The 57671-nt window shown below is 44.8% G+C and carries 49 protein-coding genes (1 of these 49 only partly in view); 9 read left to right on the top strand and 40 right to left on the bottom strand.

Features of this window, described 5'->3' with window-relative positions; translation table 11 throughout:
* Positions 1-35 precede the first annotated feature (35 nt).
* Positions 36-266: a hypothetical protein gene (locus SRRS_RS01735; protein ID WP_371365676.1), complete on the top strand. Its 231-nt coding sequence runs from the start codon at positions 36-38 to the stop codon at positions 264-266.
* A 1-nt stretch (position 267) separates the two neighbouring features.
* On the opposite strand, the gene SRRS_RS01730 is transcribed toward SRRS_RS01735, so the two are convergent.
* The 8 genes from SRRS_RS01730 to SRRS_RS01695 all read right to left on the bottom strand — a co-directional run bounded on the left by SRRS_RS01730 (position 268) and on the right by SRRS_RS01695 (position 8971).
* On the bottom strand, positions 268-1467 hold the full coding sequence (locus tag SRRS_RS01730) for a Ger(x)C family spore germination protein (protein ID WP_371365674.1): 1200 nt from the start codon (positions 1465-1467) through the stop codon (positions 268-270).
* 16 nt (positions 1468-1483) lie between these two features.
* Complete coding sequence (locus SRRS_RS01725; protein ID WP_371365672.1) at positions 1484-2719, bottom strand: Ger(x)C family spore germination protein; 1236 nt, start codon at positions 2717-2719, stop codon at positions 1484-1486.
* Positions 2709-3821 (bottom strand): GerAB/ArcD/ProY family transporter, encoded by a 1113-nt coding sequence (locus SRRS_RS01720; RefSeq protein ID WP_371365670.1) that lies wholly within the window; start codon positions 3819-3821, stop codon positions 2709-2711. The genes SRRS_RS01725 and SRRS_RS01720 overlap by 11 nt, the downstream gene beginning before the upstream one ends.
* 127 nt (positions 3822-3948) lie before the next feature.
* Entirely contained in the window at positions 3949-5058 is a 1110-nt protein-coding gene (locus SRRS_RS01715) for a GerAB/ArcD/ProY family transporter (RefSeq protein WP_371365668.1), read from the bottom strand.
* 3 nt (positions 5059-5061) lie between these two features.
* Complete coding sequence (locus SRRS_RS01710; protein ID WP_371365667.1) at positions 5062-6711, bottom strand: spore germination protein; 1650 nt, start codon at positions 6709-6711, stop codon at positions 5062-5064.
* Positions 6712-6724: 13 nt separating this feature from the next.
* Positions 6725-7198, bottom strand: a complete 474-nt coding sequence (locus tag SRRS_RS01705) for a hypothetical protein (RefSeq protein ID WP_371365665.1) — start codon at positions 7196-7198, stop codon at positions 6725-6727.
* A gap of 28 nt (positions 7199-7226) precedes the next feature.
* Complete coding sequence (locus tag SRRS_RS01700; protein WP_371365663.1) at positions 7227-7982, bottom strand: hypothetical protein; 756 nt, start codon at positions 7980-7982, stop codon at positions 7227-7229.
* 29 nt (positions 7983-8011) lie between these two features.
* Positions 8012-8971 (bottom strand): SpoIID/LytB domain-containing protein, encoded by a 960-nt coding sequence (locus SRRS_RS01695; protein WP_371365661.1) that lies wholly within the window; start codon positions 8969-8971, stop codon positions 8012-8014.
* A gap of 197 nt (positions 8972-9168) precedes the next feature.
* Here SRRS_RS01695 and SRRS_RS01690 point away from each other — a divergent pair, with 197 nt between their 5' ends.
* From SRRS_RS01690 to SRRS_RS01675, 4 genes are all read left to right on the top strand, one after another.
* The gene (locus tag SRRS_RS01690) at positions 9169-11067 is read left to right on the top strand and encodes a GGDEF domain-containing protein (protein WP_371365660.1); all 1899 of its coding nucleotides are present in this window, start codon (positions 9169-9171) and stop codon (positions 11065-11067) included.
* A gap of 178 nt (positions 11068-11245) precedes the next feature.
* The gene (locus SRRS_RS01685; RefSeq protein WP_371365658.1) at positions 11246-12409 is read left to right on the top strand and encodes a glycosyltransferase; all 1164 of its coding nucleotides are present in this window, start codon (positions 11246-11248) and stop codon (positions 12407-12409) included.
* A gap of 45 nt (positions 12410-12454) precedes the next feature.
* On the top strand, positions 12455-13183 hold the full coding sequence (locus SRRS_RS01680; RefSeq protein WP_371365656.1) for a zinc dependent phospholipase C family protein: 729 nt from the start codon (positions 12455-12457) through the stop codon (positions 13181-13183).
* A gap of 258 nt (positions 13184-13441) precedes the next feature.
* Positions 13442-15037 (top strand): CYTH domain-containing protein, encoded by a 1596-nt coding sequence (locus SRRS_RS01675; RefSeq protein ID WP_371365654.1) that lies wholly within the window; start codon positions 13442-13444, stop codon positions 15035-15037.
* A 23-nt stretch (positions 15038-15060) separates the two neighbouring features.
* Here SRRS_RS01675 and pstA read toward each other — a convergent pair whose 3' ends face one another.
* From pstA to SRRS_RS01660, 3 genes are all read right to left on the bottom strand, one after another.
* Positions 15061-15921, bottom strand: a complete 861-nt coding sequence (pstA, locus tag SRRS_RS01670; protein WP_371365653.1) for a phosphate ABC transporter permease PstA — start codon at positions 15919-15921, stop codon at positions 15061-15063.
* Positions 15921-16814, bottom strand: a complete 894-nt coding sequence (gene pstC, locus SRRS_RS01665) for a phosphate ABC transporter permease subunit PstC (protein ID WP_371365651.1) — start codon at positions 16812-16814, stop codon at positions 15921-15923. The genes pstA and pstC overlap by 1 nt, the downstream gene beginning before the upstream one ends.
* A gap of 171 nt (positions 16815-16985) precedes the next feature.
* On the bottom strand, positions 16986-17849 hold the full coding sequence (locus SRRS_RS01660) for a phosphate ABC transporter substrate-binding protein (protein ID WP_371365649.1): 864 nt from the start codon (positions 17847-17849) through the stop codon (positions 16986-16988).
* Between the two features lie 172 nt (positions 17850-18021).
* Here SRRS_RS01660 and SRRS_RS01655 point away from each other — a divergent pair, with 172 nt between their 5' ends.
* Positions 18022-19827, top strand: coding sequence for an ATP-binding protein (locus tag SRRS_RS01655; RefSeq protein WP_371365647.1), 1806 nt, complete (start codon positions 18022-18024; stop codon positions 19825-19827).
* 69 nt (positions 19828-19896) lie between these two features.
* On the opposite strand, the gene ltrA is transcribed toward SRRS_RS01655, so the two are convergent.
* From ltrA to SRRS_RS01600, 11 genes are all read right to left on the bottom strand, one after another.
* Positions 19897-21279, bottom strand: a complete 1383-nt coding sequence (ltrA, locus tag SRRS_RS01650; RefSeq protein WP_371361643.1) for a group II intron reverse transcriptase/maturase — start codon at positions 21277-21279, stop codon at positions 19897-19899.
* Between the two features lie 484 nt (positions 21280-21763).
* The gene (phoU, locus tag SRRS_RS01645) at positions 21764-22420 is read right to left on the bottom strand and encodes a phosphate signaling complex protein PhoU (RefSeq protein ID WP_371365645.1); all 657 of its coding nucleotides are present in this window, start codon (positions 22418-22420) and stop codon (positions 21764-21766) included.
* A gap of 13 nt (positions 22421-22433) precedes the next feature.
* The gene (gene pstB, locus SRRS_RS01640) at positions 22434-23189 is read right to left on the bottom strand and encodes a phosphate ABC transporter ATP-binding protein PstB (protein WP_371365643.1); all 756 of its coding nucleotides are present in this window, start codon (positions 23187-23189) and stop codon (positions 22434-22436) included.
* 195 nt (positions 23190-23384) lie between these two features.
* Positions 23385-24080, bottom strand: coding sequence for a response regulator (locus SRRS_RS01635; protein ID WP_371365641.1), 696 nt, complete (start codon positions 24078-24080; stop codon positions 23385-23387).
* A gap of 192 nt (positions 24081-24272) precedes the next feature.
* Positions 24273-24548, bottom strand: a complete 276-nt coding sequence (locus SRRS_RS01630) for an HU family DNA-binding protein (RefSeq protein WP_371365639.1) — start codon at positions 24546-24548, stop codon at positions 24273-24275.
* Positions 24549-24643: 95 nt separating this feature from the next.
* A complete protein-coding gene (gene mazG, locus SRRS_RS01625; protein ID WP_371365637.1) occupies positions 24644-26113 on the bottom strand; it encodes a nucleoside triphosphate pyrophosphohydrolase in 1470 nt (489 codons plus the stop codon).
* Position 26114: 1 nt separating this feature from the next.
* Complete coding sequence (locus tag SRRS_RS01620) at positions 26115-27716, bottom strand: oligosaccharide flippase family protein (RefSeq protein WP_371365635.1); 1602 nt, start codon at positions 27714-27716, stop codon at positions 26115-26117.
* 341 nt (positions 27717-28057) lie between these two features.
* On the bottom strand, positions 28058-28624 hold the full coding sequence (gene spoVT, locus SRRS_RS01615; protein ID WP_371365633.1) for a stage V sporulation protein T: 567 nt from the start codon (positions 28622-28624) through the stop codon (positions 28058-28060).
* A gap of 158 nt (positions 28625-28782) precedes the next feature.
* Positions 28783-32115 (bottom strand): transcription-repair coupling factor, encoded by a 3333-nt coding sequence (gene mfd / locus SRRS_RS01610; RefSeq protein WP_371369695.1) that lies wholly within the window; start codon positions 32113-32115, stop codon positions 28783-28785.
* Positions 32116-32218: 103 nt separating this feature from the next.
* Positions 32219-32467, bottom strand: a complete 249-nt coding sequence (locus tag SRRS_RS01605) for an anti-sigma-F factor Fin (RefSeq protein WP_371365631.1) — start codon at positions 32465-32467, stop codon at positions 32219-32221.
* Between the two features lie 87 nt (positions 32468-32554).
* Positions 32555-32935 (bottom strand): hypothetical protein, encoded by a 381-nt coding sequence (locus SRRS_RS01600; RefSeq protein ID WP_371365630.1) that lies wholly within the window; start codon positions 32933-32935, stop codon positions 32555-32557.
* Positions 32936-33251: 316 nt separating this feature from the next.
* Here SRRS_RS01600 and SRRS_RS01595 point away from each other — a divergent pair, with 316 nt between their 5' ends.
* Entirely contained in the window at positions 33252-34214 is a 963-nt protein-coding gene (locus SRRS_RS01595) for a hypothetical protein (protein ID WP_371365628.1), read from the top strand.
* Between the two features lie 171 nt (positions 34215-34385).
* Here the strand turns inward: SRRS_RS01595 and SRRS_RS01590 are convergent, their stop codons facing one another.
* From SRRS_RS01590 to SRRS_RS01570, 5 genes are all read right to left on the bottom strand, one after another.
* Positions 34386-35279 (bottom strand): peptidoglycan DD-metalloendopeptidase family protein, encoded by an 894-nt coding sequence (locus tag SRRS_RS01590; protein ID WP_371365626.1) that lies wholly within the window; start codon positions 35277-35279, stop codon positions 34386-34388.
* 357 nt (positions 35280-35636) lie between these two features.
* The gene (gene glpX / locus SRRS_RS01585; protein ID WP_371365624.1) at positions 35637-36602 is read right to left on the bottom strand and encodes a class II fructose-bisphosphatase; all 966 of its coding nucleotides are present in this window, start codon (positions 36600-36602) and stop codon (positions 35637-35639) included.
* A 250-nt stretch (positions 36603-36852) separates the two neighbouring features.
* Positions 36853-37497: a fructose-6-phosphate aldolase gene (fsa, locus tag SRRS_RS01580; protein ID WP_371365622.1), complete on the bottom strand. Its 645-nt coding sequence runs from the start codon at positions 37495-37497 to the stop codon at positions 36853-36855.
* Positions 37498-37540: 43 nt separating this feature from the next.
* Positions 37541-38176 carry a hypothetical protein gene (locus SRRS_RS01575; RefSeq protein WP_371365620.1) on the bottom strand — a complete coding sequence of 212 codons (636 nt, stop codon included), beginning with the start codon at positions 38174-38176 and terminating at the stop codon, positions 37541-37543.
* A 136-nt stretch (positions 38177-38312) separates the two neighbouring features.
* Positions 38313-38717, bottom strand: coding sequence for a response regulator (locus SRRS_RS01570; protein ID WP_371365618.1), 405 nt, complete (start codon positions 38715-38717; stop codon positions 38313-38315).
* 211 nt (positions 38718-38928) lie between these two features.
* Between SRRS_RS01570 and SRRS_RS01565 the strand changes: the two genes are divergently transcribed.
* Complete coding sequence (locus SRRS_RS01565; RefSeq protein ID WP_371365616.1) at positions 38929-40677, top strand: DUF6044 family protein; 1749 nt, start codon at positions 38929-38931, stop codon at positions 40675-40677.
* On the opposite strand, the gene SRRS_RS01560 is transcribed toward SRRS_RS01565, so the two are convergent.
* From SRRS_RS01560 to SRRS_RS01525, 8 genes are all read right to left on the bottom strand, one after another.
* The gene (locus SRRS_RS01560; RefSeq protein ID WP_371365614.1) at positions 40674-41255 is read right to left on the bottom strand and encodes a Yip1 family protein; all 582 of its coding nucleotides are present in this window, start codon (positions 41253-41255) and stop codon (positions 40674-40676) included. The two genes, SRRS_RS01565 and SRRS_RS01560, sit on opposite strands and share 4 nt — an antisense overlap.
* 12 nt (positions 41256-41267) lie before the next feature.
* Positions 41268-42194 (bottom strand): signal peptide peptidase SppA, encoded by a 927-nt coding sequence (sppA, locus tag SRRS_RS01555; protein ID WP_371365612.1) that lies wholly within the window; start codon positions 42192-42194, stop codon positions 41268-41270.
* Between the two features lie 147 nt (positions 42195-42341).
* Positions 42342-43958: a CTP synthase gene (locus tag SRRS_RS01550; RefSeq protein ID WP_371365610.1), complete on the bottom strand. Its 1617-nt coding sequence runs from the start codon at positions 43956-43958 to the stop codon at positions 42342-42344.
* A 136-nt stretch (positions 43959-44094) separates the two neighbouring features.
* Positions 44095-44529, bottom strand: coding sequence for a DNA-directed RNA polymerase subunit delta (gene rpoE / locus SRRS_RS01545; protein WP_371365608.1), 435 nt, complete (start codon positions 44527-44529; stop codon positions 44095-44097).
* Between the two features lie 103 nt (positions 44530-44632).
* The gene (gene argS / locus SRRS_RS01540) at positions 44633-46303 is read right to left on the bottom strand and encodes an arginine--tRNA ligase (protein WP_371365606.1); all 1671 of its coding nucleotides are present in this window, start codon (positions 46301-46303) and stop codon (positions 44633-44635) included.
* Positions 46293-46769 (bottom strand): DUF1934 domain-containing protein, encoded by a 477-nt coding sequence (locus SRRS_RS01535; RefSeq protein ID WP_371365604.1) that lies wholly within the window; start codon positions 46767-46769, stop codon positions 46293-46295. Before SRRS_RS01535 ends, argS begins: the two co-directional genes overlap by 11 nt.
* A gap of 241 nt (positions 46770-47010) precedes the next feature.
* Positions 47011-48027 carry a SpoIID/LytB domain-containing protein gene (locus tag SRRS_RS01530; protein ID WP_371365602.1) on the bottom strand — a complete coding sequence of 339 codons (1017 nt, stop codon included), beginning with the start codon at positions 48025-48027 and terminating at the stop codon, positions 47011-47013.
* 42 nt (positions 48028-48069) lie between these two features.
* Positions 48070-48792, bottom strand: a complete 723-nt coding sequence (locus SRRS_RS01525; RefSeq protein WP_371365600.1) for a VanW family protein — start codon at positions 48790-48792, stop codon at positions 48070-48072.
* A gap of 185 nt (positions 48793-48977) precedes the next feature.
* Here SRRS_RS01525 and SRRS_RS01520 point away from each other — a divergent pair, with 185 nt between their 5' ends.
* On the top strand, positions 48978-50492 hold the full coding sequence (locus SRRS_RS01520) for a Mur ligase family protein (protein ID WP_371365598.1): 1515 nt from the start codon (positions 48978-48980) through the stop codon (positions 50490-50492).
* Positions 50493-50496: 4 nt separating this feature from the next.
* Here SRRS_RS01520 and SRRS_RS01515 read toward each other — a convergent pair whose 3' ends face one another.
* From SRRS_RS01515 to SRRS_RS01495, 5 genes are all read right to left on the bottom strand, one after another.
* The gene (locus SRRS_RS01515) at positions 50497-51093 is read right to left on the bottom strand and encodes a cytochrome b/b6 domain-containing protein (RefSeq protein WP_371365596.1); all 597 of its coding nucleotides are present in this window, start codon (positions 51091-51093) and stop codon (positions 50497-50499) included.
* A 147-nt stretch (positions 51094-51240) separates the two neighbouring features.
* On the bottom strand, positions 51241-52083 hold the full coding sequence (gene speD, locus SRRS_RS01510; protein WP_371365594.1) for an adenosylmethionine decarboxylase: 843 nt from the start codon (positions 52081-52083) through the stop codon (positions 51241-51243).
* Positions 52084-52441: 358 nt separating this feature from the next.
* Positions 52442-53311: a DUF2156 domain-containing protein gene (locus tag SRRS_RS01505; RefSeq protein WP_371365593.1), complete on the bottom strand. Its 870-nt coding sequence runs from the start codon at positions 53309-53311 to the stop codon at positions 52442-52444.
* Between the two features lie 215 nt (positions 53312-53526).
* Positions 53527-53895 carry a VOC family protein gene (locus SRRS_RS01500; RefSeq protein WP_371365591.1) on the bottom strand — a complete coding sequence of 123 codons (369 nt, stop codon included), beginning with the start codon at positions 53893-53895 and terminating at the stop codon, positions 53527-53529.
* A gap of 87 nt (positions 53896-53982) precedes the next feature.
* Positions 53983-57671, bottom strand: the 3' portion of a protein-coding gene (locus SRRS_RS01495; protein WP_371365589.1) for a phosphoribosylformylglycinamidine synthase. Its footprint extends 82 nt past the window's final position; the window shows 3689 of its 3771 coding nt (coding positions 83-3771); its start codon lies beyond the right edge, outside the window; the stop codon is at positions 53983-53985.

The following is a 57671-nucleotide window of genomic DNA, read 5'->3' as shown; positions in this document are numbered from 1 at the left end:
AGGGTAATAGTACAAGAGATTAGGAGGAAAAATCTATGAACAATATGTATTATTATTGGCAAAAATTGGCTTATCAAGTGGTTCATCAAACTACCTTGTGGTTACTTATCGTGTTTTTCACAACAGCCATTGTCTCCTGGGTGCTGGGCTCTGTCCTTGATAAACACAATGGGCGCGAACGCGAAGCCAACTTTGCACGCAAAACGGCGGCGTTCTATGCCGCCGCTGCTACCTGCCTATGGGTGTTTAGTTTTATTTTTAAATAGCCTATTTACGATCAGCTGTATGGCGGATAGAGACATTGACCGATACGATTAACGGAACATGGGGGAATACTTCCTCATTCCAGCGGTCTTTGATTTCTATCCATTTTTTCGGGTACTTATTCTGCAGTTTTTTCCCCATACCCAAGGAATCTACTTTCAGCGTTTGATGACGTTCATAAGCATGGACTACAGTTTTCTGTACTTCCTCGGCAAACTGTTGCTCCATTTTTTCAAGAAACTCGGCGTCAATAAGATTATGGTCATTGGGCTCCGGACATGTTTGCATTTCCCCAATACTGCCATACACGGTAATATCAAGCGTATAGTAGATGTTATCGCCGGAAACATGAGGTTCGAGAGTAGTATCATGTTGATACAGCTCCAAGGCAAAAACCCGGTCAGGATGATCCTTACAGGCAGTAGTAATAATAGCGCTCTTCTCACTACCCATAATGAATTTAGCGCCAAGAGTTTCGTACTCGTCCAGATAACCGACGACCTGTCCGTTTTTAACAATACCTATACCGCCTACTTTGATAATATCACCAGATAACTCTATTTTGGGAATCGGAATGGGAATCTTATTATCAATCCTGCCGGAAGCATAACCGAGTTCTGTCTGCACACTGCCAATATGAGGATTTTTTATGTAGTTACGGCTGATACCTGTCAAAAACAACCCATTGGGTTCACCGCCTGGCGGCTGATATTCAATAATTGGTTTCGCCTCACCTGGAGTAATGTACAATCTAATGCGCCAGCGCATCTCGGCATCGCGTGAAAACCAATCAAGTAATTGATCAATTCCTCCGTAATCCACCGCTGCCTGGCTAATCACAATGGCCTGAATGTGCTCCCAGCTGATAGGTCTGCCAAGCTGGCCGAACATATCCCTCATAATCTCGAAGAATAATCGCCCGACACCTGAAATCACATAAGTACGCTCTTTGCCCTCGCCTTGCTCGCCTTCCTGTGGCTCAATATCCAATAATTGCACACTAAGCCGGAAATTCCTGCCACCGTGCGCCTCCACAAAGGTTTCAGATTCCTTTACATCGCCATCGACTACATCAATGGCTGCAGCCAATACCATGTGTCTATTCTGCAACTCCCGTTGATCCCAACAGCCTGCAAGCGGAAGACAAATCGCACTCAGCAACAGCCACACCATTATACTTTTAGCCTGGCTCCCCTTTATCATTCGTGTTTTCCCCACTTTATTTATGCTCTCCAGCCTGATTTATCACCACATTAACAGATACCACCAGCGGAACATTGGGGTAAATCTCATCCCAATTATCCTTAATTTTGTCCCAGGTTTTAGGGTAATACAATTTGAGTTTTCTGCTGAAGTATAACATATCAACTCCCAGGGACTGACAAGAATTTTTTCCATAGAGAACGGTACGCTTTACTTCTTCAGCCACTTTCTGCTCCACCCGGCGCACAAACTCCGGATCATCGGCACTAGAAACACGATTCATGGCTTGATATTCACCTAAATTTCCCCACATATTAATATCTAAGGTAAAGTAAATATTATCCCCGTCAACATGAGGTACAAGCTGGGTATCATGGCGGATCAGCTCGAAAGCTATTACATCACCCTCTCTGTCACCAGGAACGGTAATAATCCCCGATTTCTCGGTAACACGGACCATTCTAACACCAGCAACAGCACGTTCGTCGATATAGCCGACAAACTTATCTTTTTTAAACAAAGCGGCGCCGCGTACTTTAACTACATTGCCAGCCATCTCAATCCGCGGAATAGCAATGTCCATTTTATTATCCAGCTGGGTACCAACATTTCCCAAATCAATACGAGCGGCGGCAATATGCATATCTTTAATATGATTTCTGGCAATATTGGCCAAAAAAATCCCGCCGGCCTCCTTGCTGGGCGGCACATATTCAATCAGAGGCCTGGCCTCACCGGGAGTAACATACAATCTGATCCGCCAGCGCATCTCGGCATCGCGTAAGAAAAAGTCAATAATAGGTTTAACTCCCATCTCCCGCACCGCAGCTTCACTAATAATAATAGCCTGAATGTGTTCAAAATACAGACTTTTATTGCTTTGCCCCAGCATATCGCGAACAACTTCGAACAGTGACTGCCCGGTGTTTGATATAACGTAGGTTTTGCCGCCACCACCGCCTTGGCCACCACTGGTTTGACCACTACTGCCTTGACCACCCCCTCCGCCCTTAGCAATTTTTAGTATCTGCAGGCTGACCCGGTAACGCTTAACCCCATTCGGCTGCACAAAGGTTTCGGTCTTGGCCTCCTTTTTCCCCTCCCCCGGCCTTTGGCCGGCGTCTGCGGTATCAATGGCCACGGCCATGACAAAATTCCTGTCCTGCAGTTCACGTCTGTCCCAACAGCCACTGATAGTAAGGGCAATTGCTACCATAATCAGTACACCTACCAAACGCTTCTTAGCCCTCACCTGTTCTCACCCCTTGATTTTTCCACCTAGCGTAAAGATACACCAGCGGGATTATCCCTAGCGAGAGTACGGTCCCTATCAGGCCTAATAGTTTTCCTGTCATTTCGATCAATTGAGGGTCGTCCAGCAGGGTTGCACCAATAAAAATCAAGGGAACTAACGCCAATACCCAGGGACGGTGATCGGCGAATCCCCATAAATTACTCATAATTCTTGCCATCATATAAATAATTAGTAATTGTGAATTGAAAATAAGCGGCATCCATGCCAGGAGAAAATAGTTTTCCAGGCGTTCGACAAAAGTTCCCGGCAATTCAACACTGCGTACTACAACCAATGTTGGATAGGTCTCCATTTTGACCGCCTCTACTGTTAATACCCCAATTGTCATCATAACTATAACTACACAAGTCAGTGCCATAAAAATAAAGCTTGTACCCATTACCTTGATAAGCTTGTGCCGTTTTTGGCTTATTAAGGGATACAATAATAAAATTATTTCATAACCAGCATACGTTGACCACGTACTGAGCGTCGCTTTTACTACGTCAACTGGCTTATCGGTCCAAAACGGCAAAATATTCTCCGGTCGAAAGTTAAAGATTCCAGCACTCCAGATAATATTAATCATAACAACCGCAACCATAAGGGTAAATTGGACGACCCGCACAATAGTTCCTAAGTCCTGCAGCACACAATAAATGATAACTGCTAGCATTGACATGATAATAATGTCCTGCGGGGTGCGGTCAAACATAAAAAAGACCAGTACTCTGCTAAATTGACTTTGTCCCAGCCATGTCACAATAATGCACCACGACAATAATACAACAATAACACTAAGCCCGAACCATTTCCCCAAAAGCAGCGGCAAATATTCTGTCAGGTCATTGTTAGGATAATACGCTGCCAACTTAGCCATAATCCAAGCTGAACCAAAAAATAAAATACCGCCAAGAATAACACTCACCCAGGCTAACTGCCCAACCTTTGGCACTAATTGCGAAGGCAAAGCAACAAACTGGGTACCCAGCATAATCCCTACCAAGACAACCCCAAACTGATACACCGACATTTTGCTTTTTACTTCCAAATTGGCCATATACTATGCCACCACTCTCCAACTCGAATACCGGAATCACTTTGTCCAAACCCGACAGCACGGAACGCCACAGAGCTGTGCAAAGGTTAGCTCTTTTCCGGAAACCGGTACAGCATCCAGGCATTTGCTAGCCACCGGCCGATACACCGCGTTGCTTCCATTTGGCATATAGATAGACTAGCGGTATTATCCCCAAAGAGAAACTCACTCCCAATAGGGTTAATGCCTTTCCGGCCAATTGTATCAGCTCATAACCATCCAGGAGAGTTACCCCGGTATAAACCAAGGGTATTAGCGCCAATGTCCAGGGACGGTGATCCGCAAATCCACACAAATTTGTCATAATCTGCGCCATCATATAAAACAAAAGTGACTGAGCATTAAAAACCATCGGTATCCAGGCGATAAGAAAATAGTTTTCCAGGCGTTCAATAAATGTGCCCGGTAACTCAACACTGCGCACTACAACCATGGTTGGGTAGGCTTCTGCCTTGACTGTCTCTACCGATAACACTCCGACTGTCATCACAACAATAGAAACGCAAATCAGTGCCACGAAAATAAAACTGACACCCACAGTCTTGGCAATGTTGTGACGCTTTTGGCTAATTAACGGATACAACAGTAAAATTATTTCATACCCGCTGTACGTTGGCCAGGTACTTAGTGATGCCTTTAAAATTTCTATTGGCTTATCAATAGTCAACGGCAGGAGATTCTCCGGCTGAAAGTTAAAAATTCCGGCACTCCAGACAGTATTAATCATGACAATCGAAACCGCAAAGGTAAACTGAGCTACCCGCAGAATGGTACCTAAATCCTGCATCACATTATAAACTATGACCGCAAGCATCGACATAAAAACGACATCTGGCGGTGTGCGGTCAAACATATAAAACACCAAGACCTTGCTGAACTGATTTTGCCCTAACCATATTAATATGAAATCCCATAAAATTAATACGCCAATAACGCTGAGCCCGAGCCATTTACCCAATAGTCGCGGCAGGTATTCCGTAAGGTCGTTGTTAGGATAAAGCGCTGCCAACTTAAGCATCAGCCAGGCCGCGCCAAAAAATAAAACACCGCCAACGATGACACTTATCCACGCATGCTGTCCAGCCTTGGGTACTAATTGTACTGGCAGGCCAATAAACTGTGTTCCCAGTATAATAGCCGCCAAAAATACGCCAAATTGCGTTGCCGACATTTTGTTCTTTACTTCCAGATTAGCCATAAGCTAACTGTCACCCGCCCGTTTCCGATCCTGTGCACCGAACTGAATAGGTCTAGTCTTCATAAACTTCTGCGGTACCCGGATAAGTTTATCTTTCCAATCAGAGAAAGTATCGACATCAAACATATCACCTAGATACGACTCCCCGAAATTTCTTAGTGAACAAAGGTGTACCGTAAGAATAAGAACGCCCAACATAACTCCATATAACCCCAGGACAGCCGCCAAGAACAAAATCGGAATTCTGAGCGCCCGCAGCCCCAGACCAAAAGAGTAAAACGGCATAACATAGGATGAAATGGCGGTAGTTGCCGTCACGACAACCAGAAACGGATTGACCAATCCGGCCTGCACAACCGTATTCCCAATAACAAAAGCCCCAACCATACTGGCTGCGCTGGCAACCTTCTTGGGCAACCGGATAACTGCTTCCTGAAACAGTTCAAGCAGTACTTCCATTAATATTGCTTCTAGGAAGGAGGGGAACGGCGTCCGCGCTCTAAGCTCTGCCAGGGAGATCGCCAAACCGGTTGGCAGCATGCCGGGATGAAAGGATACTATCGCAATATATAGTCCCGGCAAGTAAATGGCCAAAAACGCAGCCACATGGCGGCTGAACCGGACCAAACTGGCAACAGAAGCCGGTATGGTATAATCATCTACTGCCTGCATAATGCTGGCATAGGTACAAGGGACAATAATGGCTGCCGGCGTATTATCGACAAGAATGCCTACCCGGCCTTCATAGACAGCACCCATTATTTTTTCCGGCCGTTCTGTTGATTCTATTTGCGGAAACGGCGTCCAGGGATGCTCCACTAAGAACTCCTCGATCTCTTTGGATAATAATATGCTGTCAACGCTGATGTTCCTGAGCCGCCGTTCTACTTCTTCGGTTAAACCAGGTTTAACCAAATTGGCGGAATAAATGAGCGCTATCGCTGTTTTACTGCGTTCACCCACTTCAAAAATGCGAATTTTGATATTTGTGTCCCGGGCACGGCGTCTTAACAGTACGAGGTTATCTGCCAAGGTTTCATTGAAAGCATCCTGCGGTCCCCGTATATTCTCCTCAAGCGCAGGAATACTTACATTGCGTTTTACATGCTTAGTGGTGACAATCGACAGCATTTCCCGCATACCATCAATCATAATAAGCGCATTGCCGCTCATTACAGCCTCAATTGCGGTATTAGCACTTATTTCAATTTTAGGGGCGACTATAGCTAACTGTTCCTCAATCAATTTTTTAAAATCGATAGTGGGAGTTGTAATCGCCATAAGCGGTTTCAAAACATTATTTTCAAGTTTTCTTATATCAGTCATACCATCAAGTGATACCAAGAGTGACTGCCTGCCGCCTATCTTAAAAAACCGGAACTTGATATCATTGCAATCGCGAAATACTGTTCTTAGCAAGGTAACATTTTGCGCTAACTCCGGTGTAAAAACAAACATCTCGTCAGCCGGAGCCGGTACAGCCCTGAGATCGGCTACAATCCGTGACATTTCTTCGCCCACTTGAGCTCCCTGACTAGTAAGCTGACGTAATATTGCAACACGCTCTTTTAATTTGGCAAGAGAATTCTCCGGTAAGGCTGCCGACAGTTTGTTTAAGCTTCGCTTGGGTTTATCTTTATCTGCTTTACTCACAGGCAGTCCTCCCTCATAGCTCAATTACCCCGATTGCCTGGGCCATACTGCTTGTTAAAATTTCTTTGACAAACGCAATTTGCGGCCGGTCACACCGGATAATGAGCACAACGTCACCGCAATTACTACCTGAGCGCATTTCTTTCGCAATTGTCTTCGCTTGTCTGCTCTTCATATAAACGATGGACCCTGTCAGCCATATGCTTGTTCCGCAAAATAAAAAAATTAATCCCCATACAATAGGCCCCCAGTACCAAAGAAAGCCGTAAATTGTTCCCAGCACCATGGAAAATGTCCCAAAGGCTAACGCCCCGCCCAGCAAGCTAACACCGTCAGAGGAATGAATAGAGTCAAAAACATGGAAGGCATAGCGCTGTCGCTGTAACGGTACAGCTAAAATGCTGTCTTTAGCCATTCCATGCTCCTCCAGTTGGGTGATGGCTATTTCTAACTGTAATGAGTGATTAAAAGTAGCAATAATATACATACATTCCGGCCTTCCGCTATCTCTTGTTCTATATTGGCATTTTGAAACTACCGTCTTGGTATTCTGACTCCAAAAACTGGGCCTGTTCTTGATCAAACAGCTTGTTATATTCCACACAATGGCTATACGAATCAAACAGGGTAAAGCAATATAGCGAGGGCAAAAATAATAACCACTGCGGATTGGTTGAAGCAGCTACGCGGCTAAAGTCACCTATAAGGGTAAGGTGAAAAGCCGGTAAAAAGCCCGAAAAGTAGACAGCCGTAACCCACGCTACCATAATAATGAGGCCGGTTACCAGCCTGGTAATATAAATGTGGCCAATCCCAGGCATAAGCATTGACCAGATAATGGTAATATACGGCAGTCTTTTATCCAGGATGTTAGCGCCCATACCGTTAAATACCTGAGGACTAATATTTAATAGCCCGTTCCGACTTATTCGGGCTACTTTATTAAATTCCAAAGACAGCCGGTAACTGCCCCAGATTCCAAAAATGTACATTGGGCAATACATTAGCAGCCAGCGGGTATCAATTATAGTTGCACTTAATTCAAATCTGCCGGTAAATGCATAAATGATGGCCATGTTTAGATTGGAGTTAAGATTAACAATAAACTCCCAAATTATCAAAAAATAGCCTTTAATATAGCAGCCCAGATAAATATGGCCAAAACCTGGAAAAGCCGCCGACCACCAGGCCGCAAGACCTGGTGACCGACGATGCATAATTGCAGTATTGTAAAAAGTGATATGGGCTTTTTCCCGGCGGACTTGTCTCATCTACTGCGCTCCTATCTTGCTAAGCAATACTAATCCCAGCGTTTCTCAACTGTTACGTCTTTGAAGTAGTGGGTAACAATTTCTTCCGGTTTTTTGCCATCTTTGGCCATACGGTTAGCCCCCCATTGGGACATGCCAACCCCATGACCATAACCCTTACCGGCAAAGGTTACATTTTCTTCACTTACTACGATTTTGTCCAATAACATGGATTTTAGTTTTGTGCTATCTAATGCTACCCTGAAATCAGGTCCGGATACTTCGACCGATTTGTTGACCATAAGTACAGTAGCCCGCCCTGACGGACCTTTTTGGGCAATCTCTATACTGCTAATATCATTAACCTTTTTGCCAATTTTACTCATAGCAGCCATTACATCTTCTTTCGGAAAGACAACAGTCCAGTTCTTGACATCGTCCGGAGCCAAATCATCGGGTGACTGAACAGATTGAACATATGGCGGCTCAGCCTCGCGATAGTTAAGCCCTTCTTTAGCTGTTGCCGTAATACCGCCAGCCGAAGCATGGAACCAGCCTTTAATAGGTTTACCCTGGTAGGTTATGATCATACCGCGTGTCATTTGCACGGCTTTTTTAACATTGTCATTAACAGCTTTGGCGTTATAAGCCTGAAACTCTTTTATATCTGTGGAAGCCTGAGTTCCACGCGCTGGAACACCGCCTTTTGTTTCAATAGCCTCTACCGTAAAAGTACGGGCAATTATAGCTTGAGCGGCCAAAGCCTCTACCGGCCAGTCCGACTTCATTTCTCCGGCTACCACTCCGGCAATATAATCTTCCATCTTCATCGTCTTCTTTTCGCCTGTTTCATGCATAAACACGCTAATATCCGGTTCCTGCTGCTGCGCCGTCTGCTTCGGAGCCGGAGCGGGTGCTTCAGGCTTTTGCTGAGGTAATTTGTTACAGCCTGTAAACACCAAACTCAAAGCTAAACATATTACCAAGCATGCTACAACTTTTTTGTTCATCCTAAATCCTCCTCGCGAAACATTTTTTTCTATATTATTATGGCAAATGAATACACAGTACATACGCTTGGAAAAAAATTAACAAAATCATTACAATCTGCTGGCAATTTTTTCATTATAATTAAAATAAATAAGGAAACAATGATCCGTACGTTACCGCTTATATGCCGTATGAATACGCATTGGAGGAATCACCTATGCCGCTAAGACTTTTTAGATGGGCAGAGCGTATCTATAACGATGTTTTAGCCTTCCATCAGCTATCATTTCAAGCCACCAGCCTCGCCTTCCCTAGTTTGGCATTTCCGCAAACACCAAGTTCTGACACCGAACTTACAGAAGAACTTGACTTAATCATTAAAAATAAAAGAATCACACCGGTTTTCCAGCCTATAGTTAATCTAAAAACGGGAAGTATTATGGGCTATGAAGCGTTAAGCCGCGGACCGTCAGGCAGCCCCCTGCAATATCCGTCTACACTATTTAACATAGCAATAAGGAATAACAGGTTGCTGGCGCTTGAGCAGGTTTGCCGGGAAGCAGCCCTTAGTCATGTTACTGCTTTAGGAGCAAACCAGCGCCTGTTTCTCAACATGAATGCCGAAGTTATCAAAGATCCGGATTTTCGTGGTGGACTAACCAAAACACTGTTGCTCCGGCAGGGTCTGAACCCCGATCAGGTTACGTTTGAAATAACCGAGCGTACTGCCATTACCGATTTCGACAGCTTCTCCAAATCTCTCAACCATTACCGCGAGCAAGGGTATCGTATCGCTGTAGATGATGCTGGCGCTGGCTATTCCAGCCTGGAAGCCATCACCGCGCTCAAACCCCATTACATCAAACTGGACCGTTCTATTGTTCATAATGTCGATAAAGATCCGCTCAAACAGGCCATGCTTGATGCTATGTATAAATTATCCGGAGTGATTCATAGTAAAATTATTGCTGAAGGTATTGAGAGCGCCGATGAATTGGCGATCTTAATCAGCAAAGGAGTTCATTATGGCCAGGGCTATTTTTTGGCGAAACCAAGTTTTCCGCCGCCTGACATATCGCCAGAAGTACTTAAAGCCATTGCCGACTGCAACTTACGTGATAAACTAACCAAGTCCCGTTTCCGTAAAGGCCTTGGATTTTGCATCGGTGATATCGTAGAACAAATTCCCATTGCGCAACCCTCCGCGATGGTAAACACGGTGGAGAAAATTTTCACCCGCGAACAGATTAAAGGTATAGCCGTCGTCGAGGATGACCGGCCTGTCGGCTTATTAATGAAAGACAAGCTTTATTATCATTTAGGTACAAATTATGGCATATCACTATACTACCGGCGACCGGTTGAGCGCGTGATGGACAAAAGCCCACTTATTGTGAGTGCCGATCTACCGTTGGAAGCGGTATCACAAATGGCTATGGGACGGGAAGAATATAATTTGTATGATCTTATTCTGGTAGTCCGGGACAATAAACTTCTAGGTGCTGTTTCTGTTATGGCACTGTTAAATAAAATAACCAACCTGCAGCTTCACCGGGCTCATAATTCTAATCCGCTGACAGGCCTGCCGGGAAATCTTGTTATCGAAGACAGACTAAAAGAGCTTATCGAGGCCAAAGAACCTTTTGCTATTATGTATCTTGACCTTGATAGCTTTAAAGCGTACAATGATAAATATGGGTTTGAGCGCGGCGATAAAGTATTACTCTTAACCTCTACAGTATTAAGCCTAAGCATTGCTAAATCAGGCTCGGTTGATGACTTTTTAGGTCATATCGGCGGCGACGACTTTATAATTATTACTAAGCCTGAATATGCACAAAATATTTCATCTACAATTGTTGAAATGTTTGACACTGAGGTAAAAAGCCAGTATCATCCATCTGATTTGGCAAAAGGCCATTTAGAAGTCAAAAATCGTAAAGGGCAGCTTGAATGTTTCCCGATTGTGTCTATTTCCATCGCAGTAATATTTAGCAGAGAGCATGCGTTCACAAATTATCTTGAAGTTGCTGAAGTAGCTGCCGATCTAAAAAAACTAGCAAAACAAATAGTCGGTTCCTGTGTTGTCTATGACCGCAAAGAACAACGACATTAATCCGGCTATAGCCTAGCCATAAAAAGTACCTAACACGCGCCGCGCTTGTTGTTCAACAAAGTAGCAATGAACGCGGGCGTTTTTTTGTATTAAATTAACACACTATTAACCTGGTATTAACAAACAAGCGCTTTCAAGCGAGCTATAATTAAAGTAAGGTTAGTGGCGAGGTGATAACATGTCGTCCAAAAAAAATCTGACCAAAATTTTATTAGTATCCGCCTCAATAGGATCTGGGCATACTCAGGCTGCAGAGGCCATTAAAGCTTCCCTGGAAAACCGTCAATTGGCTACAACTGAAGTTGTTGACTTCATGGCCGGGGAGAACTCCTATCTTAGTACTCTGCTAAAAGAAACTTACCTCAAAATGATTGACATTTTTCCGGATACATATGACCTAATGTACAGGCTATCGCAAATGCCGCTCTCTGGCAGCAAAGTACAAAACCTATTGTCTATGACCCTAAAACGGAGTATGTTAAAACTAGTTCAGGACCACCGACCTGATGCTATTCTCTGCACCCATCCTTTCCCTTGCGGTGCGGCAGCCTATCTAAAACGCACACACAGGCTTACAGTTCCACTGATTGGTGTTATTACTGATTTTGCTATTCATCGTTTTTGGTGTTATAACGAAACCGATTTATACTTTGTAGCTTCACCCGAGCTTAAATTGGAGCTGGCGCAACAAGGGATCAACACCGCTCACATCCGCGATACAGGCATCCCAGTGAGCTCTAAATTCAGTCATCCACCGGCATTAGCTGAACAGGCAGCTGTCCGGCAAACACTTGGTTTTTCCAATACTTATCCTGTAATCCTAATTATGGGCGGCGGACTTGGTCTAGGGGATTTGGAGCAGGCTGTACTTTCGATCGATTCTTTGTCCCTGCCTTTTAATCTAATCGTAGTTGCCGGGCGCAACGCGACACTCCGTCGCAGTCTATCGACAAAAGCCCAATATCTCCATCACCCTATTAAAGTCTTAGGATATACCAGTCATGTCCCAGAACTCATGGCAGCTGCCAGCTTGCTGATTACCAAGCCCGGTGGGCTAACTATCAGCGAAGCCCTCTCAATGCAACTACCTATGCTTTTATGCCAAGCCATACCTGGTCAAGAAGAGGAAAATGCAGCTTACTTAACTAGTAAAGGTGCCGCACTTTGGGCCCAAAATAATCACGATTTGGCCAATACTGTATCTGAACTTCTTACGCAGCCAGAGCGGCTGCGTGTTATGATGGAGAAAACAGCCCAGCTTGCCCATCCCTATGCAGCTCAAACTATCGCTGACGTTATCTTCCAGGAGCTGTTTAGAACAGGAGCGGCAGCCAATCGCTAACTATAGCTGTTTAAAAGTTAAATTACTGAACGGGAGGAAATGACTATGGAACCAGAGTCACTACCGGCAGTACACACTGGAGCGACAGGAACCAAGTTACTTCTCACTGCAGTCAGTCCCCTGCAAGGGTTATTTGACCAGCCAAGCAAAACTCATGAATTTCTTAACCGCCAAGCTATTATTATACTGTCTAGAGACGGTCTAGAATCTAACGCCTGCTTTATACAACATTATCTCTCTGAACTTAATGCTGGTATATACTGGGCTGATAAGGGCTGGAAAAATGTCAGCCATTATTATGAGCCACTAACAGGCAAAGGCCTCTGGTATTTTGCCAATGCACTAGATGTCTTTTCTGCCTATTTCACCGCCGCCATAAAAAGCGCAAGACAGCTGGATTTTGCAAAAAGTGTTTTCCTGCTGGGCGCAGCTGCACATCTACTGCAGGATGTTTGTGTCCCTCATCACGCTAGGGCTAAGCTCTTTTCCGGCCATAAAGAATACGAAAACTGGGTGAAAGCAAACCACACCGACTTTAGTGTAGAAACGCAAGGAATCTATATTGCTCACAAGAACCCGTTGCCGCTGTTAGTCAATAACGCGACGGCCGCAGCCGATTTCCTCGACTGGGTAACAGAAGAAAACCACACCCGCTTTCATACGGTATCCACACATCTGCTGCCCTTAGCCCAACAGAGCACAGCCGGCCTGTTTGAACATTTCTGCACTATGGCCGCTATAAATCGACGTAATATAGGGATGATTGTGGCTTAATATAATTGATCAAAACAGACAAAGACCCGAGGCAACCTGAATATCAGGAGGCCTCGGGTCTTATAAGTAAAACATGTTTCAGGTGGACTTTTTCTCCATCTGAAGCTAGTCATTGGATAATAATTTGCCCTTGCATTACCAAAAGGTAGCTAGCCTCAAACAAAATTATTGGAGAATAGAGGCGTTATTCTAAAAAACGCGAATACTATATACAACATTCTACATTTTGGCACGCCATACTTAAGGAGGTGATCGCCGGTGACCACCATCGAAGCCGAACTCAAACTACGCCTGGCTGACCCTGCCTGTCTCACCAGTATACTTGAAACTCCTTTATTACAGGAGATGTCCTCACAACCACCTTGTAAACAAACTCTGGAAACGACCTATTATGACACTCCTGACCAGAGTCTGCTCAGATCCAGGCTGTCTTACCGACTGCGTTTGGCCGACGGCGAATGGGTTGCCACCGTCAAGGCTGACGGTACTAGTGACGGCGGACTTCACCAACGGGCTGAATTTAATGTACCGGTTAATAATCCGCTGCCTGAAATTGCTCCCTTTCTCACTACCGAGATTGGTGCCCGGCTATCAGAAGCTGTCGGAGACTTTCCACTAGAGCCGGTATTCAGCACCAAGTTTGATCGACACATAAGGAATCTTATAACACCAGACGGCAGCGTTATTGAATTGGCGATTGACGATGGCGAGATTATCGCCGGTGACAAACGCCAAGCTATTTTGGAGCTGGAATTAGAATTGAAAGCCGGACAACCGCAGTCTCTCATCTGGCTGGGAGCTTTGTTAGCTGCCGAATTCCCACTGCTTCCTGAACGGGATAGCAAACTATACCGGGCTACCCTGCTGGCGGGGTTGGCTGATGGTCTTGCCAGTGACACGCCCCTGCCTTCCCCAGTAAAAAAAATTAGCACAGCCTTTCCTGCACGCCAAGTACTGTGCCAAACCATGATTTACTATATTCATGAAGCGATTCGGGCCCAGCAATCCTTTTTATCAGCCCCTAACGATACCGGCACCCTGCAGGAACTCCAGAATATGTTGCAAAAGATCTATGCACTCTTAGAATTCACACAGCCGCTGCTGCCACTGGAAGAATATCTGCGCTGGCAAAAAGAACTCACCGCCTGGGATACCCAACTTAGCCGTATTCGCGATTTTGCTATCTTTCAACATGCCTGGGATGAACTTACGGAATATACGGCACAAACAATTCCCAACACCCCCGGCAAACAAGTATTAACTTCCTTACTTGCCGGTAAAAGTGAAACCATCAGAACCAACTTTTATGCTAAAGCTGCTAGAGGACAACTTACCCCCGTGTTTCTGGGCTTATGGTCATATTTACAGACTTATGCTGAACAAAGCCTGGATGATAATATTTTATTTAAGGAATTCTCCCGCGACCGCTTAGCCGAGTGGCTAACCCAGTTCCTGGACCAAGGCAGTAACCTGACCCTTACCAATCCGGAACTTGTCCAGCAAATCGATCTTTCCGGCAAACGCCTGCAATACATCCTGGAAGCATTAGCCGCCGCCCTGCCACACAGTACGGAATTACTTGCTGCGCGCCTCGAGAAACTTCAGGAGGTATTGAGTAGTATACAGAATATTACCCTTACCCCGATTTTTCTGCATGAAGTAGTCAAAGCTTCTGCCAGCAGGCTAACGCACAGGGATGCCGGGCTTATCACCGGCTGGCAGCTCGCCAAATCAGCGGCCGCTAAAAGCGGCTGGAAAAAAGCCTGGTCTAAAGTAACCAAGGCTGCTTCGAAACAAAAAAAATTAAAACCACTTGATGAATATGCTCTTAAAATGCGAAGTCCTGAGATTTAGTTCTCAGGACTTTTTCATACTGTTTAATGGCCGCCGCCAGCCATGCGGCGCTGAATATATTTACTTGGCAAAGTAAACATCAAATTAAAAATAAGGATAGTTAAGATTAAGAGTGCACCGATGCCATCAGCAATTGCTACCCTGTCAGGAACCAGACCAACTGCCATGACATACCACATGTGTACAGCCAGTGTTTCGCCAGCGGCTGTGACATCAAAATCCGGCAGGCTTCTGGATACGGTAGTACCGGCGGTGAAAATCAAAATGGCCGTTTCACCTAAAGCTCTGCCGGCAGTTAAAGTAATCCCGGTAATTATGCCCGGCAGGGCGTTTGGCAGCACTATCCGCCAGATGGTTTGCCACTTAGTCGCCCCCAGTGCCAGACTAGCCTCCCGGTAATGGACAGGCACGGTCCTGATGGACTCTTCGGTTACCCTAACAAGTACCGGCAGGTTAAGCAGCATTAAAGTAAGCGAGCCACCAATAATACTGAAACCCATTCCCAGCATATTGACAAAGATTATCATTCCGAATAGACCCAGCACAATGGAAGGGACGGTAGCCAAACTCTCGGTACTTAATCTGATCATATCTGTCAGCCTGTCGTTACCGGCATATTCTGCTAAATAAATCCCGGCACCAACAGCGATCGGAATAGAAAATAACATGGATAATAGCAGGATATAGAAGGAGTTAAACAGTTGCGGTCCCACCCCACCGCCTGCGTTAATATCACTAGGCATCCCCGTGATAAAATTCCAGCTTAGTACCGGCAGTCCTTTTATCAGCATATAGCCTAAAAAGATAACAAGTATGCCGAGAATAACCATTCCCGTCAGCCACATAAAAACAGTAGCTATTTTATCCAGACTACGTGCAGACATTAAGCCAACCTCCTTGCAGCAATCTGCCGGATAATCAAAATCATTCCCAGGGATAACAGCAGCAACACAAATGCCATTAAAAACAAAGAATTTCCCCAAGCCGAACCGAAAGGAGTGTTGCCCATCTCAACAACAATTTCACTTGGCAGAGTCGAAGTTGGAGTAAACAGTGATTTGGCCATTTGCGGCGTATTACCAATAACCATTTGCACGGCCATTGTCTCGCCGATAGCTCTAGCCATAGCTAAAATAATCGAAGTTAAAATTCCTGGCAAAGCCGACGGCAACAGTACTTTGACAATAGTCTGCCAGCGAGTTGCGCCTAAGGCCAGAGAAGCCTCCTCCAAAGTTTTGGGCACAGCTCTCAGGGCATCTTCCGAAATACTGATAATGGTGGGCAATATCATAATAGACAAAATAAGCGAAGCGGCAAACAGGCCGAAGCCAGTATTAACATGAAAAAATTCCCGGATAAACGGAACCAGTATGGTTAATCCAACATAGCCGTAGACAACCGAGGGAATAGCTACATATAAGTCAGTAGCGGGTCGCATAATTTCCCGCAGCCAGGCCGGTGCAATTTTAGCCATAAACACGGCCCCGGCCAGCCCCAGCGGTGCCCCGAGCAATACTGCAAGCACAGTAACATATAGTGACCCGCTAATAAAGCTTAATGCACCTAATTTGTCCTCTGTCGGGTCCCATTTTGCAGACAAAAAGAACTCTGTGGGAGTGACTTCTTTGAAGGTCATTAACCCCTGCTGGCCTACGAATACAATGATAGATAAGATGATTATAGTCATGAGAAAAGCACTGGCAATAAACAAATAGCGAATATAGCGGTCATATAACAGCTTGAGCTGATGATTTCTATTGTCAGCAACTACAGCCATCAAGTCACATCCTGTCTAAAAAGAATAGTTCCCCTCAATTATACGTCAATCGCAAGATGCCTTTTGTTAATGGATTGTTAAGTTTGTGTTAATATTTTAGTATGCGCAAAATAGTAAAGCCTTAGGCCAAAGCCTAAGGCTTATACTATTTATTAAGGGGGAAGGAAACCACTACTGTTTCATTTTGGTAATAGGCACAAAACCATTCTTTTCGGCATAAGCTTCCTGGAATTCTTTACTTGTTGCATAATCAATAAAGGCTTTTACTGCACCAGTTGGTTCACCTTTGGTATACATACGGCCATAAGTAAACACGGGGTATTTACCGCTCACTACATTGTCAATACTATATTTCACGCCATTATAGGCAAGTGCTTTAACCGATTGGTCAGCATAAGCGGCATCAACATAACCGATAGCACCAGGAGTGCTGGCAATAGCCGCACGAACTGCGCCGTTAGAATCTTGAATTACGGCATTATCGGTAAAGGCTGCGCCTTTAAGAACAATATCAGCAATGGCGCCGCGTGAGCCGGAGGATTTAGCGCGGTGGATAATGGTTATTTTTTGATCCTTGCCGCCTACTTCTTTCCAGTTAGTCACTTTGCCCGTGAAGATATCTACATATTGTTGCTGGGTCAGATTATCTACATTAACATCAGTGTTAGTGATAAATACAAAAGGAATACCTACTAGCTTGGTTTCTACAAGACCTTTATCTTTTAGGTTGTCCTGAAGCGCTACGTCAGAGTTACCGATATTAACCGAACCGGCCGCCACTTGGTTCTGACCTGTAAACGATCCGCCGCCAGCTATATTAACAGTAACTTTAGCATTTTTCTTCTGAAATTCTTCCTGAGCCGGTTTTAAGAAAGGCAGCAGCGCTGTTGAACCAGAAGCGGTAACTGTACCTGATAACTCAGTTTGTGCTTTGGTGTCTTTAGGCGCTTCTTTTTGGTCACCGCAACCTGTTACTAAACTTGCACCCAGCATCAATGCCAATGCACTTATTAACAGTTTTTTAGAAAGTTTCATTATTATTATTTCCTCCTCAGTATTTGTACGGTTTTCATGTCTCAATTGTAAAACATTTATACAAGTGTTGTGTTAAGGAATTGTTAAAGCCATGTTAAGATATACAATTGGCGTTTACCTAATTTTTGCGGTATATTGGTAATAGTAAAAACCTAGTCGGAGGTAATATCCTATGTTTGCTCGCAATCTTCGCAACCGTCTCGTTGTACTCTTTTTAGTCCTTGTTCTTTTTACATTGAGCGCCGTTGGCAGTTATATATTGTGGTTTTTTTATCAGCATAACATTGCCAGTCTTAATGCTACGATGCTCAGTCAGGCGAAAATAATTGAAGAACTAATTTACCCGGATATGGCCGGACCGATTCAAAAAGCTCAGATTGACGAAAAAATTAAAGAATTAAGCTCCCGAATTGATCTCAGGGTCACTATTATCGATACTGCCGGTACAGTTATTGCTGATTCACAACAGAACCCAACGCTCATGGAAAACCACAGTGACCGACCCGAAATAATAGCAGCCTTGGCGGGCGGCAACAGTTACAATATTAGGAAAAGTACTACGCAAGATAAATCTCTGCTATATGTTTCTACCCCGATTTTTTATAACAATGAAATTACCGGCGTAACGCGGGTAGCTATGCCACTTGACCATGTAGAAGAAGGATTTCGCAACATACTTTCAGCCCTCCTCGCTGCCTGTCTTTTGACCTCGCTTGTTGGCATATGTTTCAGTCTAGCGTTTGCTTACCGTTATACGCGTCCACTTGAGGAAATTATCGATACTGCCAATTCGATTGCTGAAGGTGATTTAAGTAAACGGGTATTCATAAAAACCAATGATGAACTCGAGATACTGGCTCACGCCATCAATAACCTAACCTCCAGCTTGGAAGACAAGGTTATCGATATTACGGCCCAAAACCACAAACTGGAACTTATCCTTCAGAATATGGGAGATGCTGTCATCCTGCTTGATAAATTCGGGAAAGTAACAACAGCGAACAAAACGGCTATGTCTAGCTTTGGTATTACCAGCAAAATGATTGGGCAGCACAATATTCAGGTTATCGGCAATAGTATGCTCGATCAGGCCGTCAAAACTACACTGCATTATAAGGAAAATAGGATTATTGACCTAAAAACTAATCTTCATGGTAAAAAGCGCGTATTCCAAGTATTTCTTGCTCCAATAACCGGTAGTGAAAATGAAACCACCGGCGTACTAAGCGTCTTTCATGACATCACAACCTTGCAGGAGATACATGACAAACAGGCCGATTTTGTTACAAATGCTTCGCACGAACTAGCCACACCGCTAACAGCTATCACGGGTTTTGCTGAGACTCTCTTGGATGGAGCACTAGATCAACCAGAGCTCAGTCAAAAGTTTGTTAAAATTATTCATGACGAGGCCGAACGGATGCATCGCCTAATCCAGGATCTACTGAAACTGGCTCGGCTGAACTCCCAGGAATACAGGGAACAGGTTAAACTGGAACCGGTAGCCGTAGAACCGTTACTCATTGCCGCCAAACAGGATATGGCTCCCCGTTGGCAGCAAAAAAACCAACTTGTTGTACTTGATTGCAGCAATAAAACGCTTCTTGCCTTAGCTCATCCAGACTGGCTTAAACAGGTCATTGTTAATTTGCTGGAGAATAGTATCAAATATACTCACCCAGATGGGAAAATACTACTTACATGCTGGCAGGAGGGCGACCAAATAAAAATTGCGGTTAAAGATTCTGGTATAGGTATTCCCGCCAAAGACCTACCGTTCATCTTTGATCGCTTTTATCGGGTCGATCGGGCACGCACCCGTTCAGCGGGCGGCAGCGGATTAGGACTATCCATTGCCAAGTTTATCATTGAGATGCTTGGCGGCAGTATTGAGGCTGAAAGCCAGATTGATGTGGGAACTACGTTTACAATTACCCTTCCTTTTGTTACCGGCGCGAATCAATCGAGTAGGAGCTAAATAATTAATTTATTTAGCGACCTCTCACACCACCGTACGTACCGTTCGGTATACGGCGGTTCAATAATTTTAACGTAAATGAAATGCCTCGTATTTCTTCGCTATGTTCATATAGCCTAGAGATTCGAGGTATTTGTCTGTTAGTGTCCTTTGTAAAATAGCACTTCCCGCAACACGCCAATACCCTAACCGTGTATTGGCATACTGCCAAGCTCTATTCCTATCCAGTCCCAGCTTTTGTAGATTCACAAACTTAGTCTGAACTTTCTTCCATTGCTTCCATAGATACATTCGCAGCCTGCGTCGTATCCATTTGTTCATTTCTTTCATGTTATTGCTCATGTTTGCAATGGAAAAGTAGTTCAACCAGCCTGTTGTATATTTCCTCAGTTCTTGCAGTGTGTCTTGGATTGCCCACCCACGACTTCGGTTGGTTATTTCCTTGATCTTCTCTTTGAAACGTTTCAAGACTTTCCCATGCGGACGTATTCCGATTTGTCCCGCTACCTTATGCAATGCAAATCCCAGAAACTTCACCCTCAGCGGACTGCCGATTTGGCTTTTCCGCTGATTTACTTGTAACTTCAAAGTTCCCTCAAGGAATTTCACACAACTCGCCATGACCCGCTTGGCTGCACGTTCCGTCCTGACATAGATATTGCAGTCATCTGCATATCTTACGAACTTATGTCCGCGCTTCTCCAGCAGTTGGTCAAATTTCGTCAGGTAGATATTGGATAGCAGTGGTGACAGGTTTCCTCCTTGCGGGGTTCCCGATGTACTGGGGCTGACTATACCGCCTTCCATGACTCCACTTTTCAGGTATTTCCGGATTAAGACGATGACTCGTTCATCCTTGATTTCTTCACGGAGCATGTTGATAAGCATGTCATGATTTACCGTATCGAAGTACTGCGCCAGGTCAATGTCTACTACTTTCGTGTATCCTGCCCTATAGTATGCTTCGGCTTGCTTTATCGCCTGATGCGCATTTCTGCCTACTCGAAAACCATAACTTCTTTCTGAAAATTTCTTTTCAAAGATGGGCGTTAACACTTGGGTTATGGCTTGTTGTATTAACCTGTCTAGTACGGTCGGTATTCCTAGCTTTCGGGTTCCTCCATCCGGCTTAGGTATTTCCACCCTTCTCACGGGTTGAGGGGTGTATCTTCCGGTTCGCAGGGATTCAAGAAACTCTTCTTTATTGTCTTTCAGCCACTGCTTCATATCTCCAACCTGCATGCCATCCACTCCGCCTGCACCTTTCTTGCGCAGTACCTGGGCATATGCTGCATTGAGATTGTTTCGGTCTAGTATTTCTTCTAACAGATTTACGCGGTTCTCTTTTGCATCTTCCAGTGTCGTCATGCTCCGCGCTCCCTTGTTACTCTCTGCTTCCAGCATACCCTGGCAAGGGCAGCCCATTTTACTGGTTTTCTGCTCTCTTAACATGACTTCACCTTCCTTTGCTCAAGAACTCGATTATTGTTCAGTCCTTCTCGAAAAAAAAAACTTCGGTACTATGACCTCTGCTGACTTCTCACAGTAAATCTTATTTCAACCATGCTTCGATTGAGTTATCTTCACATGTCTGTGAGATCTCCCCGGGTAAGAACGCAATCTTTCTCTCCATCTATCTGCCACATTTACAGCGCAAACTTTCGGATAGTTTCGGGCTTCGGTTTGTTATGCAACCTTACCCAGTTTACACTGCCTTATATGTGATTTCTGTTCGTCAGACCAGAGATTTGCCGCCGACTTCCTTCAGATTCCACCTCGCGGTGGACACCCTTGTCTTGAGCTATGCGCTTGGCACTATCTACCCGCGCTCGGGACTTTCACCCGTTAGATTGCGCCCATGCCGGGCGCACATAACAAAGCGAGATTGCTTTCTCTACTAAGAGAGAAGCAATCTCGCTTTTACTTTAACGAATACCTATTTTTTTCTAAGCCGCTGCCCTGTTACGAGGTAGATCGTCCATTCAGCAATATTTGTAGCATGGTCGGCAATCCGTTCCAGATAACGGGCAACAAAAATAAGCTGAGTAGCCTGGGAAATAGTCTTGGGATCTTCCATCATATAGGTCAGCAGTTCCCGGAAAACCTGGTGATATATATTATCGACTTCATCATCATTTAAACAAACTTGCTCAGCCAGGGCAATGTCCAGTGTAGTATATGCTTCCAGTGAGTCCTTGAGCATTCTCTGAGACATTTGCGCCATTCTGGGAATATCAACTAGCGGTTTTATAAGCGGTTGGTTTGCCATACTTAATGCTATTTTAGCAATATCGTAAGCATGGTCCCCCATACGTTCTAAGTCAGTAGTAATCTTGAGTCCTGTACTAATTACCCTAAGATCACGAGCCATCGGCTGCTGTCTGGCGATTAATACCATACATTTATCCTCAATATCAATTTCCATTTGGTCAATTACATCGTCAAAATCCATAACCCGGCGAGCCTGTTCAATATCTTGCTTTGCCAATGAAGTTACCGCATCATCAATGGCTCCGTCCACCGCGTTGCCCATTTTCAATAACCCCTGACGCAATTGCTCCAATTCCTGGTCATAATTATGTCTTATTGTCATTTTTCGTTCCTCCTTACCCAAAGCGTCCAGTAATGTAGTCTTCTGTCCGTTTATCCTGCGGCCGGGTAAAAATGGTATCAGTTTTATCATACTCAACCAAATCACCGCTTAAGAAAAAGCCGGTATAATCAGATACCCGAGCCGCTTGCTGCATATTATGCGTGACCATAACGATAGTATACCTGGATTTTAACTCAGTAACTAATTCTTCGATCTTCATGGTAGAAATGGGATCCAACGCCGAACAAGGTTCGTCCATTAGCAGAACTTCGGGCTCAACCGCAAGCAGCCGGGCAATACAAAGACGCTGCTGCTGGCCGCCGGATAATCCCATAGCCGAGGTATGCAGCCGGTCTTTTACTTCTTCCCAGAGCGCAGAACCGGTAAGACTTCTTTCTACAATTTCATCAAGCACAGCCCGGCTGCTTTGTCCGTGGATACGCGGCCCATAGGCAATATTTTCGTAGATGGACATGGGAAAAGGATTAGGACGCTGAAACACCATGCCTACCCGTTTTCTTAAGCTTACAGTATCAATTTTAGGGTGGTAAATGTTCTGTCCGTCCAGCAATACTTCGCCTTCAATTTTAACACTTTCAACCAAGTCATTCATGCGGTTTAATGTTTTAAGAAACGTCGACTTGCCGCATCCTGACGGTCCGATGAGAGCTACCACGCTATTTTCCGGTATATCAATGGAGATTTTTTTGAGTGCCAGGATATCTCCATAGTATAACTTCAGTTTGTTCACTTGTATTTTAAAGTTCATAGCTAATAATCCTCCTGTAGTTTCTCATTAGAAATATAACACAAAAATTGCAGCTTGAATGTTAATATCATGTTAAATTTTCGATATATTACTCGCTCTCATGTACCCCAAAGTAAAAGTGAGGCTGCGCAGATACCCGCGTTAGCCTCACTTTTTTGATTGCTTCAACTACTGAAGAACAGTACCGCTATTAACTTATTGCAAATCTTTAAATCTGTAACCTACGCCGCGTACCGTTTCAATGGCATCGCCTGCATCATTATCCTGCCCCAATTTAACCCTAAGATGCCGTACATGCACGTCAACTGTCCGGGTATCGCCAAAGTATTCGTAACCCCATACTTTCTCCAACAGTTGTTCGCGTGTAAACACCTTACCTGTATTGGTGACAAATAATTTTAACATTTCATATTCCTTCGGCGTCAATTCAAGCTTCTCGCTTCCCAGATGGGCTTCATAGCGGCTGAAATTAAGTTTTAGATTGCCTACAACCAATTCACCGCCAGTAACACTTTCCTTCTGGCTGCGCCGCAGTACGGCTTTAATCCTGGCCAAAAGCTCACGTGGGCTGAAGGGTTTGGTCAAATAATCATCGGCACCAAGTTCCAGACCAATGATCTTATCAATTTCTTCATTTTTGGCAGTTAGCATTATAATGGGAATAGCAGCCGTTTCGCGAGAGTTTTTCACCAGTCGGCATACCTCAAGACCATCAATACCAGGCAGCATAAGGTCAAGAACTATAAGATCCGGTTTGTCCGTTTTGGCCATCTTCACTGCCGTCTGACCATCGCCGGCCTCAATAGAATTATAGCCTTCCTTCTCCACAGTAAATTTTATAAGTTCGCGAATATTGATCTCGTCATCAACAATCAAAATCTTCCCTGTCATTGACGTTCCCCTCATTTCAGTCATTACTGCCGTTTAGCTAACTCTGCACTAAGAAAAGTCGCTTGCATCAAATCTTTGAAGTAACCCGAAGTCAAGGTGTTCTTAGCCCAGCAACTTCTTAGGACAAGAAATGCTTATAATTAAAAACCAGGTTTATAAAAACCTGGTTTACATCGTCTCTGCTTTTTTTACTTACGCGTTTACAGCGTCTTTCAGGCCTTTACCTGCTTTGAATACAGGATTTTTGGAAGCTGGTATGGTAATTTCCTTGCCGGTTTGAGGATTGCGACCTTTGCGCTCCTCACGAGTTTTTACTTCAAAGGTACCAAAACCAATGATTTGTACTTTATCATCGTTGGCTAAAGCTTCTTCAATAGCGGCAAATACAGCATTAATTGATTTTTCAGCATCCTTTTGAGTCATATCAGCCTTTTGGGCTACGGCTTTGACAAGGTCAGTTTTATTCACTATATTGCTCCCCCTAACATAAATCGATTACGAATAGCTTTATTCGCTACGCAACTTTTTATTCCTGCTTCAAATAAAAAAAATGGTAAAAAAACTCATTCTAGCGACATTTTTTTCTTCGCTTCCTCCCATAAAATGTCAAGAGAGGCTAAATCCATGTCTTCCCAGCGGCATTTTTGTTCTTTGAGCTTAATCTCAATGTAGGCAAACCGCTTACGAAATTTATTGTTGGTAACGTTAAGTGCTGTCTCCGGATCAATTCCCATAAACCGAGCTAAATTGACAACAGCAAACAGTACATCCCCTAGTTCGCCTTCGGCTTCCCGCTCCCGCGCGACTGCCGGCAAAGCCGCCGCTTCCCTAAGCTCTTGCAATTCCTCAAATACCTTGTCCCACACCGGGGCGATATTATCCCAGTCAAAACCTACTTTGGCTGCCTTGGCTTGTAGTTTGTAAGCCGTCATTAAGCTAGGTAAACCAACAGGAATCCCATCAAGTACGCCGGTGCGCTCCAATGCCTTTTCCCGTTTTTTGATTTGTTCCCAGTTTAGAACAACTTCAGCGGCATCCCGTACTGTAATCGAACCAAAAACATGAGGATGACGCCGCACCATTTTTTCCGTCACATTGTCAATAACGTCTTGCATGGTAAAGCCGCCGCTTTCTTCGGCAATACGGGCATGAAAAACAATCTGAAGCAATACGTCACCGAGTTCTTCGCATAATTTAACGCCATCGGCCAATTCAATGGCTTCCAGCACCTCATATACTTCCTCGACAAAGTAGCGCCTAAGACTTAAGTGAGTCTGTTCAATATCCCAGACACAACCACCAGGCGAACGCAGCCTTGCCATAACATCGACAACGGGGTCCAAGGAAAAAACTTTACTACGCACCGGGCGGGCCGGCACATAAACACTGGTTAGATGGTCAATAACCGGCAGACGATCGAGTTCAAACAGCATAACTTTAGTAACTTCTTCATCCGGCAGCCCTAAATTGCGAACGACAGTAACTTGATATTCGTCACCAAAATAATCCATTAATGTAAGTTTGGCATCAGAGGCCACCTGACGATTGTATACCTGGGTAATTACAAGACCTGTGGCCAAATCAGGCGGCAGCGTCGCCAAATCAGCCGCATCAACGATAGTTAGACCGTTAATAGGGTCAATACCTAGTCTTGTATATAATACCTCAAGGAAACTCATCGCAGGAATAATTGTGAGGCTTACCTCCGCTGTTTTGGCTTTGGTTCTGATAAGCTCTACCGTTTTTTCCGCCACTAGCGGGCTGCCAGGTACGGCATAAACGATTTCCTCGCCCTGCCGTGCCCGCGCGATTACACTTTGAGCTATTTCCTCATATAAGCTGGAGAAATCATTCGCTTGCTCGTAGAGATGATCAAAACTGGTAAACCCGATTCCTTGTGCCGTGAGCTTCTCTATACAAGGATGTTTAGCGGTACGCAAGATTAGCGTCCCCGCATTTGATAATAGTTCCCATGTTTCCAGAGTTATATGCTTAAAGCTGCCAGGTCCAAGCCCAACAATAGTAATTCCCATATTATCGCCTCAACAGTCTTAGTTTAATCAAAATATCCGTCAATTTTTCGCCAACTCGAGGCAATTGGTCAATATCTTTGGCTTGCACACCGCCGACCAACAGTAAAACCATGCCAAATACAATACCTCCGGCTGCAATAGAGCCTAATGTGGCCAACGTATTCTTGAGGGTATAGGTCATAAGTGCATCATAGGATAGGAGTACAACTGCACCCATAACAGCCGACGCAACAACGGCTTTGAAGGTGTCCTTGATATCTAAAGTAAAGCCTACATAGCGATATACAAAGAACATATTCAGTAATGCAGCAACACCAAAATCAGCGACAGTTGCCCAGGCGGCACCCATAATGCCGAGTGCTGGCAGTGCAGTAAGAATCCAGCTCATAACAATTTTAATTACAGCAGAAGCAGCCATATTGATGACTGGTATAGCAGTATGCCCCAAACCTTGGAGAACACCTGTTGTCACTTGATGAATACCCAAAAGGAAAATTCCAATGGCCAGGATAGCAATCGGCATACCAGCATTCGGCGTACCATATAGCATGAGTGAAATAGGTGTTGCTAATAACCACATGCCAACAAAACTGGGAATTGTAATCAAGTTAGAAATACGCATAGCAGTTGCAATACGTTGATAAATGCGCTGTTTATCACCAAGAGTATAGGCTTCGGAAACAGCCGGTACTAAGCTCGCTGCCAATGATGCCGTCAAAATGGTTGCCAAATTGACAAGCGGTACAGCCATCCCGGTAAGATAACCAAACAGTTCAGTAGCCTGTTCCACAGTATAACCGGCTACTTCTAAACGCGCAGGCACAATCAAGAGATCAATATTAGATACTACCGGCAACATAATATTAGCAAGCGATACCGGCAGCGCCAGTTTTATAATGCGGCTGATAATACTAACGCTGGATTCCTGGGTAATCTGCGACTGGGTTTCCATCTTGTGATTAAATCCCGGCTTGTGCTTCCAATAAAAATACAAGAGTACTAACAATCCGGCAGCGGCACCCGGACCTGCGCCAAAGCTGGCACCGGCAGCAGCATATTCGAGGCCGCGCGGCAACAAAATATAGGCAAAAGCGATCATAGTTATAACCCTGAATAGCTGCTCAAAAATCTGGGAAACAGCTGTCGGGGTCATCATTTGGAGTCCTTGGAAATACCCCCGGTAACTTGACAATACCGTAACAAAGAAAATAGCCGGAGCCAAAGCGGCAATAGCATAATACGCACGAGCATCACGGACAAAATGATGCTCAATCAGCCAGCCGGCGCCATAATATAAGAGAAAGGTAAACAACAAACCGGTAGCAGCCAACACGCCAAGCGAAATACGGAATACGCGGTTCGCGCCGCGATAATCGCTGAGCGCCAGTTTTTCAGCAACAATAATCGAAATTGCTACAGGAATTCCCGCCGAAGAAACACTCAGTGCCAGCAAGTATATGGGGTAAGCCATTTGGTAGAGGCCTACCCCTTCGCCTCCTAGCAGACGAGATAGTAAAATGCGGTTAACTGAGCCAATTATTTTGACGATAACACCGGCTATTGTCAGGATAAGTGCGCCTTTTAAAAATGTATCTTTACTCAACCGAGTCATTCCTCTCCAAAATTTGGCCTAATTGGCCACTTTCACTATTATAGCAAAATCTCTCTGTCAATAAAACACTAATTACAGAACTTACTCCTCCCGGGAGTCTTATAATGAATTTATTAGTAAAATCGGCTTGTCACCGGATAAAGAAGACTTATCTTCAGATGATGCCTTTTCATTTGAAGGTTAGTCGCCCTTATCCAGGACTTAAGCCGTTCTCGAATCCTACGGCAGGAGGAGTCCTAGAATCGGCTTGTCATCGGATAATACAAAAGTAGCGAACTTAACAAGAATTGTTAGTGTCCGCTACTTACGCCATACGAATGCTGTGTAAATGTTTATTGAGCCATTTGTTTGGCAAGGAATCCGGCTGCCGTTTCGGCTAATTTAACTTCCATGTCAGCCATTTGAGTCCCTGCCTCTTTGGAACAAATAATAACTGCGCCGATAGCATCACCTTCAACAATAATTGGGGCAATGACTTCAGAAGTAAATTTACAGGTTTCTTCATCGTCGCATTGGGCAGCACAGCCCTTACAATGTTTGTATTCACCTGGATTGCTGATGAGGGCAGATTTTCGCTCTTCCATTACTTTTTCAACTGCCGGGCCGAGAGGTTTATTCAAGAATTCCTTTTTTGAAGCACCAGCGACAGCTACTACGTTGTCGCGGTCGGCAATCAGAATGATATGGCCAACAGCTTCATACAGTGAATCAGCATATTCTTTTGCAAAATCCCCTAATTCTCCGACAGGAGAGTATTTTTTTAGGATTACCTCGCCCTCACGATCAACGTATATTTCCAGTGGATCGCCTTCACGGATTCTCAAGGTTCGTCTGATTTCTTTCGGTATTACAACTCGGCCTAAATCGTCAATTCTGCGTACAATTCCGGTTGCTTTCACCAGTATCCCCCTTTCTACAACGTTAGCCAACTAAATTTACGGTTGAGACAATTTTTGCAGATAACATCGAAACAGACTTACAAGGCCAAACAGCATCAGGAATTACTTAGTAATTTCTAATCGTTCATTGATAGTAGTATATATCCTGCTAATACGTTTTATTCATTTTTCTGGCCCAAAAAAGGTAATGAAGTTGACATATTTCCCATATTTTCAAACCCGGCTAAAATCAAAAATAGCTTTACCAGTGTATCCATAATTGACAGGCTCAGGCGGGAGGCTGTAAGACGCATGGCTTCAGGGGGACCAGGCATAAAAGCGAGTTTACCCGGAAATAAATTCTTAGCCTGTAACAAGCCTTCTGGCACTACATTGGGATTTTCAAAAGTGATTTCTACCCGTCCATTACGTTCGACTATCGAACGAATCCCAAGATGACGGGCTAAATTTTTGATTCGGGCGACCTTGAGGAGATTGATTACCGGCAAGGGGGGTTCGCCAAACCGATCAATTAATTCGTCCGTCAATTCAGTCAAATGACTTTCATCCCGGATAGCGGCAATTCGCTGGTATATTTCAATCTTCTGCATAGCATCGCTAATGTAGTCGCCGGTAAGATAAGCATCTACCGTAAGCTCAATGCTAGGTTCAGGTGGTGGCACATAAACTTTTCCTGTTTTTAGTTCCTCGACAGCTTCGTCCAGGAGACGACAGTACATCTCAAAACCGACACTAACAATATGGCCATGCTGTTCACGCCCCAAAATATTGCCGGCACCACGTATTTCTAAATCGCGCATAGCTATTTTGAAACCTGAGCCCAGTTCGGCAAATTCTTTAATAGCCTGCAGACGCTTTTCAGCCACTTCGGTAAGTACTTTATCCCGGCGATAGGTAAAGTATGCATATGCCATCCGGTGGGAACGGCCAACCCGGCCTCGCATTTGGTATAACTGCGACAAACCAAAATGGTCGGCATCATACACAATAATGGTATTGGCATTAGGCACGTCAAGGCCGTTTTCAATTATACTCGTACAAATTAACGCATCGTCCCGGCCTTCGTAAAAATCAAGCATAACCTGTTCTAAGAGTTCTTCGGGCATTTGGCCATGACCCGTTTTTATGTTGGCATCAGGCAAAATTTCTGTCAGGCGCTGGCGTACTTTATCAATGGTTTGAACCCGGTTATAAACAAAATACACCTGGCCGCCGCGTTTTAATTCGCGGACAATGGCTTCCCTGATAATTTCTTCATTATATTCAACGACATAACTTTGTACCGGAAATCTATCTTCAGGCGGTGTCTCGATAATACTCATATCCCGGGCACCAACTAGCGACATATGTAAAGTACGTGGGATGGGAGTGGCGCTTAATGTCAGCACATCAAGATTGGCCCGCCACCGTTTCATCTTTTCTTTTTGAGCAACACCAAACCGTTGCTCCTCGTCCACAATCAAAAGCCCCAAGTCTTTGAACACAACGTCAGATTGAAGAATACGGTGAGTTCCGATTAATACGTCGACTTGACCAAGGGCAAGTTTCTGCAAGGTGGCCTTTTGTTCTTTGGCAGTTCTAAACCTGCTGACAACATCCACGGTTATACCAAAATCAGCAAACCGGGAGCCAAAGGTCTGATAATGCTGCTGGGCAAGAACGGTAGTCGGCACAAGCACTGCAACTTGCTTACCACCCATAACCGCTTTAAAGGCGGCGCGAATAGCTACCTCTGTTTTACCAAAGCCAACATCCCCACATAACAATCGATCCATAGGACGCGGTTGCTCCATATCGCGCTTAACCTCAACGATAGCTTGCAACTGGTCCGGTGTTTCTTCGAACGGAAAAGAATCATCAAATTCACGCTGCCAGGGAGTGTCCGGCGGAAAAGCATAACCTACCTGCAGCTGGCGTTCCGCGTATAGTTGAATTAGCTCCTTCGCCATATCGGCTACAGCCGCTTTGGCTTTAGTCTTAACTTTAAGCCAATCACTGCCGCCCATCTTGCTAAGCCGCGGCACCTCGCCCTCAGCACCGATATACTTTTGCAGAAGCCCTACTTGATCTGTAGGTACATACAGCTTGTCATCGCCGGCATAACGGATATGCAGATAATCCTTGTGAACTCCGCCAACTTCCAGAGTTTCTACACCGACATATTTGCCAATACCATGGTTTACATGAACAACATAATCCCCTATATTGATATCGCGGAAATAAGTAATCTGCTGGTCTTTACCGACCCGGGGACGGCGTTTCTTCTTTTGTCGGCCAAATATATCCAACTCAGTCAAAACTACTAATTTAGCGTGCGGAAATTCAAAACCACCGGATAATGCTCCTGTTGAAACGATAACAGCTCCTGGAATCAACGGCATTTGGCCGCTCTCGGCCACAATGGTGGTTATCCCTTCCTGCGTTAAATTCTGCTGAATATTTACTGCTTTATCCCGGTTGGGCATAAACAAGGCAATATTATATTTTTTATCCTGCCAGCCTTTAATTTCGCTGATCAGCATATCAATCTGGCGATGGAACGGCGCAATACCTTTGGCCGTAATGCTGACAATCTCAGTCGGCTGGGTGTTAGGAATTTTTTGAAGAAGCAGTGATAAATAGATTACATTATAAGCTTGGCTGGCAGTAATCAACTCATTCCAGCCAAAAACCCGGCGTTTTATTTCCGGGTTTTCCTTAACCAGCTTAGTCATTTGTTCTCTAAGCCGCGCCGATTCATCCATTACAATAGTAGCGCCTGCCGGTAAGTACGAAACAAATACGGCCGGCTTACCGCTATGTTCAGGTTCGGTCAACGGCATAACATCTGCCAATGGCAGATCTTGTACCGAACGCTGAGTAGCGGCCTCAAATTCTCGCAAAGAATCGATTTCATCGCCAAACAGCTCAAGCCGCAGCGGCAAACTCCGGTTAACGGCAAATATATCAATAATGCCGCCACGTACACTGAACTGTCCGGCACCATCTACCTGATCGACCCGTTCATAACCAAATTCCACTAAAGATTGAATAAGATCTTCCCGGTTTATTGGCCCGCCGCTAGTTAATGCAAGCCGGCTGTTCAAGAATTCTTGTTTTGGCAGCACTTTCTGCATAGCCGCTTCGGCAGTGACTAAAACAATGATTTTCTCGCCTCTGGCCATCCGGCTTAGAACATCCATACGTTTGGCAGCCAATTCAACACTTTTAGCCGCCGCGGCAAATGTTACAATATCAATTGCCGGTAATTCCACTACCGGTACCTCCGGCAAAAGCGCGGCAAAATCGGCTCTTAAGATTTCGGCAGCCTCCTGGCTGGCTGTTACGATTACTGTCGGCCTAGCGGACGCTTGAAAGGAACCGGCCACGAGTACACTTTTCTGTGCGCCGGTAAGGCCGTAAATCAAACTTTGAGCGGTTGCCGCCGCAAACGCAGCTTGTGCCCGCTGCAAAGCTTTATCCTCTTGCAAAGCTGCGAATAGTGTCAGCATAGTTTTCTCTCCCATATAAAAACCTCATACCTCAGGTAGTGCTAAAAGGGCTTTAGCCTAGGCTAAAGCCCTATATGTTTATGTTTAAAAGTTGATACGACGTTTAGTGAATATAACTTCTATTGGTTGATGTCACGCCTATCATGATGTTGTCATCCAGCCCCATGGAAGTAATGCAGGTATCACACAGTGACTTTACGTACATGGCATTCTCAGTAACATCAGTCTTAATTATATCCTGGCGTTCTTGGGCAGTCAAGCAATCAAATCCAAACTTGGTTTCATCTACCTGATCTACTTCTAATGTATCAATATGCTCACCACAATATTCACAAGTATAAAAAATTTTCATGAGCTATCCCTCTTTCCTGATTTTTACCCTGTACCATCTGCCATAGGTAGACTTTGCTTTAGAGGGGAGTTTATCTCCTTCTTACATTTATGGAATAAGTCTGACCATGGTAACGTTGTATGCCAGATGCAAAAAAACACCTACTGCTAACGCCAGCCAAATGCTGCCAGTTACATAAAGAACACCCATTGTAGCCGCGCCAAAAAAGCTATGCCCGGCCAAGCTCAAAATCGGCGCAATGAAGCTGTCTCTATTGCCTTGCTGCCAGTCATATACTGCTTCGATCGCACCAAACACAGCGTGCACAAGGACGATTTCGGCTCCTAGATAATAGGCAAACAGTGTTTTAGAAGCTTCCTCAGCCACTGGTCCAAGACTTATAACAGTGACTGGCCCAATATACCGCAAAAACAGCCGGTTAAGCACAAAACTCAGACCTGCCATCAGGGCGGCTATAACATAGGCCATAAGTAAATTCCTCACAATTTTAAGTACAATTACCCGATAACTAACCCGCGCTAAGACTCTCTCTTCTCCAAGCGGGAGTTATAGCCCTACGGGCACAGGCGAGCGGCTAAGTTCCTGGATAAGGGCGACCTTCAGATGAAAAATGCACCATCTGAAGCTAAGTCTTCTTTATTATTTCCCGAAAAAACAGGGGTATATACCGAACAACATTTCTGTCTGTAATTTTGTTATAATATACCAGAAAGCGACAGGAGAAAGTCATCTCAATGGAGAATTTAGTTATAATACGTTAAAGAGTAATTTTGGAGGGATAGTTTTGCAAAAATTTTGTAACCAATTTTTGCGCCGGACAGCCTTACTGTTAACCCTTGTCTGGTGCATACCGGCTATAACCATGGCAGCCCATAAACCCAAGCAGCCGGAGGCTCCACCACCACCGCTTAAAGTTACTATACTGGCTACGGCCGGAGTGAACGGTCATATTCTTGACTGGGAATACCAATTACCTAAGACTGTAGATTTTGGCCTAGTCAAAGCAGCCAGTATTGTAAAAAAAGAACGCCAAAACAATTTTAATACCATCTTGTTAGATGGCGGCAATATGTTTTCCGGTACAGAACTTACCAAGTACTTTGCCAGCACGCCGTCCACTCTTCCTAACCCGATGGTCGCTATGTATAATAGCCTCGGCTATGACGCCGTAGTCCTTGGCGATGGAGAATTTGCTTATGGTGCCGACTATTTATCCAAATCCCTAAAAAAAGCAAATTTCTCCGTACTTGCTGCCAATACCCGCAATTCCGGTAAATCAGAATTAAAAGTTCAACCCTATATCATTAAAGAAATTACTGTAGGCAAAGACAAAAAGAAGGAAAAAATCCGTATCGGTATTATCGGCGTATCCAACATCAGCCCAAATACATCCTATGCCGGCTTGACTTTTAACGATCCGGATACTGCCATCAGCAATACAGTCAAAAAAATTCAAAAAGATGTAAACGCTATTATTATTCTTAAAAATGACGGCTTAGTAATTAATGGCGTTACCTCTGCCGTTCCTGGCAAATTTGGCACCAGCGTTAGTAAAACAGAACTTACCTTCGAAAAGGTCGGCAAAAAATGGTGGATTACTCACCAAACCGAGCCGACTAACATATCTACGGTAATCGCCCCTTCCGATACAACCATGAGTGATGCGATCTGGCCGTATCATGATGCTACGTTGCAAAAAATTGCGGCCGACAAAAAAGCCGCCGCCAGTAAGCCTGCTAATAAATAATTGTAGACGCAACGTAACTAAACTCGTTTTATGCCAAAAGGCTGTGAAAAACTTTTTTATAAGTTTCTCACAGCCTTTTTGTTCTAAAAAATCATATTCTGCTCATATCAGGCTAGAGCAATAAATTTCACTGCCCCATTGGTCAGATATTCTTAACTAACTCATTATTTATTATGGGAGCATTCCCATAGGGTCGACTGGTTCACCATCTTTTTGAACTTCAAAATGCAGATGCGGACCGGTTGAGTTACCGGTACTACCCATAGAAGCAATACGCTGTCCAGCCCGTACATATTGCCCTCGTTCAACAAAATAATCGTCTAGATGGCCGTAGAGACTTACATACCCGCCGCCATGATCAATCATAACAGCATAACCATAACCACCCCGCCAGCCTGCCCAGATGACACGCCCCGCGCGAGCGGCCATGACATGAGTTCCAATATCATTAGCAATATCTACACCGGCATGCAGTCGTCCCCATCGCCAACCAAAAGGCGAAGAAATTTCACCTTTTGTCGGCCACATAAAACGGCTGGCAGATGCCCGCGATACCGACGTATCGGCTCTAGCCCAGCGCGCGCCAGGAATAAATAATTTTTCACCAACGGCAACAGTATCGGAGTCTTTGCCGTTCACGGATTTGATCGTATCCAACTGTACACCGTATGTATGTGCAATATCCCATAAGGTATCGCCACTGTTCACTTCATACATAACGCCTTTATTAGGCAATATGATCAACTGATCGCCAGGATGAATAAGGTCGTTAATACCAGGGTTTGCTGCCACTAATGTATCAACATCTATATTATACTGCTGAGCTATGCCTGTAAGAGTATCTCCGGCTACCACCGTGTGCTTGCGAATAACTTGTGGGGCAGCCTGCTGGCTTGGTGGAGGAGCAACTACCGTAGTCTGGGCAACTTGTGGGTCATTCGGGGATACCGTGATAGTCTCTGGGAAAATGTGTATCCCACTATTGACTGTCCAGGCACCGGCTAAAAGTGCAACCCCCCCCAGATATGCCCATTTCTTTGCATTCATTGTTTTCGGCAGACTCAAATACATCACCTCGCTTATGATTCAATTAGCATTACTTAAGTCATGCTGTTAATTCAAATGAATCCCAGTATTAGTATAAGCAACAAGTCCTAAAAATATGCATAACTTGGATTAATTTACTGAAAACTTACATATTATATGCCATTTTTGCTTAGATTACTCAATAAATGGACATAAAAAAACTTGGCTTTGCCAAGTTTTACAGAGCAGAGGTGTTTGCCAAAATTATCATCACGCGATATGTCTTGAGTGTAAAGAACATCTCCTTACATCGAATCAAGCTAGTAAGTACGTTATCTCTTATAAGTAAAAAAGCGAGATTGCAAAAAGCAATCCCGCCCATACATGTAAATAGACTTAAGCCCGTTTAATTGCCATAGGTTTTTTATCAAACTTATGGATAGCGTCAACAAAACGTACAGTGCCAGTTGATGCCCTCATTACGATGGAATGAGTCCGGGCACCGCCACCAAAATAGCGAACACCATTCAACAAATCGCCCTGGGTTATTGCGGTTGCCGCAAATATCACTTCGTCCCCTTTAACTAAGTCATCTAATGTAAACACCTTATTTATATCGGTAATACCCATGCCTCTTGCCCGTTCGATATCATTATCGTTTTCAGGCCATAGTTTAGCTTGCATGTCGCCACCCAGGCATTTAATAGCCGCTGCCGCCAATACCCCTTCTGGCGCTCCACCGATACCAAGCAGCATATGAACTGCGGTACCGTCGATAGCAGCATTAATTGCCGGTGATACATCACCATCAGAAATCAATTTAATCCTAGCACCGGCATCCCGGGCCTCTTTGATTATCGCCGCATGACGCGGACGGTCAAGAATAACGACAGTTAAGTCTTCTACCCCGCGCTCTAGAGCAGCTGCAACAGATTTGAGGTTTTCGGTAACCGGGGCATTAATATCAATTTTGCCTTTGGCACGTGGTCCTACAGCAATTTTATCCATATACATATCAGGTGCATGTAACAGGCAGCCCTGCGGTGCAATGGCCAGGACAGCAATGGAACCGGGCAGACCTTTGGCTACCAGATTAGTTCCTTCCAATGGATCAACGGCAATATCCACTTTGCGGCCGCCGTGTCCTACCTCTTCCCCAATATACAGCATCGGAGCCTCATCCATCTCACCTTCACCGATAACTACCCGTCCGCTAATGTTTACGGTATCAAAAGCCGCCCGCATAGCATCGACAGCGGCTTGGTCGGCCGCAATCTTATCACCGCGTCCCATCCAACGGCCACAGGCAACTGCTGCCGCTTCGGTTACACGCACAAATTCCAAGGCTAATTCACGTTCCATTTTCTTACATCTCCCTTATATATCTTGCTGGGATAAAGAGCAACTGTTGGCCACAACTTTGACAGCCATTGTGCCCTTATCCTATTTGGAAAACTAATTTTATTTCTCGTAAAAATCGCCGGGCAGCCGCCCGGCTTTCTTTATCCTGATAGAAAGTAGAACTTTCGCTGGATAATAGCAACATCGGCTTCCGGCTTCGCTAAACCTCAGCTTATACCATGTTTTCTTTATCCTAACACTTTAAACAGTCTTACATGTTGGCTTTTTGCCAATCTTCCAAAAACCGTTTAATACCAGCATCGGTTAACGGGTGGTTTAAGAGCGAAACCAATACTTTAGCCGGAACAGTTCCTATATGCGCCCCGGCCAGTGCCGCTTGGGTTACATGCATAGGGTGCCTAATGCTGGCAGCAATAATTTCGGTTGCAATACCATGAATAGCAAAAATATCTGCAATATCTTTGATAAGATTTACGCCGTCTTGACTGATATCATCAAGCCGCCCCAGGAAGGGACTAACAAAGGCAGCGCCGGCCCGTGCCGCCAGCAACGCCTGATTAGCGGAAAAAATCAATGTAACATTAGTTTTAATGCCTTCGACCGCTAATGCGCTCACTGTTTTTAAGCCATCAACAGTTATCGGAACTTTAATAACGACGTTATCGCCAAGTTTGGCCAATTCGCGGGCTTCCGGCAGCATTTCTTCAAATTTTGTACTAATAACTTCAGCGCTTACCGGCCCGGATGTTAAAGATGCAATCTCTTTGATAACTGCCTTAATATCTTGTTTTTCTTTGGCAATGAGCGATGGATTAGTCGTTACCCCCGCCACAATACCCATGGGTAAAATTTCTTTAATCTCAGAAATATTGGCTGTATCCAGAAAAAACTTCATAGATATCTCACTCGCCTTTTCTTCATTATATCGGTATTACCAACTACTTGCGGCTAGTGCGTCTTAGTGGGGCCAACTCGATAATTCCCACAGCTGATATTCTCGCTAAATCTTGTTCATCTTTAGCTGAAATAAGCAGTCTGCCATCACACTTGCTGCAAGACAGCTCAACGGCATCAACAAGCACATCCACATCTACTTCAGTATTACCACAAGAGCAGTATACCCCTCCCTGCTCAGCGATATCATGAATTCTATTTAAAATTTCCAATAAAATTTGTGAGTTTTCTATTCCTTGGTCATCCAATTGATCGTCCAATTCACTGGCTAAGCTTGCCACTTCCTGCTTATGACGGGCAATGGTTTCAGCTATGGCCTCCGGGCTGCCCACAAAACCAAGTTCTAAGTTAGCCTGAGCACAATATACCTTGCTGGCCTTAGGCTGCCTAAACAGCTTGCTGTCAAGAAAAATAAGATGATTAGTCTCGCAAACTACACAAGGAATATCTAATAGATATTGGTGCCGACCTGCGCCAGAAATTGTCCCTTGTATCTGACCACAGCTACAAATCAGCTGACACTCAGCATTATGAATAGCAAACCGGGAGACATTATGAAGTTCAATTTTGCCGCATCGCGAACAGTACAGCGCTAACGTAGAAACAGCGCTAATAACCAATTGATATCCCCCCTTGCTACCTTAACTTCGCCACCGTCCGGAAAAATCCTGCCTCAACCCGGACAAGTTCCCAGCCATTAGGCAGAAACCCGCCAAAAACTAACCCGGGACTTAAGTCCCGGGCATTTTATCCTAATTAACCTATTAACAACTGCCGTTTCTCGCCAAAGGTAGTATTAATACTGGCCTGAATAATTTGACATAAAGACATGATATCAAAAGGCTTGGTAATATAGTCGCGCATTCCTGCTTCTCTAGCCTCATTAACCATATCCAACTCTCCGTAAGCTGTCATCATAATGACTTGATCGCCCTGACCCTTACGTTTAAGTTCTTTTAAGGCTTCGATCCCGTCCATACCCGGCATTTTCATATCCATAAGGATGACATGAGGGTTAACATCTTGGGCGACCTGTATGCCCTCATAGCCATTTTGTGCAGTTACTACTTTATAACCTTCATCCTGGAGAACCTCGGTAAGCAATCTCCGAATTCCAGGTTGGTCATCAATTACCAGAATGGTAGCTTGGGAATTGCTCATATATTTTTGCACCTTACTTTCCCCGTAATGTTGTAATATTCTTCCTTATGTTTTCCTAATATAACCATATTCGCAATAAATTGAAAATATCCTGCTAATTTCTGGAAGAAAATAGAAATTTTTTGATTTTTTTCTAAGATCCAGTAAATAAATTTGAAACTGGTTGATTTTGTGCTAAAATTTGTATGAAAAACTTTTTGCGAGGTAAATTATGCCACTTATAAGACTTCCGCTAAGGAAATTTCTTTCCTTCTTAAATAATCATAAGGCAGCACTGCTGTTTACCGGTCTTCTGGCCGCCTATTTAGCACCCTTTGTAATTTTGCGTCAAAACGCTCATTTTACGATCAACGACAACTTGGACTGGATTACCGCTTGGATTGTTCTGGTTGAAAGCGGCAAAGCATTTTCCTTAACAGGTACCGTTAATCAAATGCTTGGTGAATTGCCGCGCAATTGCCTGCCAAGCGGCTTTAACGTTATTACTTGGTTATATCTTGTCTTGCCGCCTTTTCGCGCCTACCTGGTAAATGTTCTATTAGTGCATAGCATTGCATTTGTTGGTATGTATATTTTCCTTAAATCTTATATTCTGCCTGAAAAACGACAAGTTTGGCTGGCATGGGCAGGTGCTGCAGCATTTGCCACCATCCCCTTTTATACCGTTTACGGCCTATCAATTGCCGGACAGCCCTTACTATTCTATGCCATGCTTAATGCCTTTTATGAACGTAAAACACTATTAAATGTCATAATTATTGTTATTTTTGCACTGTACTCCTCACTGCCGCTGTCCGGAGTCTTTATTTTGGCGGTTCTTGGTATGGCTGCTGTATATGATTTTTGGAAAAACCGCGTAATCCGCGTTACGTTTTGGGGAGCTATTGCTCTCTTGGCTTGCTCGTATATGATTACGGAAATCTGGCTTATCTATAACGCCTTTTTAGGCTCTGGCTTTGTATCAAGCCGTGAGGAAATCAATCGAATTCTTCTCGGACAGTCTCGCGACTGGAACGGTGTCCAATCACTCATTGCCGATAATTTTATTAACGGGCAATATCATGCGGTAAGTCTGCACAAATATATTCTAATGGTAGCCATTCCGCTGGCACTCTTATTAGGGTGGCGGCAAAAACGCGAGCGCCGCATTATCCTAAGTTTAACAGCTTTTGCTTTCGGAATATCGGTTTTTTACGGCTTCCGCTATTCCGAAGTCTTCATGACATTTGCCTCCCATGTTAGTTTTTTTAATACCTTTCAAGTTCAGCGTTTTCACTGGCTGCACCCTCTTATCTGGTATACTGTCTTTGCTCTGAGTTTAGCGGTTATTGCTAATGTCCGTTATATCGGTAAACTGCTGGCGATGCTCTTGATTACGTTGCAGCTTGGGTTCCTATTTGGCAATAACATTGAGTATGATTTGATTGTAAAAAAACAAACAGGCGTCTCTGTTCTTGAGAACGCCTGGCTGTATGAAAACATAAGTTATGGGGAGTTTTTTGCCGACAGTCTGCTGGAGCAAGTTAAAAACTATATTAACAGACCACAGTCCGACTACCGCGTGGCTAGTATTGGCATTTATCCCGCCATCACCCAATATAATGGTTTTTACACTCTCGACGGCCGGCTTAATATCTATCCGCTGGAGTACAAACATGCCTTCCGGAAAATTATGGCCAAAGAATTGGACAAAAATCCTTTTTGGCAGCGGTATTTTGATTACTGGGGAATCACTTGCTATATCTTCCCGGCTGAATTGGAGTACTACCAGGTTAGGAAATCTTATCAACAAAAACTTAATCATTTAGAACTGGACATCGATGCCTTCAAAAAATTAGGCGGCGAATATATTTTATCCGCCGCCGAAATTACCAATTATCAAGAAAATGGTTTGGAGTTCGTAAAAGTATTCAGAGAAGGTTGGTCGATCTGGGAAATCTATCTGTACCGGGTTCGCTAAAAGGCAAACGGCAACTGCATCAGGCTCGTACTTAAGAATATGATTAAGGCGGTAACGCCGCCGATAATGGCTAACATTGGGGCGATAAGCACCAGTACCGCCTTAGTTGCGGACAGTCCGTGCGCGCCGCGTAGAGCAGCGACTTGTAAGGTCAATGTCCAAATAAACACAATAAGACCTACAATGCCTAACAGCAACCCCCGAATTCCTCCAGGCATCAGCGCAGCTATTACCCAGAGCGGTATGGCAGCTACTCGCGGCAGATGGGAAAAACCCATTGCGGCAAAAAGGCCCACTGCCGTACCTTTGCCACCAAACAATTCAGCAACAAAACTCAAGACGGCGGCCCCCAGCACCCAGGAAAAAAAGCTGCCAATGATGTTAAGTACAAATAAGATTCCGAAAGCCGGTACCCCCGGCAAATCTTTTATACTTATATAGACGGCCAAGACCGGAACAAGCATGCTGATGACAAACATCGTTAATGCCTGTCCAGTTAATTTTTTTTCGGCAATATAGTGCATAGCTGCAGTTGGTTTAAATAAAACATCATAAATTGTTTCCAGAAAACTACCCATTATCTCGCCCCCTTAATAGCTCTGGGGTGTGGCCGCCGGTTCGGCCGATGAGAGCATTTCTTTTAGACGCTTGAGCATCATTTGTTCTGAAAGTTTATCCTGCGCCCCAAATAGTGTCTCCAGAGTATTTTTCTTACCAAATTCGATTATTTCATGGTTACCCTGAATGCCTACCATTTCAGCTGCACCGTCGATGGCATCATACATGTTGCCCATTTCATCAACAAGCCCCAATTCTCTTGCCTGTCGACCGGTATAAATACGTCCATCTGCCAATTGGCGTACTCTGGCAGGATCCATGTGCCGGCCCTCTGCAATGACTTCGACAAACTGATTATACATATCGTCAACCATAACCTGCAAAATCGCCCGTTCCTCAGTTGTCAGTTGACGATCCGGTGATAAAATATCTTTATGCGGTCCACTCTTAATTTTTTCCTGCCTAACCCCGATTTTTTTATATAGCTCTTCCCAGTTGGAATAGGGCATATAAACCCCGAGACTGCCTGTTATTGTAGATGGATTGGCATAGATTTTATCGGTGCAGGCCGCCAGCCAGTATCCGCCGGAAGCCGCCATATCCGCCATAGAAGTTATAACCGGTTTTCCAGTGGCACGGAGCTTCTTAAGCTCCTCCCCAACTTCCTGGGAACCCGGCACAGTTCCACCAGGACTATTTATCCGAAGTACAATTGCTTTAACCGCTGCATCATCCCGGGCTGCGTGGAGCTGGCGAATCAGTCCGTCAGTACCGCCGCCCTCGGTAAACAGTCCAACCTGCCCACGACCAGTGGCAATTACACCGTCAACATAAACTACGGCAATTTTATCGCGGCTGGCAATTTTGCTTCGTTTTATTTTAGGACCGACGAACATTGCCCCTATCAGAGATATTCCTACAATCAACGCTAAAAAGAGGACTACTGACCGTTTAAACATAAGTCTACCTCCCGAATATCGTTATTCGATATAACCTGTGATAAATAAACCACGACTTCGTCGTTCTTTTGGCAAAAGAAGAAAGGAATATGTCCTTTATTCTTCTGGAAAAGAAAACTGTTGGAGGTTATCCAACAGTTTTTCATATTATAGGTTGCCCTGTTTATGGCTCAGTGATGCCTTGACAAAATCTCTAAACAGCGGATGTGGATTGGTCGGACGTGACTTAAATTCCGGATGGAACTGAGTACCAACAAACCACGGATGATCTTTAAGTTCTACAATTTCAACTAAGCGTCCATTAGGCAAGGTACCGCCAATAACAAGACCGGCTGCTGCTAACTGCTCACGGTAGGCATTATTGAATTCAAAGCGGTGACGGTGGCGTTCATAAATAATTTCGTCATTATAGGCTTTGTAGGTAAGAGTACCTTCCGTAACTTTACATGGATATACCCCTAAGCGCATGGTGCCGCCTTTTTCCTCAACATCCACCTGCTCCGGCATAAGGTCGATTACCGGATGCGGTGTATCTGGATTAAATTCGGTGCTGTGGGCCTCAGTTAAGCCGCACACGTTCCGGGCAAATTCAATAACAGCTGATTGCATCCCCAAACATAAGCCAAAGAACGGCACTTTGTTCTCACGAGCATAGCGGATCGCTTTGAGTTTTCCTTCGACGCCTCTATCACCAAAACCGCCTGGTACCAAAATACCATCAACATCTCCCAGGTATTCGTCCATATTGACGGCATCGTCTTCTATGTCTTCCGCTTGAACCCATTTGATCTCGATAGCAGTGTCATTACCAATACCACCATGGCGCAGAGCTTCGGACACGCTCATATACGCATCCTGCAAGGCTACATATTTACCAACAATGGCAATACGTACGCTATGTTCAAGATTATCAATTTTATCTACCATGTTTTTCCACTCAACCATATCCGCGCCGCCATCCTGAATATTAAGCTTTTCCATGGCGATGCGGTCCAGGCCCTCATTCTGAAGCATAAGCGGTACCTGATATATGCTTGAAGCATTTTTATTCTGGATAACGGCATCGCCGTCAATATCGCAGAACAGTGCCAGTTTTTCTCTCATCTCCGGCGAAATTTCATGCTCGGTACGACACACAATGATATCAGGATGGATACCAATACTCCGCAGCTCTTTTACGCTATGCTGGGTAGGCTTGGTTTTAAGCTCACCGGCAGCTGAAATGTAAGGTACAAGCGTAACGTGAATATAAAGGGAACCGCCTCTACCCACTTCTTTTTTGACCTGACGGATGGCTTCCAGGAACGGCAGGATTTCAATATCACCGACCGTACCACCGATTTCGGTAATAACAACATCCGCATTGTCTTCTTTGCCAACCCGGTAGATGCGATCTTTTATTTCATTGGTAATATGGGGAATAACCTGCACAGTACTGCCAAGATAGTCCCCTTTACGCTCTTTGTTAATTACTGACCAATATATTTTCCCGGCTGTAACATTTGAACTTTTGCTCAAATTAATATCAATAAACCGTTCATAATGGCCAAGGTCGAGATCCGTTTCACCACCATCTTCGGTAACAAAAACCTCGCCGTGTTGATAGGGGCTCATCGTACCTGGATCAAAATTTATATATGGATCAAATTTCTGAATGGTTACTTTGAGTCCGCGGCTTTTTAGGAGACGCCCTAAAGACGCAGCCGTGATCCCCTTGCCTAAGGAAGAAACCACACCGCCGGTAACAAAAATATATTTAGTCATAAAAAATATCCTCCTACTAACTCCATGGTCGTTGACGCAAAAATATCTAAAATCATAGTAAGAATGCTAACCTAATTATGCCAAACATTTGCGGTTTTTATCCGAAGACTAGCCCGCTCCAAATGCGATAACAGCATCAGTTAGTATCCATTTCCTCTTCTTCTTCTTCCATGTCGGTATCCTCATCTTCAATCATGGTGACAGGTTCAGCAGTACTGCCGTCATCATCACCTTCAAAATCTTGTTGTATAGCAGCCAATAATCTTTCGCGCCGTATAGTGTTATCCTGACGGGCAGCCGCAGTTTCTTCTACTTCACGGGCACTAATACGCTGCGGTGACCATTCATTCAGCCCCCACATGCTTTTCCCGGTATGAACAAACCGGCTGTCCAAATTAATTCTGGTATGAATTTCGGCAATAACATGAGCGGGCGGACGGCCTGTCCCGCCTTTCTCAGCAAAGACTTGATCAATTAACTCCCGATAATACAACGGATGGCCTGCTGCTTTTAAAATTCGATAAGCTACATTAACTTCATCAGTGTTATTCTTTGAGATAGTATTTACCATTAATTATAACCTCCGCACTTAACAATCCGCGTTTTATATTCAACATGCAGAGGTAAATTCCTCCCGACTATTAGAAAACATTGTTTTTTAAGAATGGAACATATCACATTTTGTCAGGAGCAGCTACTCCTAAAACAGAAAGTGCCTGGCGGATGGTAGTTCTTACCGCTGTCACGAGAGCCAGTCGCGCCACCTGCAGTTCAGGATCTACTCCCATAATACGGCACTGATTGTAAAAGGTATGAAACATGCCGGCTAATTCATGAGCATAGCGGGCAATACGATGCGGTGCCCGCTCCCGGGCTGCACTGGCAATTTCTTCCGGAAACATCGCCATCTTTTTGATTAGATCAACTTCGATTTGCTCTGTCAAAACTTCTAAGCGGCGGAAACCGGCTAACTTGTTAGCTACATCCAAACCAGCTTCTTCCACTTGGCGCAAAATACTGCAAATACGAGCATGAGCATATTGGATATAGTACACCGGATTATCATTAGAACTGGACTTAGCCAAATCCAGGTCAAAGTCGAGCTGACTATCAATGGAACGCATAATAAAGAAGAATCTTGCCGCATCACGACCAACCTCTTCAATCAGTTCATTAAGAGTAACGCCCTGGCCTGTACGCTTAGACATTTTGACAAGCTCACCATTTTGGTAGAGGCTTACCATTTGCAAGATAAGCACTTCCAGATGATCTGGCTGGTAGCCCATAGCAGCAATTGCAGCTTTAACCCGGCTGATATAGCCATGATGGTCAGCACCCCAAATATTAATTACCCGGTCAAAACCCCGTTCAAACTTGTTCCGGTGATAGGCAATATCGGCGGCAAGATAGGTAGGAACCCCATTATCACGGATAACTACCCGGTCCTTATCGTCACCATAGGCTGTTGATTTGAGCCATAAAGCCCCATCCTTATCATAAATATTGCCATTGCCTTGTAATAGTTCGCAGGTTGCCCTAACGGCCCCATTGTTATGCAGAGTCCGTTCACTGAACCATACATCAAAAGTAACGCCAAAATGTTCTAAATCCTCTTTGAGCGCCGCCAATTTTTCCTTGAGCGCCAGTTCTTTAAATGTTGCCAGGCGTTCAGCTTCCGGCAAGTTCATGTATTTATCACCATGGCGGTCAATAATTCGCTTCGCTGTATCAATAATGTCCCGCCCGTGATAGCCGTCCTCCGGAAACTCTACTGTCTTGCCCAAAAGTTCCAAGTACCGGGCATTAACAGAAGCAGCCAGATTATCAATCTGGTTGCCGGCATCATTGATGTAGTACTCAGCCTCGACGTTATAGCCAGCTGCCCGCAGTAAGTTAACAAGCGCACTGCCAAATGCCGCACCGCGTCCATGTCCTACGTGCAGCGGCCCGGTAGGATTAGCACTAACAAACTCTACCTGAACACGCTCCCCCTGACCGGCATTCGACTGGCCAAAAGTATCACCGGCAGCTAGTATAACAGCCAGTTCCTGGTATAATACGTCTGCCTTTAAGTAAAAGTTAATAAAACCCGGACCTGCAATAACAGCCTTTTCCAGCCAAGGCTCGTTAATACGGTCAATAATAGCCTGAGCAATCATTCGCGGGTTCATTTTGGCCCGTTTTGCTGATTGCATAGCAAAGTTGGTGGCATAATCACCAAATTCCTTTTGCGGCGGTACCTCAAGCGCAATTTCCGGCAGCTGATCGGCGCTAAATACATTTTCGGCTATTGCCTTGTCAGCAGCTTGTCCGATAGCAGCTATCAGTTTTTGTTTAATGTCCATACTTATCCCCCTGTAGAGTGACCGACAGCGTATTGGCGCTTTGCCACTGTCCGTCAATTTCAAGTTGGTAATCAATAATTATTCCAGTTACACGGCCACCACCATCAGCTCGATTTATACTGAGCCGGGTAGTCTGTACCCCCATTTTCATAGTACCAAAAGGAGTACTGTAACTAGACAAGTTGCACTGACCTACGCGGAATTCCTGTCGCTGTTCAATTGTCCCCAAGCGAACCAGAACAACATGATCGCTATATATTTTTAAGAGAGTTGTGGCACCTTCCATGCCACTAATCTCGGCTTCCTGATAAGTAATGTACTGAACACCGTTTTTTTCATAGCAGCGTCCCTGGGTAAACAGTTCAATTTTGCTTTCTTCTCCCTGCGCGTCCCGTTGCGAGCCTAACACCTTTATAAACACGGTTTCTATATCAGTATTGCCGTTCAGCTTCTTGATCAGACTCAATCCTTTCACAGCACCTTAACTTTATTATTATAGCGTAGTCGAAACCAATTGCCAATATTCCTTCCGGAAAAGATAGTAAAAAAAATTAAGCCCTGTCATTTTTTACATTGACAGGAAAATAAATCGCGCCGCCTGTCCGTGCGTACCAGACAAGCGGCGCAGTCCCCGGGAGGTAGCCGCCATACTACCTCGCCTAATTAATGTATGCAGTTTTTTTGTTTTACATTCGTGCTTCCTTACTTTATTGCCATAATTTTTTCACTTCAGCGCCACGATAATAATACTTTACAATGTCCTCTGCCTGTTTACCTTCCTGAGCAAACGTATACGCTCCCCATTGGCATAAGCCTACCCCATTGCCCCAACCCATACCTTTAAAAACGAAATTGCTGCCGTCATAATTCATATCAGTAATTAACGTTGATTTCAAACGGTCGTAACCGACTGCCCGCCGAAAGTCTGAACCGTACATCTTTTTATCACCGGCGCCAATAAAGAGAATTCGGCCCGACGGACCTTTCTCTAAAATTTTAATATCAGCGGGGTTACCGCTGTAGCCAATTGTTGAAGCTACTACGGAACCCGGAATTTTCACTGTCCAGGACTTAATATTTTCCGGAGTGTACTTAAAAGAATCATCGGTAATCGGTTGAAAATACGGGGTGTCATGGGTAATTTCTTTAGGGAAACTTTCTTCTTTCGTTGCTGAAATCTGCCCATTGCTTGAACTATAAATAGCGTTGACCAAGCCGCCGGCATATAACAATACTTCACCGCGCGTACGAGCCACTGCCTGCCGGACACTGTCATTTACTTTTTGCGGAGCGAAAGCCTGCAATTCTTCCTTGGAAGTACTTACATCGGCATTATGCAGCTTCTTTATCGTACCGGCCTCAATAGCACTTATCGTTAGCGTCCTGGAAGCAATAGCCTGAGCAGCCAAGGCCTCCATCGGCCAGTCTGGTTCCATTTCTTGCGCAATCACGCCTTCTATATACTTTTCCAGCGGCATTGTCTCAATATTGCCTTTATCGGCGAGGTACACTTTAACTTGTGGTTCACTGGTGTATTTAGATGCATCAAAAACTGGTACCCCGGGAATAGGCTGGGGAGAAGGCACGGCCGGCGGCGTCGGAGCCTGCTCCGTAGGTGCCGGAACCGTTTTTTGGGCGGGAGGCCTGAGTAGTGTGTATGCTCCCGTGATAAGTACTAGCAAAACTCCTACGACTAGTGCGGTATTGAATGATTTGTTTTTCATGCGCTCCCACCTCGCTGTTAGTATGCCAGATCCCAAAGATACTTATGCGTCTGGTAAAGCCCACAACTCAGTTGTCAACTTAGAACCACGGTCATGAACAAATGCTCGAATAATAAGACGCTTGCGGGTAGTGTTGACAAAGCGTAAGTCCTTGTCTGTATACACGGTGGCGTCTTTCCCTGGCGGTATATAGGTTACGGGTTGAGAATGAGGGTGACGCTCAGTAACTGTAAGATCAGCCGCCAACACTGCATTATAAAGAGTTGACGATACCTGGCACATGCCGCCGCCTACCCCTTGTTCTTTCCCATTTTCTCCAAGAACTGTCGCCTCTTGAAATCCCCTTTCGGGCGTTACCTCGCCAACTGCTTTATTAAAAGAAAATTCCTGTGCCGCCGCTATGATTGCGTTATTGATTATTTTTGCTGTTAATTCAATGTTTGTCATCCGCCCGGCGCTGTTGTCTAAAATCGGGGTCGTTGCTTTGCCCATTTGCTGACTTCGTTCCAGCAAGTCTTTCGTTAAATTCGGCATATAGGGCGTATACACAGGCGTTACATTGCTGTTCGGAGCCGCCACCAGCAAATCATCGACAGTTGCTGTTACATTAAGCCGCTGACCCGGACGCTCCGGAATAATTTCACCGGTATTGGAGTCAAACCCCGCGTTAACTGCCGGTACATCTTTGGCTTTGGCCAAATCAGTTACGATCCTCTTGGCCTCTTCCATTGACATACCGCCTACGGCTTGTCCTTCTATGGTCACATTTTCGCCAACCCGCCCGGGTTCAGGTTTTGGCGCCGGAGTTTGCAGCGAGCAGCCTGCGCCATACAGCAGACCAATACCAATAACCAGTACTAAAACCGTTAAATATTTTTTAATCAGAAATCACCTCCCAGGCTTACTGTGAATACCATGGAATATCCATTTGCGGAGAAGGGGGACATAGTATGCAGGCCTTAGATGATTTGGTTGCTCGCGCCACCGGAATTACCTGTTACTCGGGTGAGGTATGCCCTGGCAACATCTTTGTCGCTATTCGCGGTCGTATTACTGATGGCAATTCATTTGCCACTGCCGCCGCCGAGCGGGGAGCGTTGGCCATTGTCAGCGATTGTCCGGAACAACTGCCGCCACTCAAAATTCCAATAATTGTCGTAGCTAACGCCAGACTGGCCTTGGCAGAACTGGCAGCCGCTTTTTATAATAACCCTTCCAGGAGAATGAGTCTGATAGGTGTAACCGGCTCTAACGGCAAGACTACTATCACCTGCATGCTTGAACATATTTTTACGCAAAATGGCCTAAGTACCGGACTGATCGGCACAGTTCGAGTTAATAATGGAAAGACTACCTTTCCCAGTGTGCTGACAACACCGGATGCCGTTAGTATCCAACAGTATCTATCCCAAATGATAAAAAATAAAGTAACACATGCTGCTATGGAAGTTTCTGCCCAGGGAATTGATATGCACCGGGTTGCCAACGTTAGTTTCTCTGCAGGTATACTCAGCAACATATGCGCTGATCACCTCGATTTCCACGGTGACTTCGCCAGCTATATTAATGCCAAAGCTAAGTTTTTGAACTTGTTAGACACAAAGACACCATTTATTGTCAATATCAGTGACCCCTATTGTCAGACCATTGTTAGAAACTTTGATGGCAACTTAGTAACTACTGCTATTGGCTATAGTAGTAGCAGAGCCGACATTTCAGCGACTGTTACCCATCTCTCCACTTATGGCAGTTCATTTGATATCCATATTAACAAACCATTAACCACCAATGGCGGACACTTGTTGATGCCACAAAAATATTGTGTGGCTTTAGCTATTCCCGGACGGCACAATATTGAAAACGCCTTGCTTGCCGCAGTTGCCGCCCTACTACATGACATAAATCCTGCAAAAATCACCCCTGCTCTGGCCAGCTTCCGCAGCGTCGAACGGCGGATGAACGTTTTCCATCTGGGTGGGATTACTGTTATTGATGATACTGCCCTCAATCCGGGCAGTATTGACGCTGTTTTTGACACAATTGGTGCCTTCCGGTACAACCGGCTTGTTGTCGTTAATGCCATCCGCGGCCGGCGCGGCCCGGCAATTAATGCCGCTAATGCAGCCGCACTAGCCGGCAGACAGCGAAAAATTCCTTTTGAACTTATCGTTACGTCAAGTGTTGACCATGTTGGCGCGGCTGATATTGTTACCGGAGAAGAAAAGATGGCCTTCCTGACAACCCTCAATACTCTGAAAACCGAGTATACCTACACGAGCACACTCCCTAACGCCTTGGGCATAGCACTTAACCGTACTATGCCAGGTGACTTATTAGTATTAATCGGTGCCCAGGGTATGGATGCCGGCCGGCAAGTATTAAATGAGTTAGTTAACGCATATAATTGCCACTCCCAAAATTCATCATCTTACTTGCCGCCCGCTTGGAGCACAGTTGGAAAATAGCAGGCTAATTCTCAGTCTTTTTCAGCTTGGGTTCTTTATTGATATAGCCTGAAAACATAGCTTGCAGTTTGGCAGGACTCTCAGTAAACACTAATAACAAATGTAACGGAATGGTTGCCAGGAAGTACATGGTAATAGCATAAAAAAGAATCCTAATTCCCATTAAACCGCCTACAGGTCTGCTTAGCCAAGATTCGTACTGGGGTAATAGGTAAGGAAGTGAACAATAGCCAGCAAGTAAAACCACTAGGCCCCAAGAGGTAAACAGCGCCTTCTGTCCCGGGTTATACCGACCATAATTAGGATGGTTTTCAGTAATAAAAAATACATACCGGAAAAAGCTTCGCAAATTGGGCAAATCGTGGGTGGTAAACACTATTTCTGTATATTTTCCTGTGTATAGATAGTAGAAGATTTGTCCAAACAAATTGAGCAAAAGCACGATTCCGGCAAAAGTATGGGTTTTCCGAATCAGGCCGAAGGGCAATAAGTTGCTCCAAGGGTCATGCAGGTACAAACCGGTTAAGACCAGATAGGTAACCGTAGAAAACATAACCCAATGAAAAATACGTACAGGCAAAGGGTGTAATAATAGTTTCATAAAAATAAAATCCCCCAAACGGGGGATTTTAATGCTCTCGTACAATATACTTTTGAAAGTTTAGTTTTGCCCGGATTGGAAAGGTACCGATAAGGGCAACATCGGCTTCCGCCTTTGCCAAAGGCTCGGCGCAAGCCGTATTTTCTTTTATAATTTAAGGTTAACTTTAGGGATATTCTTTCCATAGAAAATTTCGGCCATCTCTTTTTTCAGCCGCTGTTTAATTTTCTTTTTCTCGCCAGCCATAAGCTCTTTCTTGGCCGTACCAAACAGGTAGTTATCCAGATCAAATTCCTTCAACAGCATTTTAGTGTGGAAAATGTTCTCTTGGTAAACATTAACGTCGATCATTTGGTACATATCGCGGTTGTCACTGGAAACATAATTTTGAATTGAATTAATTTTATGGTCTATAAAAAACTTCTTACCATTGACGTCGCGAGTAAAGCCGCGCACCCGGTAATCAATCACAGCAATATCGGGATGGAAGGTATTAATTAGAAAATTCAAGGCTTTAAGCGGCGAAATTTGGCCGCAGGTCGATACATCAATATCTGCCCGAAAGGTACTGATGCCTTCATCCGGATGGCTCTCCGGGTAAGTATGCACAGTAATATGGCTTTTGTCCAAATGGCAGACAACCGCATCCGGCATCGGCTCGTTTAGTTCACACTCACCACATTCTTCACTCGTAAATTCCTCACCCGGCTGGTGAACCGGCTCCTCAGATATAAGCATGGTAACACTGGCGCCTTGCGGATCATAATCTTGCTTTGCAATATTCAAGATATTGGCACCGATCATATTAGCGACTTCAGTCAAAATATTAGTCAGGCGTTCGGCGCTATATTCTTCATCGATATATTCAATGTAGTCATTTCGATGCTGCGGAGTTTTAGCATAGCAAATATCATACATGTTAAAGCTTAATGATTTGGTGAGATTATTAAATCCGTAGAGTTTCAATTTTTTAATTGATTTTATTTCCATCTTGCTCGTTCCTTCTCCTCAATAGAAAGTATTAACTACAACTCAACCGCCGCAACGTACACCTGCTTCGTTACCCGATGACTAACCCGCTCTAAGACTCCCGCTTCTGCAAATGGGAGTAAGAGCGGGTAAGTCCCTGGATAAGGTCGACTAACCTTCAGGTGGGGTTAAAGCCCCATCTGAAGCTAAGTCTACTTTATATAAGTGCAAGTTATTCTATAAAGCAACAAAAAATCCTTTAAAAATTATACCACAATGAGCCAAAATGTATAGATGTCCGGTGAAAATTTTGTGACCTGCAGCCGCAAGCTGCAGGTCTTATGGCCACTACTCCTTAATATACCCTATTTTTCGTTTGCTATTTAGGCGTAACAACAAACTTTTCAATCATCTTGGCCGGATAGTACGACTCCTTGGCTTTACGTAATCCCTCAAGTCCCATATCTTCCTCCCGGTTGATAAAAGCCAAATGTTGCCAAGCGTTTTGGCAAAACTTTTGATTAATAACCGGATATACACCACGAATATCAGGATTGGCCTTTTCTACGTGAATGACAGCAGTATCGCTGTTTAATTGCTCTCCAAAGGTAAATGCCTCGACCTTTCCGCCAATTGTGATTAAACCTCCGGTCAGTCCAAGCTCATCCCAATGGGAAAATACTTCGATGATAGCATCCCTTTCCCCTTTAAGCGAGGGATCATCATCACAGCCTTTTTTCCGGCACCACTCCAATTGGGTCTCAATGCAACTGGCAGCCCAATCAGGTGTCAGCGGCAAATATTCGTGCTGTGGATAATTGCGCAGAAAGCTGTTAATATGATTCTTCTTGCCATGATATTTGCGTCCTTTTAGCTCAATTAAATCCTTACTATTATAAACATAATCAAAATTGTCCCGATCGGTTGTAAAGTTAAATTGGCCGGGCCGCCATTTTTCAAAAATGTCGATCAAAAATTTTTCTACACCGCTCATAATGAATGGCAGTCTTTCGGACGCAAAACAGGCTACCAGCTCTTCCAGCACAGACTCCATTCCCTCGCGAGGCCCAAATGGCTGCAGAATAAACTGCCTTCCCCCGTAACCGGCTCTAATCATTAGATAGCCATTGTTTTCGGTCCATCTTATTGAATATATATTGCGCCACATATATAAATTGGTGAAATTAAAATGTGCGTTTTCATAGCGCTGCTGCTTAAAATACTTATCAAACAGCGGTTTTTGCGCCAATGTAATCTCCTGGAAATCGATACTAAGACCCCCTAAATAATATCCCCATACCAAACTTGGGGTAAAGTTGTTTTAGTAGTACTTTACTATTATATGCTTGACGTCAGCTAGACGCAATATGAGGCAAAATGTAAACAGCTAAAACAAAATTTCTAAGTTGAGAACGATTCCTGTATGCCGCTGTCAACACCGGCATACAGGAACCGCCCTTATTTTTAAAGTTTCTGTACGAATTCCAACCGCTCGCCGTCCGGCCCGGTAAAGAACATAATCTTTTTGTCTTTAGATACCTTAGGTTCAGCAAATAGCAAAGGCACATCTTGCCGGCGGAGTTTAGCGATTTCGGCATCGATATCGGCCACGGCAAAGGCAATGTGATCCACCCGGCCGGCCTTACGCTCGCGTTCGATATCTTCTTTATATTGAATTAATTCGATTGTCAGTTGTCCCGATTTAATAAATTCCAACCGGATACGTTCATCCTGATAACTTTCTTCCTGCTGGCACCCCAGTACCGTTGTATAAAAGTTCAAGGATTTGTCAGCATCAGTAACTACTATACCTACATGGGCTACTTCGTACATACAAATTCTCCCCTCTTTAACAATCTCCCTCCACGATATTTGTGCAAACATGTAAAACCATGGAGGGAGTTTTTTCTGTTTTCTGTCCTATTTAAAGTATTTTACACCGGCGCTAAACAAACGCTGGTCTTTATTCCCGGGAATATTAGCAGCTACATTACTGCCATTGCGCTCTGAATGACCCATTTTGCCAAGTACCCGTCCATCAGGGCTGGTGATAGCCTCGATTGCGTGAAATGATCCGTTCGGATTAAAGCGTACATCATAAGTTGGACGGCCATCAAAATCAACATACTGGGTGGCAATCTGCCCGTTAGCTGCCAATCGTTCTATCTCTTCAGCCGTAGCATAAAAACGTCCCTCACCATGGGAAGCCGGAATACTAAAGACTTCCCCAGACTCAACATAATTCAACCAAGGTGACAGCGTCGAAATTATCTTGGTACTTACCATGCAGGAAATATGCCGGCCAATTTTGTTAAAGGTTAAGGTAGGACTACTATCGGTTAAATCACGGATTTCCCCATAAGGAACCAGGCCAAGCTTAATAAGTGCCTGAAACCCGTTACAAATACCCAGCATTAAGCCGTCACGCCGCTGTAAAAGTTCCGTAACAGCTTCCTTAATTCGTGGATTACGGAACATAGTAGCAATAAATTTACCGGAGCCATCAGGCTCATCACCAGCGCTGAAACCGCCTGGCAACATAACAATCTGAGAAGCAGCAATTTTTTGCGACAACACAGCAATAGACTCTTCAATATGACTTGACGTGAGATTGCGAATAACCAGGGTTTCGGCAATAGCACCCGCCTGCTCAAATGCCTTAACGGTATCATATTCGCAGTTAGTTCCCGGGAAGACCGGAATGAGTACCCGGGGTTTGGCTACACTGACTGTTGGCCGGCAGTTATTGCGTTTATTGTAATACGGGAAACTCTCTGGCTTGCCCGCAACAAGATCAGGATGAGCCGGGAAAACTTCTTCAAGTGGTTCCTGCCAAGCAGCCAATGCTTCGGCGAGAGTAATTTCAGTATCGTTAACGGCAATGACCTGCTGCGGTATTGTTTGTCCCAGTATTTGATAATCAAGCTCTTTTAAAATGACTTCTGCTTGTAAGTCGGCAGGTAGTTCAAGTACGATTGAACCATAGTCAGGTGTAAATAAATCTGTTTGTTTAGCTGTAAGCTTAATACCGATACGGTTGCCAAAAGCCATCTTGCTGACAGCTTCGGCGATACCGCCAAGTCTGACGGCCTGAGCTGCCAATACCCGACCTGCTTGCACAAGTTGATAAACGGTATCATAAGCCTTCGTTAGGGCTGTAAAATCAGGCAGTTCATCTTGTCCGCGGCGTACCGTAAGCAGTATAACTTGGCTGCCCGGTTGTTTAAACTCCGGCGAAACAACCTTCCGGACATCAACAGGAGTTACCGCAAAGGCGACTAATGTTGGTGGCACGTTAAGCTCGTTAAACGAGCCGGACATGCTGTCTTTACCGCCAATTGCCGGAATCCCCAACTGCTCCTGGGCGTAAAAGGCGCCTAATAACGCGCTGAAAGGCTTACCCCATTTTTCGCTGCTTTGGCTCAGTTTTTCAAAATACTCCTGTAAGGTCAACCGTATTGCACGGAAATTTCCTCCCAAGGCAGCAACCTTAGCCGCTGCCTCGACAACGGCATAGACTGCTCCATGGAACGGACTCCAAGAGGAAAGAGCAGGGTTAAACCCGTAGGTCATGATCGTGCCTGTAGTGGTTTCTCCTGAGAGCACCGGCAATTTGGCCACCATGCCTTCTACAGGGGTATCCTGGTGTTTACCGCCAAACGGCATGAGAACAGTGGCTGCACCAATGCTGCTGTCGAACCGTTCTACAAGACCTTTTTGACTGCAGACATTTAGTTCTTGCAGGGTATTCAGCCATGCTGTCTTGGTACTTTCAGGGGTTACATTCTTAGTGTGCCGCGTGAAGTAGGTATCAGCAGCAGGTGCGGCCACACGTATTTCGGTATGTTGTTTAACACCATTGGTATCTAAAAATTCCCGTGCCAAGCTGACAATGGGCTTGCCGCGCCAGAGCATGGTCAGCCGCTTATTGTCGGTGACCTCGGCCACGATAGTAGCTTCCAGGTTCTCGGCATCGGCATAGTCCATAAAGGCCTTAGCCTTCTTGGCGGCAACAACAACTGCCATCCGTTCCTGCGACTCGGAAATAGCCAGCTCGGTACCATCTAAGCCTTCGTACTTTTTCGGGACAGCGTCCAGCTTGATCGTCAAACCTTCCGTAAGTTCACCAATAGCTACTGATACACCGCCGGCGCCAAAATCGTTGCATCGCTTAATCATAGTACTGACCGCCGGATGGCGGAACAGACGCTGTATTTTCCGTTCTGTCGGCGGATTGCCTTTTTGCACTTCGGCTCCGCAGCTTTCAAGCGATTCCTCGGTATGCGCCTTCGAAGAACCGGTAGCGCCGCCGCAGCCGTCACGGCCCGTCCGGCCGCCAACTAAAATTACGACATCACCGGCCGCAGGAACCTCCCTAATAATATTTTCCTTAGGAGCAGCAGCTATAACTGCGCCAACTTCCATACGTTTGGCAATATAGCCCTGGTCATAAACTTCAGCAACCTGGCCTGTAGCCAAGCCAATCTGGTTGCCGTAGGAACTATAACCGGACGCCGCACTTGTGGTAATCTTGCGCTGAGGCAATTTGCCGGGCAAGGTTGATTCCAAAGCGGTACGAGGATCACCACTGCCGGTAACCCGCATCGCCTGGTAAACATAAGACCGGCCTGAGAGCGGGTCACGGATACAGCCCCCCAGACAAGTGGCAGCACCACCAAACGGTTCAATTTCAGTAGGATGATTGTGAGTTTCATTTTTGAACATAACCAGCCAGTCTTCGGTCCGACCATCGATATCGGCAGGAACAACGATGCTGCAGGCATTGATCTCTTCCGATTCATCCAGGTCGTTCACTAAGCCGCGTTTTTTCAGGTCTCTCGTTGCAACCGTAGCAATATCCATTAGATTAATATCGCGCTGGACAGATCTGGCGCCATAGACAAAGCTGCGGATCTCATCATACTTTTGCCAAGCTGCTGCAACCGGACGGCTATACCGGCTATCCTCAATATCAACTTTTTCAATTTTCGTATGAAATGTAGTATGGCGGCAATGATCTGACCAATAAGTATCAATAACTTTTATTTCAGTAATTGTCGGATCGCGTTTTTCCGTATCCCGGAAATAAGTTTGGCAGAAGGCCAAATCGGGCAAACTCATGGCAAGCGCCCGCTCTTCGAGGAAGTTAGCCAAGCCATCTTGAGACAGATTTATAAACCCGGTAAGCACATCGACATCAGGAGGAATCTCTGCCTGCATTTCAAGGGACTGAGGTTTCTCCAGCCCTGCTGCCCTTGCTTCGACCGGGTTAATGCAGTATTCCTTAACTTTTACAAGCTCGTCATCCGAAACTTGACCTTCCAGCACCAGCACCTTGGCTGTACGAATTTCCGGGCGTTCCTTTTGCGTAAGAATCTGCACCGATTGAGCCGCCCAGTCGGCCCGCTGATCATATTGGCCCGGCAAATATTCCATGGCAAAAACTTTAGCTTCTGTCGGAGCAGTAAACTGCTCAAGATATACTATATCGACCGGCGGTTCGGAAAATATAGTATCAAGGGAAGCAGAGAATTCACTGTCACTAATTCCACTGATATCATAGCGGTTTAGCACACGTACTCCTGTTAAACCTGCTATACCAAGATGAT

This window comes from Sporomusa rhizae (assembly GCF_041428845.1).
GTDB classification, from domain to species: Bacteria; Bacillota; Negativicutes; order Sporomusales; family Sporomusaceae; genus Sporomusa; species Sporomusa rhizae.
The sequence above is the reverse complement of the archived record's forward strand: the minus strand, read 5'-3'. Positions and strand labels throughout refer to the sequence as shown.

Coding starts and splice junctions, on each gene's coding strand:
- SRRS_RS01735 (WP_371365676.1), top strand. CDS start 36: ATGAACAATATGTATTATTATTGGCAAAAATTGGCTTATCAAGTGGTT.
- SRRS_RS01730 (WP_371365674.1), bottom strand. CDS start 1,467: ATGATAAAGGGGAGCCAGGCTAAAAGTATAATGGTGTGGCTGTTGCTG.
- SRRS_RS01720 (WP_371365670.1), bottom strand. CDS start 3,821: ATGGCCAATTTGGAAGTAAAAAGCAAAATGTCGGTGTATCAGTTTGGG.
- SRRS_RS01715 (WP_371365668.1), bottom strand. CDS start 5,058: ATGGCTAATCTGGAAGTAAAGAACAAAATGTCGGCAACGCAATTTGGC.
- SRRS_RS01705 (WP_371365665.1), bottom strand. CDS start 7,198: ATGTATATTATTGCTACTTTTAATCACTCATTACAGTTAGAAATAGCC.
- SRRS_RS01700 (WP_371365663.1), bottom strand. CDS start 7,982: ATGAGACAAGTCCGCCGGGAAAAAGCCCATATCACTTTTTACAATACT.
- SRRS_RS01695 (WP_371365661.1), bottom strand. CDS start 8,971: ATGAACAAAAAAGTTGTAGCATGCTTGGTAATATGTTTAGCTTTGAGT.
- SRRS_RS01690 (WP_371365660.1), top strand. CDS start 9,169: ATGCCGCTAAGACTTTTTAGATGGGCAGAGCGTATCTATAACGATGTT.
- SRRS_RS01685 (WP_371365658.1), top strand. CDS start 11,246: ATGTCGTCCAAAAAAAATCTGACCAAAATTTTATTAGTATCCGCCTCA.
- SRRS_RS01680 (WP_371365656.1), top strand. CDS start 12,455: ATGGAACCAGAGTCACTACCGGCAGTACACACTGGAGCGACAGGAACC.
- pstA (WP_371365653.1), bottom strand. CDS start 15,921: ATGTCTGCACGTAGTCTGGATAAAATAGCTACTGTTTTTATGTGGCTG.
- pstC (WP_371365651.1), bottom strand. CDS start 16,814: ATGGCTGTAGTTGCTGACAATAGAAATCATCAGCTCAAGCTGTTATAT.
- SRRS_RS01660 (WP_371365649.1), bottom strand. CDS start 17,849: ATGAAACTTTCTAAAAAACTGTTAATAAGTGCATTGGCATTGATGCTG.
- SRRS_RS01655 (WP_371365647.1), top strand. CDS start 18,022: ATGTTTGCTCGCAATCTTCGCAACCGTCTCGTTGTACTCTTTTTAGTC.
- ltrA (WP_371361643.1), bottom strand. CDS start 21,279: ATGTTAAGAGAGCAGAAAACCAGTAAAATGGGCTGCCCTTGCCAGGGT.
- phoU (WP_371365645.1), bottom strand. CDS start 22,420: ATGACAATAAGACATAATTATGACCAGGAATTGGAGCAATTGCGTCAG.
- pstB (WP_371365643.1), bottom strand. CDS start 23,189: ATGAACTTTAAAATACAAGTGAACAAACTGAAGTTATACTATGGAGAT.
- SRRS_RS01635 (WP_371365641.1), bottom strand. CDS start 24,080: ATGACAGGGAAGATTTTGATTGTTGATGACGAGATCAATATTCGCGAA.
- mazG (WP_371365637.1), bottom strand. CDS start 26,113: ATGGGAATTACTATTGTTGGGCTTGGACCTGGCAGCTTTAAGCATATA.
- mfd (WP_371369695.1), bottom strand. CDS start 32,115: ATGCTGACACTATTCGCAGCTTTGCAAGAGGATAAAGCTTTGCAGCGG.
- SRRS_RS01605 (WP_371365631.1), bottom strand. CDS start 32,467: ATGAAAATTTTTTATACTTGTGAATATTGTGGTGAGCATATTGATACA.
- SRRS_RS01600 (WP_371365630.1), bottom strand. CDS start 32,935: ATGGCCTATGTTATAGCCGCCCTGATGGCAGGTCTGAGTTTTGTGCTT.
- glpX (WP_371365624.1), bottom strand. CDS start 36,602: ATGGAACGTGAATTAGCCTTGGAATTTGTGCGTGTAACCGAAGCGGCA.
- fsa (WP_371365622.1), bottom strand. CDS start 37,497: ATGAAGTTTTTTCTGGATACAGCCAATATTTCTGAGATTAAAGAAATT.
- SRRS_RS01570 (WP_371365618.1), bottom strand. CDS start 38,717: ATGAGCAATTCCCAAGCTACCATTCTGGTAATTGATGACCAACCTGGA.
- SRRS_RS01565 (WP_371365616.1), top strand. CDS start 38,929: ATGCCACTTATAAGACTTCCGCTAAGGAAATTTCTTTCCTTCTTAAAT.
- SRRS_RS01560 (WP_371365614.1), bottom strand. CDS start 41,255: ATGGGTAGTTTTCTGGAAACAATTTATGATGTTTTATTTAAACCAACT.
- sppA (WP_371365612.1), bottom strand. CDS start 42,194: ATGTTTAAACGGTCAGTAGTCCTCTTTTTAGCGTTGATTGTAGGAATA.
- SRRS_RS01550 (WP_371365610.1), bottom strand. CDS start 43,958: ATGACTAAATATATTTTTGTTACCGGCGGTGTGGTTTCTTCCTTAGGC.
- rpoE (WP_371365608.1), bottom strand. CDS start 44,529: ATGGTAAATACTATCTCAAAGAATAACACTGATGAAGTTAATGTAGCT.
- argS (WP_371365606.1), bottom strand. CDS start 46,303: ATGGACATTAAACAAAAACTGATAGCTGCTATCGGACAAGCTGCTGAC.
- SRRS_RS01530 (WP_371365602.1), bottom strand. CDS start 48,027: ATGAAAAACAAATCATTCAATACCGCACTAGTCGTAGGAGTTTTGCTA.
- SRRS_RS01520 (WP_371365598.1), top strand. CDS start 48,978: ATGCAGGCCTTAGATGATTTGGTTGCTCGCGCCACCGGAATTACCTGT.
- SRRS_RS01515 (WP_371365596.1), bottom strand. CDS start 51,093: ATGAAACTATTATTACACCCTTTGCCTGTACGTATTTTTCATTGGGTT.
- speD (WP_371365594.1), bottom strand. CDS start 52,083: ATGGAAATAAAATCAATTAAAAAATTGAAACTCTACGGATTTAATAAT.
- SRRS_RS01500 (WP_371365591.1), bottom strand. CDS start 53,895: ATGTACGAAGTAGCCCATGTAGGTATAGTAGTTACTGATGCTGACAAA.